Here is a 46,102-nt window from a genome sequence, read left to right on the forward strand (position 1 = left end):
TCCCATGCCGAACTCAGAAGTGAAACGCGGTAGCGCCGATGGTAGTGTGGCATTCGCCATGCGAGAGTAGGACACTGCCAGGCACCCAATTAAACGGTGATGTGAAAACACATAGCCGGCTGCGAGGATGACACCTCAGAAGAAGCGGCAAATGATTTAGCGCAAGCTAACCGAATGCGGAGCGGTAGTTCAGTCGGTTAGAATACCGGCCTGTCACGCCGGGGGTCGCGGGTTCGAGTCCCGTCCGCTCCGCCACTAATTTGAAGGCCTTCCCGATTGGGAAGGCCTTTTTGCTATGGGCAGTTTTGCCCATAAGTCCCACAGATTTGTACGCAAGAACCAACACAAAGCCCGGTTTCATAACCGGGCTTTTGTATTTTTAGTGCGTTATATCGCCAATGTCAGGCTTTTACCTGTCGGAAGAATGGCCAGATAGCCGATTATTTCCACCATTTTCGGGCTATCTCAGAGTCTTATCAGTTTCATTTACTGCCATTTGAACGACTCTGCAGGTGGTCAAATCAGCCTTCTGCCGCCTGCTGACTACAGGGCAGTTCCATATTGACCACCCCCTCTTCCATCTGGACGTCGATCTTGAAGCCAAGCCGTTTGGCGAGGTTGACCATGCCGCGATTGCTGGGCATGGTCATGCCGGAGAGCTGGCCAATCCCCTGCTCGCTGGCGTAGCGGATGATCTTCTCCATCATCAGTTTGCCGAGCCCCAGTCCTTTCAGGTCGGAACGAACCAGAATGGCAAATTCGGCATCGCTGAGATCCGGCGTCGAGATGGCGCGCACCACCCCGAGAATCTGATCTTTGCGCTCCCCATCCTGCCCTACGGCAACAAACGCCATTTCTCGGTCGTAATCGATCTGGGTCATGCGGGCCAGCTCCTCATGACCCAGCTCACCCACGTCGGCGAAGAAGCGTTTGTACCTGTCTTCATCGGAGACCTGCAGCACGAACTGCTTGTGAGCCGGTTCATCTTCCGGCCGGATCGGGCGCAGCAGGATATGGCGCTGATCTTTAAGCCAAGCACCTTCTTCCAGCTCGGTAGGATAGGGGCGGATCGCCAGTAGGTTGCTGGCCGGGATGGCGGGGTCAGCCAGCGTGAGGCTGGCATCCAGCACCACCATTTCGGTACCGCACGCTTGTAGCGGGTGCAGGTCCAGTTCCTGAATCTCAGGAAAGGCGAGCAATAGCTCGGAGAGCTGGCAGAGCACTTGACCGAGGGCATCGATATCCAGTCGTTCCGGTGTGGCCTGTTCACGGATCTTGCGGCTCTTGAGGGCTCCGATGATCTGGTAACGAGCCAGTGCCTGATTGAGCGGTGGCAAGGCAGCCACCATCTCCTGCGGTTCCGCACCCGACTCACCCAGCAGAATGACGGGGCCAAAGATGGCGTCTTGCTGGATCCGTACCCGCAGCTCGAGGCCGCCGCTGCGGCGAGCCATGCGTTGCACCAGCAAGCCTTCGATGCGGGCGCCCGGATCATGCTGTTTGACCCTGTCCAGAATGGCATCTGCGGCTTGCGCCACTTCGGCCGAGGTGCGCAGATTGAGCACCACACCGTGTACGGCAGACTTGTGCAGGATATCGGGCGAGCGCAGTTTTACCGCCACCGGGTAGCCGATCTGCTCGGCTGTGAGGGTCGCCTCGATGGCGTCGGTGACGATCCAGGTTGGCAGGGTCGAGAGACCTGCGGCTTGCAAAATCGGGTGTACCAGATGAGTATCCAGCCTCAGTTGCTTGCGCTCCTGCGCCTGACGGATCAGTTGCTGGCAGAGCTCGATATTGAGCTGGTTGCCATGCAGGGAGGCGGGGGTCTCCATCAGCTGCTTCTGGTTGCGGCGGTACTCCACCATATGCATGAAGGCTGCCATGGCGCTTTCCGGGGTACGGTAGGTCGGGATGCCCGCTTCGGTAAAGAGCTTGCGCCCCTCCTGCGCCGAGTACTCGCCTGCCCAGTTGGTAAGAATATTGAAACGGCGAGCTTTGGGGTGCTGTTTCAGGTGGGCTATAAGGTGGCTGGCCAGCGGTGCGCTGGGGGCCGTGAGCGAGGGGGCGTGGATGATCAGGATGGCGTCGATACCATCCTCCTGCAACACGCTGTCCAACGCCTCCTGATAGGTGGCGATGGTGGCATCGCTGCCGATATCGAGCGGCGGGCGAGCCAGTTTGCCGCCCCGCTCCAGCAGCACATCCACCGCCATATTGGCCAGCCCGCGGCCATTGGAGATGATGGCGAGCCGCTCCCCCTTTAGGGCCATGGAGTGGCTCAAGGTTTCTACCGCGGCGAATAGTTCGTGGGTATCCCGCACCCGCAACATGCCGGCGCGGCGGATGGCGGCGTCATAGACGTTGTCGAGGCCGTGGGCCGGATCGTGGCGTCCGCTTTTCAGTACCAGGATCGGTTTGTTGCGCGAAGCGGCGCGCGCCGCCGAGAGAAAATGGCGGGCATCGTGCAGCTTGTCCATGTAGAGCAGGATGGCGCGGGTGACGCTGTCGCGGGAGAGTTGATCCAGCAGCTGGCCGAAGTCGATGTCGCAGTGATCGCCAAGGGAGATAAAGGCAGAGAATCCCAGCTCATGCTGCTTGGCCCAGTCGAGAATGGTGGTGCTGACCGCAGCAGACTGGGAGAGAAAGGCGACCTGCCCGGGCTTGGCGGCAATCGGTGAAAAGCTGGCATTGAGCCCCTGACCGGGCAGCAGCATCCCCATACTGTTGGGGCCGAGCAGGCGAATGCCATATTGCTTGCAGAGCCGTTTCAGCTCCTGCCGCTCATCTTGTGAAAAATCGGCGGCGAGGATGATGGCTGCGCCTGTTCCCTTCTGGCCGAGCGCCTCCAGCAGGGGGATGACCCGCTCCCGGCGAGTGCAGATGATGGCGAGATCCGGAGCCAGTGGCAGGCTGGCAATATCGGGATAGGCCAGCACGCCGGCCACCGCCTTGCTGCGCGGGGTGACTGGCAGGATGGGCCCTTTGAAGTGACCCGCCAGCAGGTGGCGCACGATCACATGACCCGCCTTGAGCGGGTCGGTCGAGGCGCCGATCACGGCGATTGAGTGGGGTTTGAACAGCCGATCCAGACCGCTTGCTTTCATGGGCACTCCCGACAAAAGGGGGAAGATACCAGTCTAATATGCCTTTGCTGCGGGTTCTGTGACCGGATCCTGATCACCGTTTTTTCAGGGCATTGGCACGCAGATAAAAGCGCAGTTCGCCTTGCACCCGGCGAATGGCTCCCAGGTGGCGTTCCTGCAGATAGATATCCTGCTCCCGATCGAGCGCCGTACTGGGCACGCCCATGCTCTGCAGATACTCGTCAAACAGGGTTGAACCCTTGATCTCTACCAGATGCTGTTTCATGGCTCTCCTCCCTGCGCCTTGGCGTTTGTTGATGAACGCCCAGTCTGCGATGACCTGCCGGGTTTGCCTATTGTCACTTTTGACACGAGATTTGACACGAGAGCGCTCAAACATCTTTCAGAGAGGGCGTCGTTGAGGCGCTGGCTGACGTTATAGTATGGCGAGGAGCACGAGGCACGGATGGTGCGCAGGATGATCAGACTCTGGTGGTGGTGCATGGCACTATGGACGGTTGGCGTATCGGCAGCCGAGCAGCCTATCCGCGCCTGGAATCTGCTGCTGGATCATCCCAACCCCGCCGTCGTCCAGTTGCTGCGCCTCTCCCTCGATCTCACCGTGCCCGAATATGGCCCCTACCAGCTGGTCTCCAGCCCGCAGATGGAGCAGGGGCGGGCGGTGAAGGAGCTGCGTAGCGGCGAGCTGGTTCAGGTCGGTGTCTTTGCCCCCGATGGTGAGCGAGAGCGGGAGTTGCTGGCAATCCACATTCCGCTGGCCAAGGGGCTGCTGGGGTGGCGGGTGTGTCTGGTTCGGCAGGGGGATGAGGGGCGTTTTGCCGCGATCGGATCGTTGGCGGACTGGCATCGCGCCGGGCTCTCCATCGGCCAGCACAGATCCTGGCCAGACACCCAGTTGCTGCGGGCTAACGGCCTCAAGGTGACGGTGGGCAATCTTTATGAGGCGCTCTTCAACATGCTGCGCAAGAAGCGCTTTGACTGCTTCCTGCGCTCGGTCATCGAGGTCGAGGATGAGCTAAGGCAGCATCCCGATCTCGCCATCGAGCCCCATCTGGTGTTTCGCTATCCGCTGGCGCTGCTCTTCTTTGTTTCGCCCAAATATCCGGAGCTGGCGCAGCGCATCGAGCTTGGCCTGCTGCGGGCGCGGCAGTCTGGTGCTTTTGACCGGGTCTTTGAAGAGGGATTTGGCAGCACCATTCGGCGGTTGAAACTGGATGAGCGGGTGCGCCTCGAGTTGCACAACCCCGACTTGCCGCAGCCCAGTCGCGTCATGATGGTCGATCCGGCCCTTATCTATAATCCGGTGTCAGCGCAGTGAGCCCTGATTCTGCGCGGTATCCCAGAAGGCGCGGATCAGCGGCTCCTCCAGCCGCTTCTTGAGCACCCCGATCCCCACATCAAATGGCTTGAAGGCGGGCTTGAGGTCGATGATCCGCACCTTGTCGCCGAGCGGGCTATGGTCGATCACCGCCGCCGGCACCAGCCCCACGCCACAACCGAGCGCCACCATGGCGACGATCCCCTCGTTACCCGCCACTTCGGCGTAGATGTTGGGGGCGATCCCCTTGTTGCGAAACCACTGATCGCTGCGTTTGCGGGCCAAGCCCTGCTCGGAGAGGATGACTGGCAGCTGCTCCCAATCAGGTTCTCCCTGACGGAACCACTGGTTCAGCTGCGGGGCGTTGCGCGGCGCGATAAAGACCAGCGGCACCTGCTGCAGGCTGGCGAACTCCAGCTTGGCGGGCAGGGCATCGGGGCGGGCAGCGATGGCGAGATCGGCCTCGTCGGCCAGGATCTTGTCCACCGCCAGCGCCGGGTCACCGGTCTCCAGCTTGATCTCCAGCTGGGGGTAGCGGCGGCGAAAGCGCTCCAGCACCTCGGGCAGCAGAAAGTAACTGGCGGTGACCGAGCAGAAGACCCGCAGACGACCTTGCAGCGGCTCGTCGCTGCGTTTGAGCTCCTGTTTGAGCTGGCGCCACTCCTGCAACAGGCCGCCGCCGAATTCGCGCAGCTTCTCACCGGCGGGGGTGAGCCGCACCGAACGGTTGTCCCGCTCGAACAGGATGCAACCGGTCTCCTGCTCCAGCCGCTGGATGGCACGGCTCAGGGTGGAAGGGCTGACCGCCATGGCATCGGCGCTTTTGCCGAAATGAAGGGAGTCGGCGAGGTGGAGAAACAGCTCGAGATTGCGAAGGTCCATCTTTCAGCTCCTGGCGCGGCTTGTGTGCCCGATACCCAGCGGTTGGTGGCTTGTTTCTGCCATCTCGCGGTACATTCAGCAGGCAATTATGAAGGGTGAGTCTTTCAGTTATTGCAACGTACTGTTTCGAATATATCAGTTCAGGCAATAAGTGTCCCGCGCTATAGTGGTTCAGACAACGCCGCTATCCGGCATGGAATCAATCGAACGGAGCAATCACCATGGCTAACTATTTCAACACCTTGAACCTGCGTCAGCAGTTGGCCCAGCTGGGCAAGTGTCGTTTCATGCAGCGCGAAGAGTTCGCGGACGGCTGCAACGTGCTGAAGGGCAAGAAGGTGGTGATTGTGGGCTGTGGTGCCCAGGGTCTGAACCAGGGTCTGAACATGCGCGACTCCGGGCTGGATATCTCCTACGCCCTGCGCAAGGCTGCCATCACCGAGAAGCGCGCCTCCTGGCAGAAGGCTACCGACAACGGCTTCGCGGTCGGTACCTATGAAGAGCTGATCCCGACCGCCGATCTGGTGCTGAACCTGACTCCGGACAAGCAGCACTCTGACGTGGTGAAAACCGTGATGCCGCTGATGAAGCAGGGCGCCGCGCTGGGCTACTCCCACGGCTTCAACGTGGTGGAAGAGGGTCAGCAGATCCGCTCCGACATTACCGTCGTGATGGTGGCGCCCAAGTGCCCAGGGACCGAAGTGCGTGAAGAGTACAAGCGTGGCTTTGGTGTACCGACCCTGATCGCCGTTCACCCGGAAAATGACCCGAAAGGTGAAGGCATGGCCATCGCCAAGGCGTGGGCCTCTGCCACCGGCGGCGACCGTGCCGGGGTGCTGGAATCCTCCTTCGTGGCGGAAGTGAAATCTGACCTGATGGGCGAGCAGACCATCCTCTGCGGCATGCTGCAGGCCGGTTCTCTGCTCTGCTACGACAAACTGGTTGCCGAAGGCACAGACCCGGCCTACGCCGGCAAGCTGATCCAGTTCGGCTGGGAGACCATCACCGAAGCCCTGAAGCAGGGTGGCATCAGCCTGATGATGGACCGCCTCTCCAACCCGGCCAAGCTGCGCGCCTTCGAGCTCTCAGAGCAGCTCAAGACCCTGATGCGCCCGCTGTTCGAGAAGCATATGGACGACATCATCGCCGGTGAGTTCTCCCGCGGCATGATGGCCGACTGGGCCGAAGACGATGCCAAGCTGTTCGGCTGGCGTGAAGAGACCGGTAAATCCGCCTTCGAAAACGCCCCGGCGTTTGCAGGCAAGATTGCCGAGCAGGAGTACTTCGACAATGGCGTGGTGATGGTGGCCATGGTCAAGGCGGGTGTGGAGCTGGCGTTTGAGACCATGGTGGCTTCCGGTATCTACGAGGAGTCTGCCTACTACGAATCCCTGCACGAGCTGCCGCTGATCGCCAACACCGTTGCCCGCAAGCGTCTGTACGAGATGAACGTGGTCATCTCCGATACCGCCGAGTACGGAAACTACCTGTTCGCCAACGCCGCTGTGCCCTTGCTGCGCGAGCGCTTCATGCCGACCCTGAAGGCGGGCGATCTGGGTGCCAGCAAGGCGGAAGGGCAGAGCGTGGATAACCTGGCGCTGCTGGCGGCCAACGAAGCGACCCGCAACCACCCGATCGAAAAAATCGGCCAGGTACTGCGCGGTTACATGAAGGACATGAAACGCATCGCCGTTGGCGGTTAAGTCTGCATCGGGCAGGATGATGAAGGGGGGGGGATGACGATCCCCGTCGCCGGTCGGACTGGACACCCGCTCGGCCAGCCAGAAAACTCAGCCTGACAGTCATAAAAAAGCCCCGCTCATCGAGCGGGGCTTTTGCATTCAGAAAGGCTGGATAAATCAGGCTTTCCACGCTTTCCAGGTGTTGATCAGACCGTTGGTGGAGCAGTCGTGGCTGGTGACAGCCTCGTTGTTGCCCAGCTCCGGCAGGATCTTGTTGGCCAGCTGTTTGCCCAGCTCCACACCCCACTGGTCGAAGCTGAAGATGTTCCAGATTGCGCCCTGTACGAAGATCTTGTGTTCGTACATGGCGATCAGGGCACCCAGGGTTTTCGGGGTCAGGCTCTTGAACAGAATGGAGTTGGTCGGGCGGTTGCCTTCGAACACCTTGAACGGCACCAGATCCTTGACCTGCTCCAGGGTTTTGCCAGCAGCCAGGAACTCGGCTTCAACCTCTTCCTTGCTCTTGCCGAAGGCCAGTGCCTCGGTCTGGGCGAAGAAGTTGGCCAGCAGTTTCGGGTGGTGGTCACCGATCGGGTTGTGGCTGATGGCCGGTGCCAGGAAATCACAGGGGATCAGCTTGGTGCCTTGGTGGATCAGCTGGTAGAAGGCGTGCTGGCCGTTGGTGCCCGGCTCACCCCAGATGATGGGGCCAGTCTGGTAGTCAACCGGCTTGCCGTTGCGATCCACGTACTTGCCGTTGGATTCCATGTTGCCTTGCTGGAAGTAGGCAGGGAAGCGGTGCATGTACTGGTCGTACGGCAGAATGGCTTCGGACTCGGCACCGTAGAAGTTGTTGTACCACAGGCCGATCAGCGCCAGCAGCACCGGCACGTTCTGCTCATAGGAGGCAGTGGCGAAGTGCATGTCCATCTCGAAGGCGCCTTGCAGCAGGGCTTCGAAGTTCTCGAAACCGACAGACAGGGCGATGGGCATGCCGATGGCAGACCAGGAGGAGTAGCGGCCGCCAACCCAGTCCCAGAACTCGAACATATTGTTGGTGTCGATGCCGAACTCGGCCACGGCCTTGCCGTTGGTGGAGAGGGCTGCGAAGTGCTTGGCAACGTGGGCCTTGTCACCGGCGATATTGATGAACCAGTCGCGGGCGGTCAGGGCGTTGGTCATGGTCTCCTGGGTGGTGAAGGTCTTGGAGGCCACCAGGAACAGGGTGGTTTCCGGATCGATCTTCTTCAGGGTCTCGGCGATGTGAGTGCCATCGACGTTGGAGACGAAGTGCATCTGCAGGTGGTTTTTGTAGGGACGCAGCGCCTCGGTGATCATCACCGGACCCAGATCAGAGCCACCGATACCGATGTTGACCACATGCTGGATCGCTTTGCCGGTGTAGCCTTTCCACTCGCCTCCGATTACCTTCTCGCAGAAGCCCTTCATCTTGGCCAGCACGGCGTTCACTTCCGGCATAACATCCTTGCCGTCGCACTCGATGGGGCGGTCGGAGCGGTTGCGCAGGGCCACATGCAGTACGGAGCGGCCTTCGGTCATGTTGATCTTGTCGCCATTGAACATGGCATCGATCGCGCTGCGAAGATCGGTCTCTTTGGCCAGATCAACCAGCAACTTGAGGGTTTCTTCGGTGATCAGGTTCTTCGAGTAATCAACCAGGATGTCGCCGCCGAAGGTAAGGGAAAACTTGTCAAAGCGCTTCGGGTCCTGCGCGAACAGATCCTTGAGTCGGGTCTCTTTGTTTGCTGCAAAGTGGGCTTCCAGTGCCTGCCAGGCCTGGGTTTGGGTTGGATTGATGTTTTTCATAGGATTCCTGAAATGCCAAGTTGTGTTTGAACCTTGAAGGCAAGGTCCCGCCAAACCTTATTATCCGAGCATTATAGCGAGCCGATCGGGCGGCCCGTGTAACAGATTTTTACCGATTGTCTTTTACCGCAATGGGTCACTGTCGGGAGCATACAACCAGAACATTGGGATTATGTGTCACGAAAGCAAGGCGGATCTTGCGCTTGCTCATGATTGGGGCCACCCCGATAGCCTGAAATTGTTTTCATCCGGTTGGCGTGGTTATGCACCGACATGGCCATGGGTTGGGGTCAGAAACGACAATGCCAGCCCGAAGGCTGGCATTGTAGGTTGCTGCTTTACCGCGATCACGCCTGCGGTTTTTGCATGTGCATCACCATCTGCGGGAAGGGGATCTCGATGCCTTCGGCATCAAAGGTCAGTTTTACCTTCTCGTGGAAGTCGAACCAGACACCCCAGTAATCAGCGGTTTTCACCCAGGGGCGCACTACGATATTGACCGAGGAGTCGGCCAGCGCGGCAACGGCGATGGTGGCTGCCGGATCTTTCAGGATGCGCGGCTCTTCGCTTACCAGACGCTCGAGGATCTGTTTGGCCTTGCGCAGGTCGGAGCCGTAGCCGATGCCAAAGGTCATATCGACGCGGCGGGTATCCATGCGCGAGTAGTTGACGATGGTGCCGTTGAGGATGGCGGAGTTCGGGACTACCACCATCTTGTTGTCACCGGAGGTGAGGGTGGTGGTAAAGAGCTGAACGGACTGCACCACACCCGCAGTGCCTGCCACTTCGATAAACTCGCCCGCCTTGATGGGGCGGAAGATGATCAGCAGGAAGCCGGCAGCGAAGTTGGAGAGCGAGCCTTGCAGCGCCAGACCGATGGCCAGACCGGCGGCACCGATAATGGCGACGAAGGAGGCTGTCTGCACGCCGACACGGCCCAGCGCGGCGATCACTACGAACACCAGAATGGCGTATTTGAGGATGCTGCCGACGAAGTGGGTGACTGTGGTGTCCAGCTTGCGGGCCTGCATCACCTTGACCACGCCACCGCTGATGAGGTTGGCGGCGATATAGCCGACCAGCAGGGTCAGCAGGGCGGCGGCGATATTGACGCCGTATTCGATCAGCAGTCCCTGATTATTGACCAGCCAGGTCTGCGCTTCGGTAATGATTTCGGGTTCCATAGGATGTCCTGTCAGGTTCTAAAAGGTTTATGGTGGATAAATCTAACACCGCAGCGCGACAGTACGGGTCGCATCTGGTACTTCTTTTCTGCCATAAAAACCTGACACAAAAAAGAAGGGAGGCCAAAGCCTCCCTTCTTTTTGCTGAATGATGTGAAAAAACCATCAGCTCTGCAGTAGTTGGCTGCGGATAAATTGCCACTGATCTTCGAAACCGGCGGTCGGCTTGAGCTTGAACTCGGAGCGCACGAACTGGCTGATACGGCCTTCGGTGTAGGCCAGCAGCAGATTGGCCAGCATGGTCTCGTCGAGCTGGAAGCCTTGACCCTCGCGCAGCCGCTTCTCGCGCAGCACCTGTTTGATCTGGGTCTCCAGCTTGTCAAACAGGATGCTGATGCGATCCCGCAGCCGATCGTGCTCACCCAGCAGGGCGTCGCCGTTGAGGATACGGGTGATGCCGGGATTGCGCTCGGCGAACACCAGCAGCAGCTGCAGGATATGGTGGCAGCGCGCCATGGTGTCCTTCTCTTCCGCCATGATCAGATTGACCCGTGACAGCAGGGAATCCTCGATAAAGTCGATCAGCCCCTCGAACATCCGCGCCTTGCTGGGAAAATGTCGATAGAGGGCTGCTTCAGAGACGCCGACCTCGGCCGCCAGACGGGCCGTGGTGATGCGCTGACCCGGACTGGTTTCCAGCATATGGGCGAGCGCCTGCAGGATCTGATCGCGCCGACTCTGTTTCTGATTACTGCTTGCCATGGATTCCCCTAAAAAAAACAATGGCTTGATTCTATTATTAGGCACCGCCCATCGGGCTGGTGTGGTCTGTTATTGGCGACCAGAAGAACCAAAACCGCCTTCACCCCGTTCGCTCTGATTGAACTCATCGACCAGTTGGAAGCTGGCCTGAACCACCGGCATGATCACCAGCTGGGCGATGCGCTCGCCGGGTTGCATGGTGAACTCATCTTTGCCGCGGTTCCAGACCGATACCATCAGCTGACCCTGGTAATCGGAATCGATCAGACCGACCAGGTTGCCCAGCACGATGCCGTGCTTATGGCCGAGGCCGGAGCGGGGCAGGATGGTGGCACACAGACCCGGATCCTGGATGTGAATGGCCAGACCGGTCGGCACCAGGGTGGTATCACCCGGAGCCAGAGTCAGCGGCGCATCCAGCAGTGCGCGCAGATCCATGCCGGCAGAGCCCGGTGTGGCGTAGGCGGGCAGCGGGAACTCGGTACCGATACGGGCATCCAGAATCTTCAGTTCAATTTGTGTAGTCATGAATCGCTTTTTCAGTTGGATCTTGTATTGGCGCCCCTCTTGGCAAGGGCGGGGCGCCGTGAGTTTTGTTCTTTCGGGACGCTCAGTGCCGGTAGTGGCGGGCAATCAGGGCGATCAGGTGACGGGCCAGCGTCAGCTTGTCGGCCAGCGGCAGCGGGGCCTGGCCCCCTTGCCAGAACACGGTCAGGGCGTTGTCATCGGCGTTGAAGCCTTGCCCCTCGCGGGACACATCGTTGGCGGCGATCATGTCCAGCCGCTTACGCTGCAACTTGTCGAGGGCGTATTGTTCCACATCCACGGTTTCGGCGGCAAATCCGACGGTGAAGGGTTTGTCTGAAAGGGCACCGACGGCCGCGATGATGTCGGGGTTTTTCACCAGCTTCACCACCATCTGGTCGTTGTCGCCGGTTTTCTTGATCTTCTGGCTGGCGACCTGCTCGGGGCGATAGTCGGCCACCGCCGCGCAGCCGATGAAGAGGTCGCACTCGCCGACCCGGCTCATCACCGCCTGATGCATCTGCTCCGCGCTCTCCACATCGACACGGGTCACGCCCGCAGGCGTAGCTAGCGTCACCGGACCGCTCACCAGCGTCACTTCGGCGCCCGCTTCACGGGCAGCTCGGGCGATGGCGTAGCCCATCTTGCCGGAGCTGTGGTTGCTGATGTAGCGCACCGGATCGAGCGCCTCGCGGGTTGGCCCTGCGGTGAGCAACAGCTTGACGCCTGCCAGCAAGGGCTCGGCGGCCAGCTGCTGACAGCAGCGATCCACCAGTTCGAGGGGATCCAGCATCCGCCCCGGGCCCACATCGCCACAGGCCTGGCTGCCAGCATCCGGCCCCCACAGCAGGATGCCGCGGCTGGCCAGGGTCTTGAGGTTGGCCTGGGTGGCGGCGTTGAGATACATCTGCTGGTTCATGGCTGGTGCCAGCGCGACCGGTGCCGGAGTGGCCAGACAGAGGGTGGTCAGCAGTTCGTCGGCCATGCCGGCCGCCATACGGGCCATCAGGTTGGCGCTGGCGGGGGCGATCAGTACCAAATCGGCCCACTTGGCCAGTTCGATATGGCCCATGCCCGCTTCGGCAGAGGGATCCAGCAGGCTGTAGGCCACCGGATGACCGGAGACCGCCTGCAGGGTCAGCGGGGTGATGAACTCCTTGGCGGAGCGGGTCATCACCACCCGCACTTCGGCGCCCTGATCTTTCAGGCGGCGTACCAGCTCGGCACTCTTGTAGGCGGCGATCCCGCCACTGACACCCAACAGGATGCGTTTATCGGCCAATCTCATCTGCTGTTTCTCTATCCGGCTCATTCTGACTGGTCGGCTAAGATACCACAGGCAATGGATGACGACAGGGGTTGGCATCAAGGGGTGTGGTCGGGCGCGCGCAATTTTTTGCTATGTTTTTTCTCAACAGGGATGAGGGAGAGACAAATGAGCATCAAAGAGTGGCCGGAAGATGAACGCCCCAGAGAGAAGTTGCTGCGTCAGGGGCCTGCGGCGCTCTCCGATGCCGAGCTGCTCGCCATCTTTCTGCGCACTGGCGTCAATGGCCTGAGTGCAGTGGATCTTTCACGTAATCTATTGAATCAATTCGGCTCTTTGCGCAGCTTGCTGGGCGCGGATCAACGGGCATTCTGCGAGGCGCACGGCCTTGGCCCGGCCAAATATGCCCAGTTGCAGGCGGTGCTGGAGATGGCCAGACGCCATCTGGCCGAGCAGTTGCAACGGGGCGATGCACTCACCTCGCCCCAGCTGACCCGGGACTATCTGCAGGCCCAGCTGCGGGATCGGCCGAGGGAAGTGTTTGCCCTGCTGTTGCTCGACAATCAGCACAGAGTCATTCAATTTGTTGAGCTTTTTTTCGGCACCATCGACTCGGCGAGCGTCTGGCCAAGAGAAATCGTGCAGATCGCGCTCAAACATAATGCAGCCGCGGTGATTCTGGCGCATAATCACCCGTCCGGCGTCGCCGAGCCCAGTAGGGCCGACCGCCAGATCACGGATCGGATCACGGCCGCTTTGGCCCTGATCGATATCAGAGTGCTGGATCACTTGGTGATCGGTGATGGCATCACGGTTTCTTTTGCCGAGCGCGGTTGGCTATAACTGTGCTCTGGCACCGTATTAGTTGATCTTTGATCACGGATGCTGTATAAAATGCCGCCTTCTGTTTGCCCCGCAATCGAAGGCCAGCGGGGCAGATATTTGCTCGAGCAATGAAGTAAGATTTGGAGAGACTGACATGTCTAGAGTATGCCAAGTAACCGGCAAGCGCCCGGCAGTTGGTAACAACCGTTCGCACGCTAACAACGCCACCAAGCGTCGTTTCCTGCCGAACCTGCACACTCACCGTTTCTGGGTTGAGAGTGAAAAACGCTTCGTAAGCCTGCGCGTATCCGCAAAAGGCATGCGTATCATCGACAAGCGTGGCGTTGAAGTGGTTCTGGCTGAACTGCGCGCCAGCGGTGTTAAGGTATAAGGAATTAGATCATGGCTAAAGGTATTCGCGAGAAAATTCGCCTGAACTCCAGCGCCGGTACTGGTCACTTCTATACCACTACCAAAAACAAGCGCACCATGCCCGAAAAAATGGAGATCAAAAAGTTTGATCCCGTTGTTCGTCAGCATGTGATTTACAAGGAAGGCAAAATCAAGTAATTACTTGATGCTGCATTCCCAAAAACCCGGCTTCGTGCCGGGTTTTTTTATGCGCCGAATTCAGTACACTGCCGGTTCAAAGGGAGGCTTGCCATGTTCAAATTGAGCCGCAAAGGCTGGAATAACGTGATCATTGTGGTGGTGCTGATCGTGATCACCCTGTTGCATCGTATGGAGACTGCCCAGCAGGAGAACAGCGCCAAGCGCGCTCGCCCCTTGCTGCCGGATGCGGCCGTGGTGCTCACCTGGCAAGGGCCTAGCTGGCAGATTGAGCGGATTGGTCAGGGCTGGCGCAGTGTGCCGGATCTGGGGCTCGACACGGCTCAGCTGGATGCCCGTCTGGCGCGCTGGCAGAGCTGGTTGCTGCCCCCCGGCGAGGTGGTGCGCGGCACCCCGGTGGCCATCAAGGTGTGGATTGCCGGCCAGAACGATCCGGTCGAGATCGGCCTCTATCAGAACAGCGGCCAATATGGCGCTCAGCTCCCCTCCGGTCTCTGGCTCGCCCTCACTGCCGAGCAGTATCGCGATCTGCTGCGTCCTGCTCCCTGAGTTTCTTTTCCTTGCGAGGTGCCCATGCCCGAATTGCCAGAAGTTGAAGTCAGTCGTCAGGGGATCTCCCCCTGGCTCACCGGTATCAAGGTGACGCGTGTAGTGGTGCGGGATGGCCGCCTGCGCTGGCCGATCCCCGGTGAAATTCAGGAGCTGGTGGATCTCACCATCCATCGGGTGCGTCGCCGTGCCAAATACCTGCTGCTGGAGACCGATTTCGGCACCGCCATCCTTCATCTGGGGATGTCCGGCAGCCTGCGGGTGCTGGATATCGGCACGCCAGCCGAGAAGCACGACCACGTGGATATCGAGCTGGAGAATGGCAAGCTGCTGCGGCTCAACGATCCGCGCCGCTTCGGTGCCCTGCTCTGGACCCGGGAACCGGCCGAAGCCCACGCGCTGCTCGCCAAGCTGGGGCCCGAGCCGCTCACCGATGCCTTCAGTGCTGATTACCTGCGTGAGCGCGCCAAGGGACGCAGCACCGCCATCAAACAGTTCCTGATGGACAATCAGGTGGTGGTCGGGGTGGGCAACATCTACGCGAACGAGGCGCTCTATGCTGCCGGCATTCACCCCAAACGGGCGGCGGGTAATATCAGCGCCGAGCGGCTGGGAACCCTGGTGGCCGAGATCAAGCGCGTGTTGGCCGAGGCGATTCGCCAGGGCGGCACTACTCTGAAGGATTTCACCAGCGCCGATGGCAAGCCAGGCTATTTCGTGCAGCGGTTGCAGGTCTACGGCCGTGGCGGTCAGCCCTGTTTCCACTGTCACACCCTGCTGACCGAGACAAGAATGGGCCAGCGCACCACGGTTTTTTGCAGTCATTGCCAGCGCTGAGCGCACTTTTTGCCCCGATCCGGGGGAAGTTGTAACAGCGTATTTCCACTCTGTTGAAGATTTGCACAGCTGTCACTAGTATCCCGACCGTTCAGGCGGTTTGAGAATATAAAAATGACAGTTAAATCAATAGACTGGGAATATTTATCCCGGCAGGAGCGCTATTGCGCAAAATCCATGGCCCGCTTCCTCTACCCCGAGGGATGTGACCGGAAAACCTTCAATCGCGGCAAGTTCGTGCTGCGCAGCCTGCTCTATCGCAAGTCGCTGAGCCGGGTCTTCAGTCTGTTTCAGTGCGACTCGCTCAAGGCGCTACCGGCGGTCTATCCCGAGCTGCTCGACAAGCCGATGCGACCCTATCGCTTCGCCTGTGCCAGCGCCCGCGAGCGGGCCGAGATGCTGGAAAATCACTACCGTTTGCTGCTGGAGTGCTACCCGCAGCTGATCGACCCCCTCTATCTGGGCGAGGGGATCGAACTTGGGCACTATCCCCAGAGCGGCTGCCGCATTCTGTTGCGTCACGATGGCACCTTCCGCCGCGAGGCCGAGCTGGCGCTCTCCATCGTCAATGGCGAGGGACAGCGCCTCTACAGCTGCGCCTTTTCGCTGGCGGGCAGTGCGGATCGTTTGATTCTGATGATCGGCTCCATGCAGGGGCCGGAGCCTGCAGTCGACAATGCCCAGGATCGGGTGCGCGAGCTGACCAAAGAGGGACATGGCCTGCGGCCCAAATCCCTGCTGGTGCAACTGGTGCTGCAACTGGCGCAGGCCATGGGGGCGGCAGAGGTGCTGGCGGTTCGCAAGCGGGCCCATGTGTTTCAGGCCAAGCGCTACAGCAGCAAGCAGAAAGCCAACCTGCAGGCCGATTACGACGAGTTGTGGCAGGAGTTCGACGCCCGGGATGTGGATGCCAACTTCGTCGCCCTGCAAGCCCAGCCGCGCAAGCCGCTGGAGGAGATCGCCTCCAAGAAGCGGGCCATGTATCGGCGCCGCTACGAGTGGCTCGATCTGCTGGTGCAGGAGATGAATGAGCGGTTTGCCCGTCAGTAACCGGCAAGCAGGCTGACCTCTCCATGCGATAGAGATACGACAAGGGCTACCCGTGGGTAGCCCTTGTTCGTAGTTGCCGTTGGGAATGGCGAGTGTGGAAGGGGATCACCCTTTCTGTTTGGCTGCGATGGCCTGGGCCACGACGGGATCGACAAACTGGCGGATGTCGCCACCGTGCAGCGCCACCTCTTTCACCAGAGTGGAGGAGATAAAGGAGTTCTCCTCCGCCGGGGTGAGGAATACGCTCTCAAGCGTGGGCATCAGGCGGCGGTTCATGTTGGCCAGCTGGAACTCGTACTCGAAGTCGGAGACGGCGCGCAGACCGCGGATCAGCACGTTGGCCTGATGTTCTTTGGCGAAATCGACCAGCAGACCGGAGAAGCCCACCACCTTGACGTTGGGAAGCTGGCTGGTCACTTGCTGGACAAGCTGGACACGTTCTGCCAGATCGAACAGCGGGCGCTTGCTCGGGCTGTTGGCGACACCGACCACCACCTCGTCAAACAGCTTGGCGGCGCGGCCGATGAGATCGGCGTGGCCATTGGTAACGGGATCAAAAGTCCCGGGATAAATTACCCTGGTAGTCATCTTTGCGGTCCTGCAACCTGGAAATTTGGTCGCATTATAAGGTCGTCGCTTGAGAATAGCAGTGCATCAGGCAAGAATACGCCATCGCGCATCAAGCCTCCTTGCATTGGTGACAGGGAGCAAAGGGATTTTTTATGAAACGTATTCTGGTCGTTCGCAATGACAAGATTGGTGACTTCATGCTGGCGTGGCCGAGCTTCGCCATGCTCAAAGGCTCCATGGAGTGTCATGTGACTGCCCTGGTTCCGGCCTACACGGCGCCGCTGGCCCGGCTCTGCCCCTGGATTGACGAGGTGATCATCGATCCGGGCGTGCGGGCCGACAAGGAGCAACAGCGAGCGCTGCTGGCGCGGATCAAGGCGGCGGCGTTCGACGCGTCCATCTGCCTCTTCTCCAACTCCCGCAACGCCATGCTGGTGTGGAAGGCGCACATCCCTTACCGGCTGGCGCCGGCGACCAAGCTGGCGCAGGTGCTCTACAACCAGCGATTGGTGCAGCGCCGCTCCCGCTCCCAGAAGCCGGAGTCCGAGTACAACCTGGAGCTGATCCGCCGCTTCCTGGCCGATCAGCAGGTGGCTGTGGTGGAGCCCAAAACTCCCTTCCTGCAGTTCGACGAGGAGACCTTGCGGCAGGTGCGTGAGCAGCTGGCACTCAAGCTCAAGCTCGATGCCAGCCGCCCCTGGCTGATGGTGCATGCCGGTAGCGGCGGTTCGGCCAACAACCTCTCCATCGAGCAGTATGCCCGCATCATCATCAAGCTCAATCAGGCCTGCCCCGAGCTGCAGTGCGTGCTGACCGCAGGCCCGGGCGAGGAGAAGATGGCCGAACAGCTGGCGGCCGAGTTGCTGGCCCACGGTGGCAACGGCTGGATCTACCGCTCCAGCGATGGTCTGCCGATGTTCTGTCAGGTGCTGGCCAACGCAGCCCTGTTCGTTGCAGGCAGTACTGGCCCGCTCCATATCGCCGGCGCGCTCGATGTGCCGACCATCGGTTTCTTCCCGATGCGCCGCTCCGCTACTCCGCTGCGCTGGAAGCCCCTCAACAGCGAAGGGCGTCACCTCGCCTTCAGCCCGCCGGAGGATAGCGACCATCCTGAGGATATGAGTCAACTCGATCCCAAGACCATGGTGCCGGTGATGGCCCGCTGGGCGGCGCCTTTCTGGCGCAAATAACGTATGCAGCAATGCAAACAGGGCCCCGTGGGGCCCTGTTTCGTATGACGGTTATTCCGGCTGCTGCGGTTGCTGGCGCACCCAGAGGTCGGCGTATTTGACGAAGGTAGAGTGGGCGGAGAGGATCGCCAGCAGCAGCCCCTGCTTGCCATCGAGGAAACCCGCTTTGAGCAGGTACATCTTGAGGAAGCAGCCGACAGCGTGGATCAGCCCCTGACTGAGAGAGCCCTTCTTGCCGCGAGCGGTGCGCTGATCGGCCCAGGCGCGGGCATAACCGGCGGATTTCACCAGATAGTGCTCCAGATCCCGATAGGTGAAGTGGAGCAGGTCGCCATGAATATTGACGATCTTCATGTTGGCCCGCACTTCCACCTTTTCGTGCACCAGCGCCTCGTTGTAGCTGGTGAGCGCCTTGGGATAGAGGCGAAGCACCCGATCCGGATACCAGCCGCTGTGGCGGATAAAGCGGCCAAAGACCCAGGAGAGGCGCGGGATCGAGTAGATGGTGTCGCTGGCCGGATTGGCCATCACCTCGCCGATGGCGGTTTTCAGCTCGGGGGTGAGCCGCTCGTCGGCATCCAGCCACAGCACCCAGTCGGATTGCACGTGGGATTGGGCCAGTCGGCGCTGCTTGCCAAAGCCGGGCCACTTGGCGTTGACGAAGAAACGGGCGCCAAATTCGGCGGCAATGGCCGGGGTCTCGTCCTGGCTGCCGGAGTCCAGAATGACGATCTCGTCCACCAGTCCGTCGAGGGAGGCGAGGCACTTGCGCAGGTTGTCGGCTTCATTCTTGACGATCAGAACGGCAGCCAGAGTCGGTTTTTTCACGAATGTGGGCTCACGGTTATTGCCCGGCTGGCGGGTCGAATGCGTATTGATGGGCCATTCTAACGGAAAAACGGGTCAAAGAGAGAGCCGCCATTGCCCGTTTCTATCAGCTGTTTGCCTGCTCGGCTGGCGTTGCATCTCTTCAGAAGACCTGTGGAAAAATGAGACGGCAGAGGCGATTACCAAGGATCTTCTGTTATTTATCCAGTCATTCTTGGGGCATAATCTCGCCCAGTGATGATTAACCGCCGGGCCAGACCCGAGAGAAGACGCGTAATGAAAATATTGGTGATCGGCCCCTCCTGGGTCGGCGACATGGTGATGTCCCAGAGTCTCTACAAGGCGATCAAGGCCAACCATCCCGAGTGCGAGCTGCACGTGATGGCCCCCGCCTGGTGCTGCGCCCTGCTGGAGCGGATGCCGGAGGTGGACAAGGCGATCACCATGCCCCTTGGCCACGGTGACTTCAAGCTGGTGGCGCGCCGCCGCCTCGGCAAGCAGCTGGCAGCCGAGAAGTACGATCAGGCCATCGTCCAGCCCAACTCCATGAAGTCGGCGCTGATCCCCTGGTTTGCCCGCATTCCGGTCCGTACCGGCTGGAAGGGCGAGAGCCGCTACGGCCTGCTCAACGACCTGCGCAGCAACAAGTCCGCCTTCCCGCTGATGGTGGAGGGCTATCTGGCGCTCGCCTATCCCAAAGCGCAGATGAAGAGCCGGGCCGATATTCCGACCATTCCGCATCCGGCGCTCCACGTCGATCTGATCAACCAGAGCAAGGCGCTGGAGCGGCTGGGGCTGGATCGCGCCCGCCCGGTGCTGGTGCTCTGCCCCGGTGCCGAGTTTGGCCCGGCCAAGCGCTGGCCGGAGGGGCACTACGCCGTGGTGGCCCAGCAGCATCTGGACGAGGGGTGGCAGGTGTGGATCTTCGGCTCCAACAAGGATGTACCGGTAGCCAACACCATCCGGGATCGGGTCAATCTGCTGACTCGCCCCAACTGCCACGTGCTGGCGGGCAAGACCAGCCTGCACGAGGCGATCGATCTGATGGCGCTGGCCAGCCGGGTCATCTCCAACGACTCCGGCCTGATGCACATCGCCGCCGCCCTCAACCGGCCGCTGGTGGGTGTCTATGGCTCCACTTCGCCGCTCTACACCCCGCCGCTGGCGGATCGGGTCGAGATCGTCCACACCGACATCGAGTGCCGCCCCTGCTTCAAGCGCACCTGCAAGTTCGGCCATCTCAAGTGCCTGATCGACCTGGCGCCGGAGCAGGTGGTCGATGCCTGCAAGAAGCTGGAGCAGAGTCAGTAAGATGCCCTACCGTCTGCTCTACAACCTGCTGATCCACCTGGGATTGCCGCTGGCGCTGCTGGCCCTCTACAAGCCGAAGAAAGGCAAGCCCGGTTTTGGCGAGCGCTGGGCCGAGCATCTCGGGCGGTTGCCCGCCACCGGACAGGATGCGCCGCTCTGGATCCATGCGGTGAGCGTGGGGGAGACGCTGGCCATCACGCCGCTTATTCGCGCCCTCAAGGCGGAGCGGCCCGATCTGCCGATCCTGCTCACTACCACCACCCGCACCGGCGCCGATCAGGCTGCCAAGCTGGGGGATCTGGTGATCCATCGCTACGCGCCGCTCGACTACCCCTGGGCCATTGCCGCCTTTCTCGACACCTTCAAGCCGCGCGCGCTCTGGGTGATGGAGACCGAGCTGTGGCCGAACTGGCTGGCCGCCTGCGAGGCGCGCCACCTGCCGGTGACCATCATCAACGCCCGCCTCTCCGAGCGATCCTGCCAGCGTTATGCCCGCTTCCACGGCGCCTTCGACGCCCTGAGCCGGCCGCTGACCCATCTGCTCTGTCAGCATCAGGATGACGCCGACCGCTTCGCCCACCTCGGCATCGATCGTTCGCGGCTGGCGGTGACCGGCTCCATCAAGTTCGATATCCAGTTTGGTGACGAGGTGCAGGCAAAAGGGCGTGCCCTGCGCCAGCAACTGGGGGCGGATCGGCCGGTCTGGATCGCCGCCAGCACCCATCTGGGTGAGGATGAGCAAGTGCTGGCCGCCTTCGATCTGCTGCTCAAACGCCATCCCGACGCGCTGCTCATTCTGGTACCGCGCCACCCCGAGCGGTTCGACCGGGTGGCCGAGCTGTGTGCCCCTTACGGCTGTGTGCGGCGCACTGATGGTACTGTGGTGCGTGCGGAGGATAAGATCTATCTCGGCGATACCATGGGCGAGCTGCCGCTGATGCTGGCGGCGGCCGATGTGGCCTTTGTTGGCGGTAGTCTGGTGAAGATCGGCGGTCACAACCTGCTGGAGCCGGCAGCCCTCGGCAAGCCCTGCCTGACGGGTCCCGCTTACTTCAACTTCAGCGATATCACTCGCCAGCTGGTGGCTCAGGGGGGCGCCGCCATCGTGGCCGATGCCGCCGAGCTGGGCGAGCAGGTGAGCCAGCTGTTTGCCGACGAGAGCACCCGCCGCGAGATGGGCGAGCAGGCCCGCGCCGTGGTGCTGCGCAATCAGGGAGCGCTGGCGCGTACTCTCTCGCACTGCCTCACTGTGCTGGAGAACGACTGAGTATCAGCCTTTCATACAGCCCGGCCATAAAAAAACGGAGCGCGATGCGCTCCGTTTTGTTTTTGGCGGTGGCTGGGATTAGCGAACGATCAGCCCCAGCAGGATGCCGACCACACCGAAGTCGGAGTCGCTGAAGGTGGTGTTGGCGAAGCCGAGGTCGCCCAGCACCGGCAGCAGGAACACCGGCAGAATGGTGAGCAGCAGCAGGCCGTTGGCGAAGGCACCCAGAATGGCGCCACGACGACCACCGGTGGCGTTGCCGAAGACCCCGGCAGCGGCGCCGACGAAGAAGTGCGGTACCACGCCCGGGATGATGACGGTCAGGCCCATGGCGTAGAGCAGCGCCATCCCCACCAGACCGGCGGCAAAGCTCGACAGGAAGCCGATCAGCACGGCGTTGGGGGCATAGGGGAAGACGATGGGGCAGTCGAGTGCCGGCTTGGCGTTCGGTACCAGCTTGTCGGAGATCCCCTTGAAGGCCGGTACGATCTCGGCGATGACCATCCGCACACCCTGCAGGATGACGTAGACACCGGCGGCGAAGGTGATGGACTGCATCAGGGAGAACATGAACCAGTGCTTGCCCTTGGCGACACTGGAGACAAACTCGGGGCCGGCGAAGGCGGAGGTCACCAGGAAGATGATGCCCATGGTGAAGGAGATGGCCACCGGAGTATCGCGCAGGAACAGCAGGCTCTTGGGTACCTGCACATCTTCGCAGCTGTGGGCCTTGTTGCCGAACTTGGCGCCGATCAGGGCGGAGAGCACGTAGGAACAGGTGGAGAAGTGGCCCAGCGCTACGTCGTCGGAGCCGGTGATCTGCTTCATGAAGGGGTGGGCGATGGCCGGGAAGAAGACCATGGCGACACCGACCACCAGACTGCCCACCGCGATCAGCGGCACACCGCTCATGCCGCCGGCAGAGAGGATCACCGCCACCATCATCGACATGAACAGGGTGTGGTGACCGGTCAGGAAGATAAATTTCCACGGGGTCAGACGGGCGATCAGGATATTCACCAGCATGGCGAAGAACATGATCATCGCCATCTCCTTGCCAAACGAGGTCTGGGCGATGGAGACGATGGCTTCGTTGTTGGGGACGACCCCCTTGATGCCGAAGGCGTGCTGGAAGATGACGGCAAAGTCACCCAGCGAGTTGATCACCAGGGTGGCACCGGCTCCCAGAATGACGAAACCCATGATGGTCTTGACCGTGCCCTTGATGCACTCGGTCACCGGTTTCTTCTGGGCAATCAGGCCGATAAGCGCGATCAGGCCGACCAGTACGGCGGGCTCGGACAGCACGTCAAACATCAGAAAGTTGAAAAATTCCATGGTCAGCTCCTGGCAATGGAAGATGCGGCCCGCAGGCCGCATGGAGGATCCTTAGAGGGCGCCCAGTTCGCGCAGTGCGGTGGCGAGCTTCTCTTTCATCGCGGCCTTGTCGACCATGTTGTCGAGGGCCACCAGACGGCCGTTGACGCCCATGCTCTGTAACTGCTCGGCGATGTCGCGGGTGGCGACAAAGATCTCGGCGGTTTCGCTGCCGGCCGAGGCTAGATCGCGGTGATCCACCTCGGCGGTGACTGCCAGTTCTTTCAGGATGCTCTTGATGCTCATCTCCATCATCAGGCTGGTGCCCAGACCGTGACCGCATACAACCAGAATTTTCATTGTCTCTTCCTCTGTCAGGTGCGCCGTGGCGCAGATCAGTAGCGCGCCAGAATGCGCAGGATGTCGTCTTTGGTGTCGGCCGCGATAATGGCCGCCACGTCCTCTTCATTCATAAACAGCTCGGCCAGCTGGGCGATGGTCTCCACGTGGGAGTTGCTGTCGCTGGCGGCCAGGGTGATCAGCAGCTGGATCGGGTCGTTGCCCTCGGAGTCGAAGTTGACCCCCTGCTTGATGACGGTCAGCCCCAGACCCAGCCGGTTGACGCCGTCTTCGGGGCGGGCATGGGGCATCGCCAGACCGGGGCCCAGCACGTAGTAGGGGCCGAGCTCTTCATGAGAGCGAAACAGCGCCGCCACGTAGGAGGGTTCGATGGTGCCATTGGCCAGCAAGGGCGCCGTGGCCAGCTCGATGGCGTGACGCCAGTCGCGGGCGGCGGGTTCGATGCGGATGACATCCTCGGTCAGCAGTTGAGTCAGCATGGTGGTGATCCGGCTAGTTAAGATGGCGCCAATCTATCGATCTTGCGGTGGTGAAACTGTGAGGGTGATCGCGAAAGTTAGCGCTATCACTTCACCCATTAACGGGAGTCATCTTGCCCCCGTGATCCGGGAAAGAGGGTAGAATCGGCCCTGAGCAAATGGTCAGTGGTGCTCTTTTGCCTTAAAGTGAGCAGCCGCAAGTCGAGGATGGGATGGATGTCAGAAGCAAAGAAGCGCCGTAGCACGGGTCGGGTGACCCTCAACGATGTGGCCCAGCTGGCCGGTGTGGGGGCCATGACGGTTTCCCGTGCCCTGCGCACGCCGGAGATGGTCTCCGACAGGATGCGCGAGCGCATCGAAGCTGCGGTGGAAGAGCTCGGCTATATCCCCAATCGGGCCGCCGGGGCGCTGGCCTCTGCGACTTCCCAGACTATCGTAGTGATCGTCCCGAGTCTGGCGGAAGCTGGCTGTGGCGAGATGATCGCGGGCCTGCAACAGACCCTGCTCGAGGAGGGTTACCAGATCATGCTGGGGGATGCCCAGCATCTGAAACAGCAGGAAGAGAGCCTGCTGACCAGCTTTTTGCAGCACAATCCGGCGGCGGTTGTGCTGTTTGGTGGCGATCCCGGCGAGACGATCTGTACTCGCCTGAAAGCCTCCCGCCTGCCGGTGGTGGAAGTGGGTGCTATGGCCCGCAGCCCCATCGACATGAATGTGGGAGTCTCCAACTTCGATGCCGGTTATCAGCTCACCCACCACCTTATCGAGCGGGGCTACCGCAATATCGGTTTTCTCTGTGCCCGTCAGGAGCAGTGGATGCTGCAACAGCGGATGCAGGGCTGGCAGAAGGCGCTGCTCGACAACTACCTCTCCCCCGATGCCATTATCAACACCTCGGAGCGGCCCAGCTTCAGCACCGGCGCCACCATGCTGGGTGAATTTCTGCTGCGCTGGCCCGAGCTGGACGCGCTGATCTGCGTTAACGACGAACTGGCGGCCGGGGTACTGTTCGAGTGCCAGCGTCGCCATTTGAATGTGCCGGGCAAACTCGCCATCGCCGGATTTGACGATCTGGATGTGGCGCGCGCCTGTTATCCGACCCTTACTTCGGTCAGGATCCCCTATCGCAAAATGGGGCAGGAGGCTGCCGAGCTGATCCTGCGCCAACTGGCCGGGGAGCCCGTGATGGGCACTGCTCTGGCTCTAGATTTTCAACTGCAAAAGCGTCAAAGCAGCTGATCCCCGTTTCACACGTCATCAAAGAGGCAACCATGTTCAAGGCTCTGTTACTGGAAAACCAAGACGGCAAGACTGTTCCGACTCTGACCCGGCTGGCCGAGAGCCAGTTGCCGGAAGGTGAGGTGCGGGTGGCGGTCGCTTACAGCTCCATCAACTACAAGGACGGGCTGGCCATCACCGGCAAGGGCAAGATAGTGCGCCAGTGGCCGCTGGTGCCCGGTATCGACTTCGCCGGTACCGTGCTCGAATCTGCCGACAGCCGCTATCAGACCGGCGACAAGGTGGTGCTGACCGGTTGGGGCGTGGGTGAAGGCCACTGGGGCGGCATGGCCGAACAGGCGCGGGTCAAAGGGGACTGGCTGGTGCCGTTGCCCGCCGGGCTGGATGAACGGCAGGCCATGTGCATCGGTACCGCCGGTCTCACCGCCATGCTCTGCGTGCTGGCACTGGAAGAGGCGGGTATTACTCCCGCAAGTGGCGAGGTGCTGGTCACCGGCGCGGCAGGCGGTGTGGGGGCCACCTCAGTCGCCCTGCTGGCGGCCCTTGGCTATCAGGTGGCGGCGCTGACCGGTCGTCCCGAAGAGCAGGGCTCCATGCTCACTGCGTTGGGTGCCAGCCGCATCGTGCCGCGCAGCGAGCTGCTGGTGCCTGCCAAACCGCTGGAGAAGCAGCTGTGGGCCGCTGCCATCGATACCGTCGGCAGTCAGGTGCTGGCCAAACTGTTGGCTCAGATGAACTATGGCGGCGCTGTGGCGGCCTGCGGGTTGGCGGGCGGCTTTGATCTGCCGACCAGTGTGATGCCCTTCATCCTGCGCAACGTGCGGTTGCAGGGGGTCGATTCGGTGATGTGCCCGTTTGAACGTCGTCAACTGGCGTGGCAGCGACTGGCGCGGGATCTGCCCGCCAGCTTCTTTGAACAGGCGGTTACCGAGATTGGGCTGGAGCAGGTAGTGGAGGCCGCCGAGGCCATTACGCAAGGCCAGATCGCCGGTCGGACTCTGGTCAAACTTTGAACTCTCTCTGACTGGCGAGCCCGACAATTCCGGATAAAATTGGAGTGCGGGTGAACTATCCAAGGAGAGTGAAGATGGGTGGACACAAGCCGGATTACGACTCCTCTGATGATGACTGGGAGCCGGATTCTTGGGAAGAAGAGCTGGATCAGTGGGAAGATGAAAGCTGGCAAGATGATGACACTTTCGATGACCAGTGAACCACGGCATTGAACGAACAGGCGGGCTTTGGGCCCGCCTGATTTTTTTGCGCGCTCACATGGCTGAGCGTTCGTCCTTGGTCAGGGGCGGGCTGCTGGGTAGAATGAACTGCCCAAATGACGCTCAAGGATGACTATGCGACTCACCATCATATTGTTGGCTGCCCTGCTGGGTGGCTGTGTCTCCAACGATGATCCCTGCGAGAAGGTATGGAGTGAGGTTGGGGAGGCGGATGGCAAGCTGGGCTTCACCACCGAGCGGATCGAGTTCCATCAGGGCCAGTGTGGCAAGAAGGTGGATGCCGAACTGTGGAAGCAGGGACATCAGAAGGGATTGGCATGGTATTGCCGCCCCGAGCACCTCTATCTGGCTGGCCGTTCCGGCGAGGAGTATCGCGGCGTTTGCCCGAATGATATCCAGGCACGCAGATTGTTCGAACAGGGGCGTCAGGGGTGGACCGATCAATAACGCCCTGACAGGGAGGGGCGTTACTCCTCTTTCAAACGCAGCGGCTGGCAGAGGTAACCCTTGTCATTGGCACTGCGGGCACACTTGCTGCAGACAAACTTGGGTTTGCGGACTATCTTGCGCAACGCCTTGAGATCGGTGGGGATCTCGTGACGGCGCCATTCACACAGGGTTTTGCTGCCCATAACGACTACCTCTACGACTTGACGGTCGTATTGTAATCGATTTTCATTTCGAATAAACCGGCAAAGCTCGCTTATTGGCCGATATGCCAATAAGCGATTGTTTCGGGAGGGATTACTGGTAGAGGAACTTGGTGAAGATAAGCTCGCGCACCGCTTTCTTGCCGGTCTCTTTCACCAGCAGTTCGTTGACGGTTGTCTCGCACTCCTTGCGCAGCTCTTCTCGGTTGGTCAGGGACTTCACTTGATCGGCATTTTTGCTGCCAATCAGGCGGATGATGGCATCGCGGATCAGCGGGTCATGCTGCTCCAGCAGCTTGAGATCGGCCTCGTTTTCCGCCATCAGCTCTACCGTGACCCGGATATAACCGAGGGTTTTGCTATCACTCAGGTAGTTGGTGATGATGTCGGGATCGAGCGCGTGGTAGGAGAAACCAGGCTTGGCAGCCCCCTCTGCGCCCTCGGCGGGCGGCTCATCTTCAGCAAGAGCTTGCTGCTGCAGGGCGCCACAGCTCAGTAACAACACCAGCAGAATTTTGAAGATCTTCATATAGATGGCTCATCAGCAAGAGATAACCCATTTTTGATGTTGCCATCGGGGCCGTCAAGCACGGATGTTCTTACATTTCGCTATTGATTTACGGATAATAAACCGGATTTTAACCTGAACACGGAAATCTCTGGATGGTGAAGCTGTGAAGTCCGAGTTGACTGTTCCCCTCACGCCGTTAAGCGGGTGGCTGGCCCCCGAATGTTGCGAATTGCCCGCCAGCTTGCGCCCTTGGCTGCTGGAGCCCGGCTCCATGACCCGGCGTCTGCGTCAGCACAATCGCCACTTTTCGGTGGAGTGGCTGGGCAATCACCCGGTCGCCCTTACTGCCGATGAGCAGTGGCTGGTGGATTCGGCCTCGCCGGCCGGTACCTGCCGCGAGGTGATCCTGCACGGGGATCGTGGGCCCGCCGTGCTGGGCTGGACCCTGTTTGCCGATGACGCGCTGCAAGGGAGCGGCATTGCCGAGCTTGGCGAGCAGCCGCTGGGTGAGCGGGTATTTGGCCATGAGCCTGCCCGCCGCGATCATCTGCAACTGGCCCGTTTCGATATTGCCGCCAATCCCCGTTGCCCGGCCGCCACTGTCTGGGGGCGTCGTTCCCGTCTGTTTCTGGGGCAGTGGCCACTGCTGGTGCACGAGCTGTTTCTGCCCTCTCTCGTCTGTGACAAGGAGCTGGAGTGAATCTGTTAACCAAGGAGCGGGGACTTGCCTATATGCAGTTGGCCCGCGTCGACAAACCCATAGGCACTCTGCTGCTGCTGTGGCCAACCCTGTGGGCGCTCTGGCTGGCCGCTGGTGGCCTGCCCAATCTCTGGGTGCTGACCGTGTTTGTGGTCGGCGTCTTTCTGATGCGCTCGGCAGGGTGCGTGATCAACGACTATGCGGATCGCAACTTCGACGGTCATGTCAAACGCACCGCTGGTCGCCCCTTGCCCACGGGCAGAGTCAAGCCGTGGGAGGTGCTGGCGCTCTTCTTCGTGCTGGCGCTCATTTCGTTTGGTCTGGTGCTGACCATGAATCCGCTCACCATCGGCCTGTCGTTTGTCGCCCTGCTGCTGGCGGTGAGTTACCCCTTCATGAAGCGCTTTATCTCGAACCCTCAGCTGGTGCTCGGGATGGCCTTCTCCTGGTCGATCCCGATGGCCTATGCGGCGCAGGCGGATGCCCTGCCGCTGGTGGCCTGGCTGCTCTTCTTCGCCAACCTGCTCTGGACCGTGGCTTACGACACCCAGTACGCCATGGTGGATCGGGATGACGACCTCAAGATCGGCCTCAAATCCAGCGCCATCCTGTTTGGCCGTTACGACAAGCGGATCATCGGCGCACTGCAACTCTCGACACTGCTGCTGTTGCTGGCGGTCGGGCAGCTGATGACGCTGGGGGGCTGGTATTACTGGGGATTGCTGGGGGCGGCGGTGCTGTTTGTCTATCAGCAGCGGCTTATTCGTGAGCGGCAGCGGGAAGCCTGCTTCCAGGCGTTTCTCAACAACAACTATGTGGGGGCGCTGGTGTTTGCCGGTCTGGTGCTCGATTACCTGCTGGCGTGACATGTTCCCGCGCAGACTCCGATAAAAAAGAAGGCCGCATCATGCGGCCTTCTTTGTTTGCGTTGCAGGTCAGAGCTGATTGCCTGCCTGAATGGTGCGGCGGATCTTGTTGCTCAGCAGCGGCACTATGTTGTCGGCCAGCGCCTGGAAGCGGCCGAGATCCGGCTTGCACTCGGGAGAGAGGTAACCCTCTTTGCGCAGCGTGTGGATCAGGGTGCTGAACAGCTTCTGGTCGAAGAACTCGGGGGCGTTGATGCCGTGCAGGGTGCCGAGGCGCTCTGCCATCATCAGGCCGTCCGCCTCCAGCTGCTCCGCCTCGATATGAGGCTGTGCCAGCACCCGGGTAAGCACGATGGCGTAGCGTTGCAGGGTCTCCTGAATGCTCTCAGCCAGCAGCAGCAGGCGCATCTGGTTGGCCGGATTGACCCAGTAGCCGTCATCGCGGGTCTCGATCAGTTGCTGGGTCTGCAGCGTGTCGAGCAGGCTGTCAACCAGCGCCGGTAGCTCATCCTCTTCATAACGCAGGAACAGCTCGGTCTTGAGCAGCGGATAGATGTCGATGCAACGAGCCATGATCTCGCTGCGGGAGATCCCCTCGCAGCGTTCGATTAGTGCCGCCACCAGAGAGGGCATGGCAAACAGGTGGAGGATGTTGTTGCGGTAGTAGGTCAGCAGGATCGCCTGATAGCGGTCGAGACTGATGATCTGCCCCAGTTTGTCCTCGCTCACCTCGAACTTGTTGAGCTCCATCGCCTGATCCAGCAGGGTCTTGGCATCCTCATCAGGAATGGTGCTCTGCGGGCTGTAGGGCACCGCCTTGAGCAGATCCAGATAGGTGTTGAGCTGGGCCTGCAATTCGTCGCGGGTCAGGGCGTGGCGCTCGGCGGCCAGCAGCGCCAGTGCGCTCAGGGTCAGGCCGTTGACCGCGGCAGCGCCGTTGATGCGGGTCATCAGCAGTTCGGCCAGATTGTTGACAGTGCCCGCCATCCACTCCGGACGCTCCTCTTCCCCGATGTGCTTTTTCCAGTCGGGAATATGTTCGCTCAGGTAGCTGTTGAGGGTCAGCGGCTCGCCGAAGTTGACGAAACCACGGCCGTAGTTGCGCAGCTTGCGCAGGATGCCGAGCACCTGCAGGAAGCTCTCTTTCTCCTTGCGACTCCCCTTGAGCTCGTTGTGGTAGGTGTTCACCTCCATCACGTGCTCGTAACCCAGATAGACCGGCACCAGAGTGACCGGCCTGTCCAGCCCGCGCATCATTGCCTGCAGGGTCATCGCCAGCATGCCGGTCTTGGGCGGTAGCAGACGGCCGGTACGGGAGCGACCGCCTTCGGTGAAGAACTCTACCGAGTAACCCTTGGCAAACAGCAGGTTGAGGTATTCCCGGAATACCGTGCTGTAGAGCGGGTTGCCCTTGAAGGTGCGGCGAATGAAGAAGGCGCCGCCGTGGCGGAAGATGGGGCCCGCCGGCCAGAAATTGAGGTTGATGCCTGCCGCGATATGGGGCGGCACCATCCCCTGGTGGTAGATGACGTAGGAGAGCAGCAGGTAGTCCATGTGGCTGCGGTGGCAGGGAACGTAGACGATCTCGTGCCCTTCCTGCGCCAACTGGCGTACCTTCTCGGCGCCATTGACCGACAAACCGCGGTAGAGCTTGTTCCACAGCCAGCCGAGGAAGCTCTCGCCCAGGCGGATCAGCCGGTAGGAGAAGTTGGAGGCGATCTCGTCCATGTAGCCATGGGCACGCTTTTGCGCCTTCTCGAGGCTGATCCCCTCGCGCTGGGCCTCCTCTTCAATCGCCTGCTGGATCACCGCGGAGTCGAGCAGCTGCTTGAACAGCAGGTTGCGGTTCGGCAGTTTCGGGCCGGTGGCAGCCAGCTGCTGACGGCTGAAGTGGGTACGGGCCACTCGCGCCAGCTTGTGGGCGATGGCCTCGTCGGTGCCGTGCTTGTCCGCCATATAGCGTAGGGAGAGGGGCGGCGAGAAGCGCACCAGATTCTCGCGACCCTTGAGGATCACGATAAGTGCCTTCTTCAGCCGGTTCGGCGCCAGGCTGCTGATGATGTTGAGGCCGGAGGCTTCTTCCCCTTCCCGACCCGGAGCGCGGCCCCAGAACAGGGTGACGGGCACTACCTGGATATCCAGCTCGGGATCCTGCTTGTGCAGATCCAGCAGCTGGTGGAACTCCTGCAGGAAGGGGAGCGGTTTGCTGCGTTTGCCAAACAGGGGAGGCGGACGATCTAGACAGACATAGCGCGGCAGCAGCTGGCCGTTCAGTTCCAGCGGCGTGAAGGGACCGGGCAGACCGAGATCCTCGCAGCACTGCTGCAGGGTCATCAGGTCGGTGATCGAACTGGTTTTCAGGGCATAGACGATGGGTCTGGCCGGATCCAGATTGAGTTCTGTGATGGGATTTTCCGGCAGGCTCTTGTGATTGACCAAGCCGCTGACCGGCCATTGCAAGATGGCTCTGGAAATCTTCTGTCCTAGGGACATGTGCGTCTGCTCTCCAAAAAAATGCGGCGTGAGCATAGCAAATCGACAGCCCCTTGTCGCCGAGAGGTACGATGAGTCGGCTGCGCAGGATCAAAACAGCAGTAAATGAGGGGTTGGTCGCGACAAATGTCAGCTGCGCCTTGCCTTGGCCACTGCACTGTATATACTGCCAGTGTGCTGTATAAAAAGACAGGTGCCAATTCTATGAAACCCCTTACCCCCCGCCAGGCCGAAGTGCTGGAGCTGATCAAGGTGAACATGAGCGAGACCGGTATGCCGCCGACTCGTGCCGAGATCGCCCAGAAGCTTGGTTTCAAGTCGGCCAATGCGGCCGAAGAACATCTGAAGGCCCTGGCCAAAAAAGGGGTCATCGAGATCATGCCGGGCACGTCCCGCGGCATTCGCCTGTTGCTCGAAGAGGAAGAGGTGCTTGAAGAGAGCGGCCTGCCGCTCATCGGCAAGGTTGCCGCCGGTGAACCCATTCTGGCTCAGGAGCATATCGAGAGCCACTATCAGGTTGATCCCGCCCTGTTCCATCCGCGCGCAGATTTTCTGCTGCGGGTACAGGGGATGAGCATGAAGAACATCGGCATTCTGGATGGCGATCTGCTGGCGGTGCACAAGACCCAGGAGGTGCGCAACGGTCAGGTAGTGGTCGCCCGTCTCGATGAGGATGTCACCGTCAAGCGCTTCCAGCGCAAGGGCAGTCAGGTATGGCTACTGCCGGAAAATGAAGAGCTCTCCCCCATCGAGGTGGATCTCTCCTGCCAGCAGCTCACCATCGAAGGACTGGCTGTCGGGGTGATCCGCAACGCCGACTGGATGTAATCATCTCCGCCAACTGCGTTTGCCACACGGCCTCCTTCGGGAGGCCGTGCTGTTTCTGGCACACTTTCCCTGTCATATCAAACAGATCATCGGCGGCGGCATTTTTGTCCTGCGCGACCGGCTACCAATCATCCATTTCAGATATATGCTCAGATCAGTGCCCTGTCGCCGAGACAGGGCTTGGCACCTCCCTCTGACCATCACAATGCGTCGGTACGGGAGGGCCGGTAACAACGAGAATCGGGCAGTACACCTTCACGGGATATGAAGGGGGAGTGGGGAGATCCCGAGCCTTGTCAGGCAAAGGGGACCACTCGTAATGGTTGCAGATAGTCGTGACGGGCCTGTTCCCAGTTCAGGCCGACGAAGCAACATGACCTGTCGGTCAAGGAGGACTGGTATGGCATCAAGATCGCCATGGGATTCAGAGGCTGGGGCTGCGCCAGCGGAATCGTCAATCACCCGTTTTGTCAAAGGTAGCCGGATGACCTGGTTTTACGGTCTCTGGCTGCACCATCGTGGTTCGCACTGGACGCTCTGGCTGGGATGTCCGAAAGAGAAGGTGGTGCGTCTGGTGCTGCTGTTCAAACGTGGTCATGGCGATCGCCGGGGGGAAGAGGGCTGGCTGGCCCCCGTGATTCCCATCGGCGTGCGGGCCATCGGCAAGATGTTGCAGCAGGGGCGTAACGCTCGCCCCTGAGCAGAAGAGACAAACAAATCCATCCATAACCGGCACCCAAGGGGGCCGGTTTTTTTATGGCCGCAACTGGCGATTAATTATGCCAAATGGTCGACTCCTGACAGGGTGTTGCACAAGGTTGAACCACCTTGGCGGCTCGCTGGGGTACAATGCCCCCTCTTGTCCGGTCACTGCTGGCCATCTGCCTCGAACTGAAAGGGTCTCTTGTTATGATGAAGCTCCGCTATCCCTTGCTCTTTCTGCTGCTGACAGCCTGCCTGATCCTGGTGTTCTACGCCACGCAGCCAGAGCAGCCGGAACAGGCCGACTACTATCCGGCGGGGCGGGACATCAACGATTTTGCCTTTACCGATGCGGACAACCAGCCGTTCACCCCTGCCAACCTGAAGGGGCACTGGACCTTCCTGTTTGTCGGCTACACCTTCTGCCCCGATATCTGCCCCACCACCCTGGCAGATATGCGCTCCGTCTATGACCAGCTGAAGAAGATGGCGCCCGACAGTCAGGTGGTGTTTATCTCGGCGGATCCCCAGCGTGACGATATTCCACGCCTCAAGACCTATACCGCCTTCTTCAATCCCGAGTTCAAGGCGGCCACTGCCCCCCACGACAAGCTGTTCCCGTTCGTGCGCAATCTGGGGCTCATCTACTCCATCGCCAATCAGGGGGAGAAGGATTACCTGATCGATCACTCCGCCTCAATCGTGCTCATCAATCCCAATGGCAAGCTGCAGGCGGTATTCCGTCCGCAAGTGGCGCCGGGTCAGGTGCCACGGGTGCAGATGGCCACCATGCTCTCTGATTTCGCCCGCATCCTGAAGCTGACAGGCCACTGAGCGTGACCCCAGCTGTTGCCCCCTGGTGGCGAGACCCCTCTCGCCACCGCGCCGTCTTTGCGCTCGCCCTGCCCATGGTTTTCTCCAATATCACCACCCCCTTGCTGGGGCTGGTGGACACCTGGGTGATCGGTCATCTCGGTCAGGCCTGGTTTCTGGGGGGCGTTTCGGTCGGCGCGACCCTGATCAACCTCATCTTCTGGCTGCTCGGCTTTTTGCGGATGTCGACCACCGGGCTGACGGCGCAGGCGCACGGCGCCGCCGACGGTCGTGCCCAGCTTGATACCCTGCTGCGGGCACTGGGGCTGGCTATCGCCTTGGGGTTGATGCTGCTTCTGTTGCTCTTCCCCCTGTTGCCACGGCTGATCGCCCTGAGTGGCGGTTCGCCCGAGGTGCAGCTCTATGCGGGCCAATACGTGGCGGTGCGGATCTGGAGCGCCCCGGCGGCGCTCTGCAATCTGGTGATCATGGGCTGGCTGCTGGGGATGCAGGATGCCCGCAGCCCCATGGTGATGCTGATCCTCACCAATCTGGTCAACATGGCGCTCGACGCCCTGTTTGTGCTGGGGCTCGGCTGGCAGGTGCGGGGTGTGGCGGCGGCCTCGGTCATGGCGGACTACTGCGCGCTGGCAGTCGGTATCTGGCTGGTACGCCGTCAACTGCGGCAACTGGCACCGACGGTGTGGCAGGATGGCTGGCAGCGCTGGCGACAGCTCGCGCCCATGGTGCGACTGCTCGGCCTCAACCGCGATATCTTCCTGCGCTCCCTCTGTTTGCAGCTCTGCTTCGCCTTCATGACTCTGCAAGGGGCGCGGCTGGGGGATGTAGCGGTGGCCGCCAATGCGGTGCTGCTCAACTTCCTGATGCTTATCTCCTACGGACTCGATGGTTTTGCCTATGCGGTGGAGGCCATGGTAGGACGAGCCATCGGTCAGCGGGATCGGCAGAAACTGCGGGAGGCCATCGTGCTCAATCTGGGCTGGGCCGCCCTCATTGCCAGTGGTTTTACCCTGGTGTTTGCCCTCTTTGGTGCCCACCTTATCGGCTATATCACCGACATTCCGGCCGTGGTGGCGGAGGCACATCGTCAGCTTCCCTGGCTGATCGCCATGCCCTTGCTGGCGGTCTGGTGTTTCCTGCTGGATGGCGTATTTATCGGGGCGACCCGGGCGCGGGAGATGCGCAACAGCATGTTGCTGGCCGCGTTTGGCGGCTTCTTCCCGATCTGGTGGCTCTGTCAGTCGTGGGGCGTGGCCGCGTTATGGGCTGCGATGGCGGCGCTGATGGTGGGGCGCGGTCTGTCGCTGGGGGTCACTTGCTGGCGGCTGGAGCGCAGCGGGCATCTGCTCGACGCCCGCCACTGATCATCGGTGGCGCTTACATGGCACCGTCGTAGCCGAGCTGGCGCCAGCTCTCGTAGACAAAGACAGACACCGCGTTGGAGAGGTTCATGCTGCGGCTCTGGGGCACCATAGGGATGCGCAGCCGCTGCTCGAATGGCAGACTCTCGATTATCTCGATGGGCAGGCCGCGACTCTCCGGGCCAAACAGCAGGGCGTCGCCAAGGGCATATTGTGCTGCCGAGTGCGCGGTGCGCCCCTTGGTGGTGCAGGCAAACACCCGCTTGGGCGCCACGGCGGCCAGAAAGGCCTCATAGCTCGGCCAGCGCTTCACCTCGGCAAACTCGTGATAGTCGAGTCCCGCCCGTTTTACCCGCTTGTCATCCCACTCAAATCCCAGCGGCTCGATCAGATGGAGCCGGTAACCGGTATTGGCGCAAAGCCGGATGATATTGCCGGTGTTGGGCGGAATTTCCGGCTGGTAGAGGACGATGTCGAGCATGACGAGCTCCTGCAAAGAGATGTAAAGCCAAGAAGGGGCGCCAGCATACCCAGCGCCCGTCCGGATGAAAAGGATCAGGCGATGGGCAAGCGGATGGTGATGGTCAGCCCGGTCGGGTGATTGTTGCTGGCCGCAATGGTACCGCCGTGGCGCTGTATTGCCTCCGAGGCGATGGCCAGCCCCAGCCCGGTGCCGCCAGTCTTGGCGTTGCGGGCATCATCGACCCGGAAGAAGGGCTGGAACAGCAGCGCCTGCTGCTCGTCAGGCACCCCGGGGCCGTCATCCCGAATGGTCATCACCCACTCCAGTCCCTCTCGATACCAGTCCACCTTGATGAACTCGCGGGCATATTTGAGGGCGTTGCGCAGGGGGTTCTCCACCGCCCGGGCCAGCAGCTCGGGCCACATCTGGATCGACTCTGCGGGTAGCGGCGGCAGTCTGAGTTGTTTGCCGCTCTGATTCGCCTCGAACATGGCATCTTCGAGGATGGGTTCCAGCAGGTCGGCCAGCGGATGTACCACCGGCGCCTCTACATGCTGCTGTACCCGCGACAGATCCAGCAGATCGCCGATCAGCTTGTCCAGCCGCCCAATCTCCGATTCGATCCGCGCCAGCTCGGCGCTGTCACCCTGCTTGCGGCGGATCAGCGCCTGCGCCAGTTGCATCCGGGTGAGGGGGCTGCGCAGCTCGTGGGAGATATCGGAGAGCAGCTGTTTCTGCTTCTGGATCATGCTCTTGAGCGTCTCTACCATGCGGCTGACGTTGTCCGCCAGCTGGCCGATCTCGTCACCCCGTCCCAGGTTGGGGATCTGTACCTCCAGATTGCCAGCCGCCAGTTGGGAGACCGATTTCTGCAACTGCAGGATGGGGCGGGTCAGCCGCCAGGCGAGCAGCAGACAGAGCGGGGTGCTGACCAGCATCGAGATGCCCAGAATGCGGATCGGGTGATCCAGCACCTGAATAAACAGGAACAGGTAGGGGTTCTCGGCATTGAGGCCGAAATAGACGTGATAGCGATGGCCGTGGTGCTCCATCAGGAAGGGGCCGGCGATCGCCTTGCGATCCTCGTTGCCCAGCATGGGATTGGCCGGGTCATCGGCATCCACCATAAAGCGCACCACGAACTTGCGCGGATGGGTGGTGGACTGGATCTGCCCCTTCTCGTCGCGCAGGTAGACGTTGTCCACCGGCAGCATGGCGATCTTGTCCATCGCCTTGGCCAGATCGAAATCCTGATCCGGCTCGGCGGCGTTGAGCAGGGCCTGCACGTTGTTCTGCATCCGCGCCACTTCGTGGGTCGGCAGCGGGATCTGGTTGCGGGGATCCAGGGTCGGCAGGCTGATCACGGCGGCCAGCATCACCAGCAGCATGAACCAGAACCAGAGGAAGATGTGGGTCGAGATCCCGTTGAGGGAGTTGATACGCTCTATTCTTGCTCTAGCCACAGGTAACCGCGCCCCCGTACGGTTTTGAAGCGGGGCTGGCCATCGGTGCGGTCCGGCAGCTTCTTGCGCAGGTTGCTCAGGTGCATGTCGATGGCCCGATCGAAGGGTTCCAGCTTCTTGCCCAGCACCTGCTCGGAGAGGTGGCTCTTGCTGACGATCTGGCCGGGATTGCGCAGCAGGCACTCCAGCAGCCCGAATTCGGTGGCGGTCAGCTCCAGCAGCTGTTCGCCGCAGCGGGCCTGCTGCAGGCCGGGTTGCAGCACGATATCCATGAAGTGCACTTCGTCGGAGGAGTTGCCGCGCTGGGGCGGGGCGCTCTGGGTACGGCGCAGGATGGCACGTACCCGGGCCAGCAGCTCCCTGTCATCGAATGGCTTGGCCAGATAGTCGTCGGCACCCGCTTCCAGACCGTTAACCCGGTCCTGGCTGTCACCGCGGGCGGTCAGCATCAGCACCGGGGTATCGTGGGTCTTGCGCAGCTTGGTCAGCATGGCAAAGCCGTTGAGCTTGGGCATCATCACGTCCAGCAGCACCAGATCGAAGCTCTGCTCCGCCAGCCGTTGCAGCCCCTCTTCACCATCCTCGGCGACCGTGACCTGAAATCCCTCCAGGGTCAGAATTTCGGTGAGCAGTTGGGTCAATTCAAGATCGTCGTCGACCAGGAGTATTCTGTTCATCTGGTGTTATTCCGCAGATTTTCGCGCCAAACTGACGCCGGGGTCAGGGTATAATAAGTTTTTCATCGCCAGAGGAAAGCCGGTTTTGAGCCATCAACAATATTCTCGTTGGGTGACCTTTGCCAGCATAGCGGCGGTCACCACCGCTACCTTGCTGATCATCGGCAAACTGATCGCCTGGCTGATGACCGACTCATCGACCCTGCTGGCGTCGCTCACCGACTCCTTCATGGATGTGAGTGCCTCCATCATCAACCTGCTGGCCATTCGCTATGCGCTTGCCCCCGCCGATGACGAACACCGTTTCGGCCACGGCAAGGCGGAGTCGCTGGCGGGCCTCATCCAGTCGGCCTTTATCTCCGGCTCCGCCCTGCTGCTGGTGATGCACGGAATTTCATCCCTGCTCAATCAGGCGCCTATCCTGCGGCTGGAGGCGGGTCTCTGGGTCAGCGGTGGCTCCATCGTGCTGACCCTGCTGCTGGTCAGCTTCCAGAGCGTTGTCATTCGCAAGACCAACAGCGTGGCCATCAAGGCCGATATGCTGCACTACCGTTCCGATCTGCTGCTCAATGCCGGTGTCTTGCTGGCGCTGGTGCTGGCGGGGCAGGGGTGGTACTGGGCCGACGGCCTGTTTGCCATCCTGATCGGGCTGTTCCTGTTGTGGGGGGCGGGACACATCGGCTACGAGTCGGTGCAGGCCCTGCTCGATCGTCAGTTGCCAGCGGAAGAACAAGCGAGAATAATGGCGCTCTGCTGTGCCGTAGAAGGTGTACACGGCGTACATGACCTGCGCACCCGTCAATCCGGGCCGACCCGATTCGTACAGTTGCATCTTGAACTGGATGATCAGATCCCCCTGGTCAAGGCCCATCAGATCGCCGATGAAGCCGAGCTGGCGGTACGCCAGGCATTCGAGCGGATGGATGTCATCATCCACATGGACCCCATCTCGGTGCTGACAAAAGAACAACAGAGCCCTCACCCAGAACAACAGTAGGCTGCAACATGGATGAACTGGTTGCCAAAACCTGGCACAAAATTCAGCAAGAAGCGGAGTGCATGGCGGCCCAGGAGCCGATGCTGGCCAGCTTCTTCCACTCCACCATTCTCAATCACAAGAATCTTCGTTCGGCCCTCAGCTTCCAGCTGGCCAACAAACTCGACAGCGCCACCATGCCCGCCATCGCCCTGCGCGAGGTGATCGAGCTGGCCCTGCGCAGCGAGCCCGAGCTGCTGACGGTAGTGGCGGCCGACATCTGCGCCGTGCAGGAGCGCGATCCTGCGGTCGATCTCTTCTCCACCCCGCTGCTCTACCTCAAGGGGTTCCATGCCCTGCAGGGTTATCGGGTTGCCAACTGGCTGTGGCGTCAGGGGCGCCGCTCGCTGGCGCTCTATCTGCAAAACCAGATCTCGGTGGTGTTCGGGGTGGATGTGCACCCGGCCGCCCGCATCGGCAAGGGGATCATGTTTGACCACGCCACCGGCATCGTGGTGGGCGAGACGGCGGTGATTGAAGATGATGTCTCCATCCTGCAGAGCGTGACCCTCGGCGGTACCGGCAAGGAGAGCGGCGATCGCCATCCCAAGATCCGCGAAGGGGTGATGATAGGGGCGGGCGCCAAGGTGCTCGGCAATATCGAAGTGGGCATGGGCGCCAAAATCGGCGCAGGCAGCGTGGTGATCAACCCGGTGCCGCCGCATACCACGGTCGCTGGCGTACCCGCCAAGATCGTCGGCCGTCCGGAGTGCGACAAGCCTTCACTGGATATGGATCAGTGTCTCTGATCTCCCGGCCGGAGTAGTCGATGGCCAAACGTTGGTCGGGTTATCTGATTTTGGGGATGTGGCTGCTCAACCTGCTGCATCTCTATCTGGGACTCTCCCCCTGGCCTGCGGCCATGGCGGCCTGGGGGGCGTCACTGCTCACCTGGCCCTGGTTGGTGGGTGCCGCCAAACGGCAGGCGCTGGCCTTGTATGGTGCCGCCCTGCTGCTGTTGATCTTCTCCTGGTGGCAGGGCGCGACCCTCAGCGCCGGTGACTGGCTGCTGCCCAACATCAATATGCTCACCATGTTTGCCGCGGTGAGCACCCTCAACCTCGCCACCTCGGGTCTCTTGACCGGCACCACCTCCTGGACTGGGCGTAAAGGTCTGTGGAGCACCATGGCCAGCCTCAATCTGCTTGGGGCGGTCATCAACCTCTCGGTGCTCTTTATCATCGGCGATCGGCTGGAGCGCAATGGCACCCTGGAACGGCGTCAGGTGATGGTACTGAGCCGGATCTTCTGTGCCGCCGCCTTCTGGTCACCCTTCTTTGTCGCCATGGCGGTGGCGCTCACCTATGCGCCGGGTTTGCAGCTCTCCCATATTCTGCCGTTCGGGATCCTCGCCGCCTTGCTGGCGATGGGGCTGACCGCCTGGCAGGTGGAGCGGATCGGAGTGGCCGACTTTGCCGGTTATCCGCTGCGGTTGCAGACTCTGGGGTTGCCGGTCACGCTGGCGTTGCTGGTACTGCTCATCAAGCAGATCTGGCCCCAGCTCGGCATTCTGGCGGTGATCGCGCTGGTGGCCCCGCTGCTGGCGCTGCTCTTTATGCCGAGGGTTGGGCGCAAGGCGGCCCTCAAGCGGCAGGTGGTGGAGCGCTTCCCCGCCATCGGCGGTCAGCTGGTGCTGTTTCTGGGGGCCGGTTTGCTGGCGGCAGGCATCAACAGTGCGTTGTCGGTCATCGATCTCGGTGCCGGTCACGGCTTGCCGCTGTTCAATCACTTTGGCTGGCTTGAGGCATCCCTCACTCTGCTATTGATTTTGCTGGTGGCCATCGTCGGGGTGCATCCGCTTATCAGTATCTCCGGGCTGGCGCCGCTACTCTGGCCGCTGGCGCCGGATCCCAGCCTGCTCGGCATGTGTTTCCTGCTGGGATGGGGGCTTGCCACCGGCACCAGTCCGCTCTCCGGATCCAATCTGGCGCTGGCCTCCCGTTACAACCTCAGTGCCGGGCTGATCCTGCGCTGGAACCTGCTCTACGGCCTGCTGATGTATGTGGTCGCCTGTCTGTTGCTGGGGGCTTATATCGCCTTGCATGGATAACGGCGATTCCGTCGAGAGGGTGCAAATGATGCGCGGGCGGCGGGGTCTTTTACGCACGGTTCAGTGTGTTGTCGCGGCTCGGGCGCAGGATGCGAGAAAAATAGACGCATATTTAGACAATACATCTATGGAAGGCGCATTTTACAGCGCACTGGCTTGTTTGTGCCGATGCGCTCGGGGTATGCTGGCTTCACGCGCTTGAATCGCCCTCTGTGGGGCATCGCAATTGAACAAACAGGTATGCATATGTCACTAGAAGTCCTTGAGCAACTCGAATCCAAAGTACAATCCGCCGTCGACAACATCTCCCTGCTGAAGATGGAGCTGGACGAGCTGAAAGAGCAGAACAGCAAGCTGCAAGACGAGAACCATCAGCTGCGCAACGAGCACACTGCATGGCAGGAGCGTCTGCGTGCCCTGCTGGGCAAGATGGATCAGATGGGCGAAACCATCTAATTCATCGCCTTCAGGCAGAATTGAAAACGGGCCGCTCCATGAGCGGCCCGTCTGTTTTTGGCAGGGCGGGGATTACAGCGCCAGCAGTTGCTTGACTGTCTTCTCGATGCCGTCTGCCGCTTCGACTATGTTGTTGGCCAGCATGTAGGCGGGGGTGGAGATCACCTTGCGCTCCTTATCCACCACGAATTCGTTGACCGGGCAGTTGAGATGGCTGCCACCCATCGCCTCGATGGCGTTGGCGGTACCCTCGTCATGGCCGATGGTCGCCAGCGTCCCGGCACCATAGATCAGTGGGATCATGGCGGGCGCGATGCAGATATAGGCGGCTGGTTTGTTGGCTTTGGTAAAGCTCTGGCACGCTTTCAGCACATCGGGCTGGATCTGGCACTCGGCTCCTTTGATAGCAAAGTCACACAGGTTTTTGGCCGCGCCAAAGCCGCCGGGCACCAGCAGCGCGTCGTAATCGGCCGCATCCAGCTCGGCCACATCCTTTATCTGGCCACGGCAGATGCGGGCCGCTTCGACCAGTACATTGCGGCTCTCTCCCTCGCTCACTTCACCAGTCAGGTGGTTGATGACATGGAGCTGCGCCACGTTCGGGGCGAAGCACTGGACGGCGGCTCCCTGACGGGCCAACGCCAGCAGGCTGATGACGGCCTCGTGGATTTCGGCCCCGTCAAAGACACCGCAGCCACTCAAAATCACGGCCACTTTTTTCATGGCAAACTCCTCGTTGTTGAAAATGTGAGCCAGGATGGATTGTTGTACTTTTGTATGGTTATCGCTCGCCCTCCGCTGGTCAAGTCATCTTGCTGTGCTAGGATTGTTTCGTTTTGGATCCTGCCGTACCTACTCCCTTAAATCTTTTTCCACATTGATCGAGATCATTCTAACTGTCTTGCGATCGGTTTTTACGATCTCAGCTCATTGTTTTTAATGAGTTTTTATATTTTTATGCACAGTTTTATCACTGTGCACCCTGATGCGCCCCATTTTTGAACACAGAGTTATCCACAGATTGAGTCCCTTTATCAGGCGCTGTGTGCTGTTGCTGCGCCCCTTGGTGTGAGGGGGGGCCTGTGGCATCCTAGCGGCTGTTTATCTCTGGCAGGACGATTTCATGGCCCCTAGCAACCCCCTTATTCTGGTCGACGGCTCCTCTTATCTTTACCGCGCCTTTTTCGCCTCCCAGCAGGCCGATCTGCGCACATCGACCGGTTTGCCGAGCGGCGCCGTCCGTGTCATGGCCAACATGATGCGCAGCCTGCGCAAGCAATATCCTGACTGTCATGTGGCCGTGGTGTTTGATGCCAAGGGCAAGACCTTCCGCGACGACATCTATCCCGAGTACAAGGCGACCCGTGCCAGCATGCCGGACGATCTGCGCAGCCAGGTCGCCCCGATCCATCAGATGATCAAGGCGATGGGCTTCCCCTTCCTGATGGTGGAAGGGGTCGAGGCCGATGACGTGATCGGCACCCTGGCCCGCCAGGCGACCGAGAAGCAGCTGCCGGTGTTGATCAGTACCGGTGACAAGGACATGGCACAGCTGGTCTCCGACCATGTCACCCTGATCGACACCATGAAAGATGTGAAGACCGATCGGGAAGGGGTGATCGAGAAGTTTGGCGTACCGCCCGAGCTCATCATCGACTATCTGGCCCTGATGGGGGACAAGGTCGACAACATTCCCGGCATGACCGGTGTCGGCGAGAAGACCGCACTGGCCCTGCTACAGGGGATTGGCAGCATCGACGAGATTGCCGCCAACCTCGACAAGGTAGCCGCGCTCGGCTTCCGTGGCTCCAAGGCGTTCGCCGACAAGTTCCGCGAGCAGGAGGAGCAGGTTCGTCTCTCCTATCGACTGGCGACCATCAAGACTGATGTCGAGCTGGAACAGAGTCTGGAAGAGCTGTTGCTCAAGCCGGTCGACAAGGAGTCCCTGCTGGCGGTCTATCGCGAATATGAGCTGCGCAACCTGATCAAGGAGCTGGAATCGGGTGGTGAAGAGGGCAGCGAGAGCGCCGGACAGGGCGACGCTGGCGATGACAACACCACTCCGGTTGCCGCCATCGAAACCGACTACCGCTGCATTCTGGACGAAGCCGAGTTTGACGGCTGGCTGGAACAGCTGAAAGCGGCACCGCTGTTTGCCTTCGATACCGAAACCACCAGTCTCGATTACATGGAGGCGCGGATCGTCGGCGTCTCCTTCGCGGTTGAGCCGGGCAAGGCTGCTTATGTGCCGTTTGGCCACGACTATCTCGGGGCACCGGCACAGTTGAGCGAAGCCGTGGTGTTGGGCAAGCTCAAGCCGCTGCTGGAAGATCCGACCCGTCTCAAGGTGGGGCAGAATCTCAAGTACGATCGCAACGTGCTGCTCAACCATGACATCGACCTACAGGGCATCGCCTACGACACCATGCTCGAGTCCTACGTGCTCAACTCCACCGCCAGCCGCCACGACATGGATTCGTTGGCCAAGCGTTATCTCGGAGTCGAGACCATCTCGTTTGAAGATATCGCAGGCAAAGGGGTGAAACAGCTCACCTTCAACCAGATCGAGCTGGAGCAGGCCGCCCCATATGCGGCGGAAGATGCCGATATCACCCTGCGTCTTCATCAGGCGCTGTGGGGTCAGCTGGAGGCTGTGCCGGGTCTCGCCAAGGTATTCAGCGAGATCGAGCTGCCGCTGTTACCGGTACTAGCGCGGATGGAGTTGCTCGGCACCACCATCGATCCCAAGCTGCTGCACCAGCAGAGCCAGGAGATCGAGCTGCGGTTGGCGGAGCTGGAGAAGCAGGCCCATGAGCTGGCCGGGCAGGAGTTCAACCTCTCCTCGCCCAAGCAGCTGGGGGAGATCCTCTTCACCAAGCTTGGCCTGCCGATCATCAAAAAGACTCCGAAGGGGGCACCGTCCACTGCGGAAGAGGTGCTGGCCGAGCTGGCGGAGACCTATGAGCTGCCGCAACTGCTGATGGAGCATCGCGGTCTGGCCAAGCTCAAGTCCACCTACACCGACAAGTTGCCGCTGATGATCAAGCCCCGGACCGGGCGGGTACACACCTCCTATCATCAGGCGGTAGCGGCTACGGGCCGTTTGTCATCATCTGATCCCAACCTGCAGAACATCCCGGTGCGCAACGAGCAGGGGCGCCGGATCCGTCAGGCCTTCATCCCGAGCGCCGGTTACAAGCTGGTGGCGGCGGACTACTCCCAGATCGAGCTGCGCATTATGGCGCACCTCTCCGGTGACAAGGGGCTGCTGACCGCCTTTGCCGAGGGCAAGGACATCCACAAGGCGACTGCCGCCGAGGTGTTCGGCGTGGCGCTCGATGCGGTCACCACCGATATGCGCCGCAGTGCCAAGGCGATCAACTTCGGCCTCATCTATGGCATGAGTGCCTTCGGTCTGGCCAAGCAGTTGGGGATCGGTCGTGCCGAAGCGCAGAAGTACATGGATCTCTACTTCGAACGCTACCCGGGCGTGCTGGAGTATATGGAGCGCACCCGCCTGCAGGCGGAAGCTCAGGGTTATGTCGAGACCCTGTTTGGCCGTCGCCTCTATCTGCCGGATATCAAGTCCCGCAACGCCGGTCTGCGCAAGGCTGCCGAACGGGCCGCCATCAACGCCCCGATGCAGGGCACGGCCGCCGATATCATCAAGCGCGCCATGATCAACGTGGACAGCTGGATCCGCGGTATCGAGGATGAGTCGATCCGCATGCTGATGCAGGTACACGATGAACTGGTGTTCGAGATCCGCGAAGAGAAGCTGGAGGAGTACACCGCCATCATCAAGGAGAAGATGTCGGCCGCTGCCGAACTGGATGTGCCGCTGGTGGTGGAGGCGGGCACCGGCGACAACTGGGATCAGGCTCACTGATTTCCGGTCAGCCGTTTTGCACGGTTATATAGCTATATAAGAAGCGAAGCCCGGCATTATGCCGGGCTTCCTGTTTCTGCCTGCCCTATGAGGTCTCTTGCAGATACTCATCCTTGAGCAGCACATAGTTGTCGGCCGAGGTCTTGAGGAAGGCGACCTCGGCCGGCTTGAGCGGGCGAGCCTGTTTGACGGGATTACCTATATATAGAAAGCCTGACTCGAGTCGCTTGCCTGGCGGCACCAGACTGCCGGCTCCGATCATCACATCATCTTCGACCACGACGCCATCAAGCAGAATGGCACCCATGCCGACCAGCACCCGGTTGCCGATGGTGCAGCCGTGCAACATCGCCTTGTGACCCACAGTGACATCTTCACCGATCAGCAGCGGATAGCCGGTCGGATTGCTGGCGCTCTTGCGAGTCAGGTGCAGCACAGTGCCATCCTGAATATTGCTGCGGGCGCCGATGTGGATATGGTTCACATCCCCCCGTGCCGCCACCATGGGCCAGATGCTGGCATCATCGGCCAGCTCGATATCGCCCACCAGTGTCGCGCAGGGATCTACATATACCCGTTTGCCCAGTTGCGGGCGTGTTCCCTTATAGGGTCTCAGTCGCAAGTCCATCTTGGCCTCCTTGTTTTCGGCCATTCTAGCAACCTGAAGGCTGTTTCTGTGGATAAGTTTGTATAAAAGCTGTGGTCGGATATGAATAACTAAAAAAGTGCTGTTTTTTGCAATTTTATTGCAGATAAGGGGTTGCCAGAAAGAATCTGTTCCCTATAATGCGCCTCCATCGACAGGGCAAGCGGCAACGCAGAAAGCCAAGTCGGTAACCTCGAAAAGCCTTTGAAAATAAGGCTTGACTCGAGAAGGCGGTTGAGTAGAATTCCACTCCCGCAGCAACACACTGTTGCGTCGCTCTTTAACAATTTGAATCAAGC

At 60.6% G+C, this 46,102-nt stretch carries 47 protein-coding genes and 1 tRNA gene; 27 read left to right on the forward strand and 21 right to left on the reverse strand.

Annotated elements, in window-relative coordinates:
- The first annotated feature begins 178 nt into the window (after positions 1-178).
- Positions 179-255: transfer RNA gene (locus AB5Y67_RS19915), tRNA-Asp, on the forward strand.
- Between the two features lie 266 nt (positions 256-521).
- Here the strand turns inward: AB5Y67_RS19915 and AB5Y67_RS19920 are convergent.
- Positions 522-3,104, reverse strand: a complete 2,583-nt coding sequence (locus tag AB5Y67_RS19920; protein WP_199416326.1) for a bifunctional acetate--CoA ligase family protein/GNAT family N-acetyltransferase — start codon at positions 3,102-3,104, stop codon at positions 522-524.
- A 73-nt stretch (positions 3,105-3,177) separates the two neighbouring features.
- Positions 3,178-3,369 (reverse strand): hypothetical protein, encoded by a 192-nt coding sequence (locus tag AB5Y67_RS19925; protein ID WP_150390070.1) that lies wholly within the window; start codon positions 3,367-3,369, stop codon positions 3,178-3,180.
- A 192-nt stretch (positions 3,370-3,561) separates the two neighbouring features.
- On the opposite strand from AB5Y67_RS19925, the gene AB5Y67_RS19930 reads away from it, so the two are divergent.
- A complete protein-coding gene (locus tag AB5Y67_RS19930) occupies positions 3,562-4,422 on the forward strand; it encodes a hypothetical protein (protein WP_064339020.1) in 861 nt (286 codons plus the stop codon).
- On the opposite strand, the gene ilvY is transcribed toward AB5Y67_RS19930, so the two are convergent.
- Positions 4,411-5,304 (reverse strand): HTH-type transcriptional activator IlvY, encoded by an 894-nt coding sequence (gene ilvY / locus AB5Y67_RS19935; protein WP_040069423.1) that lies wholly within the window; start codon positions 5,302-5,304, stop codon positions 4,411-4,413. The genes AB5Y67_RS19930 and ilvY overlap by 12 nt on opposite strands.
- A gap of 221 nt (positions 5,305-5,525) precedes the next feature.
- Here ilvY and ilvC point away from each other — a divergent pair, with 221 nt between their 5' ends.
- Positions 5,526-7,007, forward strand: a complete 1,482-nt coding sequence (gene ilvC / locus AB5Y67_RS19940) for a ketol-acid reductoisomerase (protein ID WP_064339019.1) — start codon at positions 5,526-5,528, stop codon at positions 7,005-7,007.
- Between the two features lie 156 nt (positions 7,008-7,163).
- Here the strand turns inward: ilvC and pgi are convergent, their stop codons facing one another.
- The 5 genes from pgi to coaBC all read right to left on the reverse strand — a co-directional run bounded on the left by pgi (position 7,164) and on the right by coaBC (position 12,572).
- Entirely contained in the window at positions 7,164-8,813 is a 1,650-nt protein-coding gene (pgi, locus tag AB5Y67_RS19945; RefSeq protein ID WP_021231531.1) for a glucose-6-phosphate isomerase, read from the reverse strand.
- Positions 8,814-9,160: 347 nt separating this feature from the next.
- A complete protein-coding gene (locus tag AB5Y67_RS19950) occupies positions 9,161-9,997 on the reverse strand; it encodes a mechanosensitive ion channel domain-containing protein (protein ID WP_005339493.1) in 837 nt (278 codons plus the stop codon).
- A 165-nt stretch (positions 9,998-10,162) separates the two neighbouring features.
- Positions 10,163-10,759 carry a nucleoid occlusion factor SlmA gene (gene slmA / locus AB5Y67_RS19955; protein ID WP_005339495.1) on the reverse strand — a complete coding sequence of 199 codons (597 nt, stop codon included), beginning with the start codon at positions 10,757-10,759 and terminating at the stop codon, positions 10,163-10,165.
- A gap of 69 nt (positions 10,760-10,828) precedes the next feature.
- Positions 10,829-11,287: a dUTP diphosphatase gene (gene dut / locus AB5Y67_RS19960; RefSeq protein ID WP_005355985.1), complete on the reverse strand. Its 459-nt coding sequence runs from the start codon at positions 11,285-11,287 to the stop codon at positions 10,829-10,831.
- 82 nt (positions 11,288-11,369) lie between these two features.
- On the reverse strand, positions 11,370-12,572 hold the full coding sequence (gene coaBC / locus AB5Y67_RS19965) for a bifunctional phosphopantothenoylcysteine decarboxylase/phosphopantothenate--cysteine ligase CoaBC (protein ID WP_150390072.1): 1,203 nt from the start codon (positions 12,570-12,572) through the stop codon (positions 11,370-11,372).
- Between the two features lie 147 nt (positions 12,573-12,719).
- On the opposite strand from coaBC, the gene radC reads away from it, so the two are divergent.
- From radC to AB5Y67_RS19995, 6 genes are all read left to right on the forward strand, one after another.
- Entirely contained in the window at positions 12,720-13,394 is a 675-nt protein-coding gene (gene radC, locus AB5Y67_RS19970; RefSeq protein WP_005339502.1) for a DNA repair protein RadC, read from the forward strand.
- 136 nt (positions 13,395-13,530) lie between these two features.
- Positions 13,531-13,767, forward strand: coding sequence for a 50S ribosomal protein L28 (gene rpmB, locus AB5Y67_RS19975; protein WP_005307492.1), 237 nt, complete (start codon positions 13,531-13,533; stop codon positions 13,765-13,767).
- Positions 13,768-13,778: 11 nt separating this feature from the next.
- Positions 13,779-13,946, forward strand: coding sequence for a 50S ribosomal protein L33 (rpmG, locus tag AB5Y67_RS19980; RefSeq protein ID WP_005307500.1), 168 nt, complete (start codon positions 13,779-13,781; stop codon positions 13,944-13,946).
- A 93-nt stretch (positions 13,947-14,039) separates the two neighbouring features.
- Positions 14,040-14,495, forward strand: coding sequence for a hypothetical protein (locus tag AB5Y67_RS19985; protein ID WP_005339507.1), 456 nt, complete (start codon positions 14,040-14,042; stop codon positions 14,493-14,495).
- 24 nt (positions 14,496-14,519) lie between these two features.
- Positions 14,520-15,332 (forward strand): bifunctional DNA-formamidopyrimidine glycosylase/DNA-(apurinic or apyrimidinic site) lyase, encoded by an 813-nt coding sequence (gene mutM / locus AB5Y67_RS19990; RefSeq protein WP_199428542.1) that lies wholly within the window; start codon positions 14,520-14,522, stop codon positions 15,330-15,332.
- Positions 15,333-15,509: 177 nt separating this feature from the next.
- Positions 15,510-16,382: a VirK/YbjX family protein gene (locus tag AB5Y67_RS19995; protein WP_199428543.1), complete on the forward strand. Its 873-nt coding sequence runs from the start codon at positions 15,510-15,512 to the stop codon at positions 16,380-16,382.
- Positions 16,383-16,487: 105 nt separating this feature from the next.
- Here AB5Y67_RS19995 and coaD read toward each other — a convergent pair whose 3' ends face one another.
- A complete protein-coding gene (gene coaD / locus AB5Y67_RS20000; RefSeq protein WP_184237655.1) occupies positions 16,488-16,970 on the reverse strand; it encodes a pantetheine-phosphate adenylyltransferase in 483 nt (160 codons plus the stop codon).
- Positions 16,971-17,104: 134 nt separating this feature from the next.
- Here coaD and AB5Y67_RS20005 point away from each other — a divergent pair, with 134 nt between their 5' ends.
- Positions 17,105-18,142, forward strand: coding sequence for a glycosyltransferase family 9 protein (locus AB5Y67_RS20005; RefSeq protein ID WP_075115948.1), 1,038 nt, complete (start codon positions 17,105-17,107; stop codon positions 18,140-18,142).
- A 51-nt stretch (positions 18,143-18,193) separates the two neighbouring features.
- On the opposite strand, the gene AB5Y67_RS20010 is transcribed toward AB5Y67_RS20005, so the two are convergent.
- Positions 18,194-18,970, reverse strand: coding sequence for a glycosyltransferase family 2 protein (locus tag AB5Y67_RS20010; RefSeq protein WP_199428541.1), 777 nt, complete (start codon positions 18,968-18,970; stop codon positions 18,194-18,196).
- A gap of 276 nt (positions 18,971-19,246) precedes the next feature.
- On the opposite strand from AB5Y67_RS20010, the gene waaF reads away from it, so the two are divergent.
- Positions 19,247-20,281 (forward strand): lipopolysaccharide heptosyltransferase II, encoded by a 1,035-nt coding sequence (gene waaF, locus AB5Y67_RS20015; protein WP_005339516.1) that lies wholly within the window; start codon positions 19,247-19,249, stop codon positions 20,279-20,281.
- A 1-nt stretch (position 20,282) separates the two neighbouring features.
- Positions 20,283-21,548, forward strand: a complete 1,266-nt coding sequence (gene waaA / locus AB5Y67_RS20020; protein ID WP_199428540.1) for a lipid IV(A) 3-deoxy-D-manno-octulosonic acid transferase — start codon at positions 20,283-20,285, stop codon at positions 21,546-21,548.
- A 78-nt stretch (positions 21,549-21,626) separates the two neighbouring features.
- Here the strand turns inward: waaA and AB5Y67_RS20025 are convergent, their stop codons facing one another.
- From AB5Y67_RS20025 to AB5Y67_RS20035, 3 genes are read right to left on the reverse strand one after another with little or no spacing between them, the layout of a single operon-like run.
- Positions 21,627-22,886 carry a PTS ascorbate transporter subunit IIC gene (locus tag AB5Y67_RS20025; protein ID WP_042030406.1) on the reverse strand — a complete coding sequence of 420 codons (1,260 nt, stop codon included), beginning with the start codon at positions 22,884-22,886 and terminating at the stop codon, positions 21,627-21,629.
- Between the two features lie 51 nt (positions 22,887-22,937).
- Positions 22,938-23,225: a PTS sugar transporter subunit IIB gene (locus tag AB5Y67_RS20030; RefSeq protein ID WP_005356014.1), complete on the reverse strand. Its 288-nt coding sequence runs from the start codon at positions 23,223-23,225 to the stop codon at positions 22,938-22,940.
- A 35-nt stretch (positions 23,226-23,260) separates the two neighbouring features.
- Positions 23,261-23,704 carry a PTS sugar transporter subunit IIA gene (locus AB5Y67_RS20035; protein ID WP_033136381.1) on the reverse strand — a complete coding sequence of 148 codons (444 nt, stop codon included), beginning with the start codon at positions 23,702-23,704 and terminating at the stop codon, positions 23,261-23,263.
- Between the two features lie 216 nt (positions 23,705-23,920).
- On the opposite strand from AB5Y67_RS20035, the gene AB5Y67_RS20040 reads away from it, so the two are divergent.
- The 4 genes from AB5Y67_RS20040 (at position 23,921) to AB5Y67_RS20055 (ending at position 26,625) form a co-directional block, all read left to right on the forward strand.
- Positions 23,921-24,943 carry a LacI family DNA-binding transcriptional regulator gene (locus AB5Y67_RS20040; protein ID WP_199428539.1) on the forward strand — a complete coding sequence of 341 codons (1,023 nt, stop codon included), beginning with the start codon at positions 23,921-23,923 and terminating at the stop codon, positions 24,941-24,943.
- Between the two features lie 32 nt (positions 24,944-24,975).
- Positions 24,976-25,956, forward strand: a complete 981-nt coding sequence (locus tag AB5Y67_RS20045) for an MDR family oxidoreductase (protein ID WP_199428538.1) — start codon at positions 24,976-24,978, stop codon at positions 25,954-25,956.
- A gap of 74 nt (positions 25,957-26,030) precedes the next feature.
- Positions 26,031-26,156 (forward strand): hypothetical protein, encoded by a 126-nt coding sequence (locus AB5Y67_RS20050; RefSeq protein WP_005339521.1) that lies wholly within the window; start codon positions 26,031-26,033, stop codon positions 26,154-26,156.
- A gap of 136 nt (positions 26,157-26,292) precedes the next feature.
- On the forward strand, positions 26,293-26,625 hold the full coding sequence (locus AB5Y67_RS20055; protein ID WP_181363536.1) for a DUF2799 domain-containing protein: 333 nt from the start codon (positions 26,293-26,295) through the stop codon (positions 26,623-26,625).
- 20 nt (positions 26,626-26,645) lie between these two features.
- On the opposite strand, the gene AB5Y67_RS20060 is transcribed toward AB5Y67_RS20055, so the two are convergent.
- Positions 26,646-26,810 carry a hypothetical protein gene (locus AB5Y67_RS20060; protein ID WP_005339525.1) on the reverse strand — a complete coding sequence of 55 codons (165 nt, stop codon included), beginning with the start codon at positions 26,808-26,810 and terminating at the stop codon, positions 26,646-26,648.
- A 112-nt stretch (positions 26,811-26,922) separates the two neighbouring features.
- Entirely contained in the window at positions 26,923-27,357 is a 435-nt protein-coding gene (locus AB5Y67_RS20065; RefSeq protein WP_005339527.1) for a flagellar basal body-associated protein FliL, read from the reverse strand.
- Positions 27,358-27,502: 145 nt separating this feature from the next.
- On the opposite strand from AB5Y67_RS20065, the gene AB5Y67_RS20070 reads away from it, so the two are divergent.
- Both AB5Y67_RS20070 and ubiA read left to right on the forward strand, forming a co-directional pair.
- Positions 27,503-28,039, forward strand: coding sequence for a chorismate lyase (locus tag AB5Y67_RS20070; protein WP_005339534.1), 537 nt, complete (start codon positions 27,503-27,505; stop codon positions 28,037-28,039).
- A complete protein-coding gene (gene ubiA, locus AB5Y67_RS20075) occupies positions 28,036-28,905 on the forward strand; it encodes a 4-hydroxybenzoate octaprenyltransferase (RefSeq protein WP_005339536.1) in 870 nt (289 codons plus the stop codon). The genes AB5Y67_RS20070 and ubiA overlap by 4 nt, the downstream gene beginning before the upstream one ends.
- 69 nt (positions 28,906-28,974) lie before the next feature.
- On the opposite strand, the gene plsB is transcribed toward ubiA, so the two are convergent.
- Positions 28,975-31,398: a glycerol-3-phosphate 1-O-acyltransferase PlsB gene (gene plsB, locus AB5Y67_RS20080; protein WP_106844582.1), complete on the reverse strand. Its 2,424-nt coding sequence runs from the start codon at positions 31,396-31,398 to the stop codon at positions 28,975-28,977.
- A 204-nt stretch (positions 31,399-31,602) separates the two neighbouring features.
- Here plsB and lexA point away from each other — a divergent pair, with 204 nt between their 5' ends.
- The 4 genes from lexA to dinF all read left to right on the forward strand — a co-directional run bounded on the left by lexA (position 31,603) and on the right by dinF (position 35,126).
- Positions 31,603-32,226 (forward strand): transcriptional repressor LexA, encoded by a 624-nt coding sequence (gene lexA, locus AB5Y67_RS20085; RefSeq protein ID WP_005339540.1) that lies wholly within the window; start codon positions 31,603-31,605, stop codon positions 32,224-32,226.
- Positions 32,227-32,710: 484 nt separating this feature from the next.
- Entirely contained in the window at positions 32,711-32,926 is a 216-nt protein-coding gene (locus tag AB5Y67_RS20090) for a hypothetical protein (RefSeq protein ID WP_231560888.1), read from the forward strand.
- A gap of 209 nt (positions 32,927-33,135) precedes the next feature.
- A complete protein-coding gene (locus AB5Y67_RS20095) occupies positions 33,136-33,762 on the forward strand; it encodes an SCO family protein (RefSeq protein ID WP_199428537.1) in 627 nt (208 codons plus the stop codon).
- Positions 33,763-33,764: 2 nt separating this feature from the next.
- Positions 33,765-35,126 (forward strand): MATE family efflux transporter DinF, encoded by a 1,362-nt coding sequence (dinF, locus tag AB5Y67_RS20100; protein WP_199428536.1) that lies wholly within the window; start codon positions 33,765-33,767, stop codon positions 35,124-35,126.
- A 13-nt stretch (positions 35,127-35,139) separates the two neighbouring features.
- Here the strand turns inward: dinF and trmL are convergent, their stop codons facing one another.
- The 3 genes from trmL to AB5Y67_RS20115 form a co-directional block, all read right to left on the reverse strand.
- Positions 35,140-35,604 carry a tRNA (uridine(34)/cytosine(34)/5-carboxymethylaminomethyluridine(34)-2'-O)-methyltransferase TrmL gene (gene trmL / locus AB5Y67_RS20105; RefSeq protein WP_005339545.1) on the reverse strand — a complete coding sequence of 155 codons (465 nt, stop codon included), beginning with the start codon at positions 35,602-35,604 and terminating at the stop codon, positions 35,140-35,142.
- A 74-nt stretch (positions 35,605-35,678) separates the two neighbouring features.
- Positions 35,679-37,049, reverse strand: a complete 1,371-nt coding sequence (locus AB5Y67_RS20110) for an ATP-binding protein (protein ID WP_005356054.1) — start codon at positions 37,047-37,049, stop codon at positions 35,679-35,681.
- Positions 37,031-37,726: a response regulator gene (locus tag AB5Y67_RS20115; RefSeq protein WP_005339549.1), complete on the reverse strand. Its 696-nt coding sequence runs from the start codon at positions 37,724-37,726 to the stop codon at positions 37,031-37,033. The genes AB5Y67_RS20110 and AB5Y67_RS20115 overlap by 19 nt, the downstream gene beginning before the upstream one ends.
- An 85-nt stretch (positions 37,727-37,811) precedes the next feature.
- Here AB5Y67_RS20115 and AB5Y67_RS20120 point away from each other — a divergent pair, with 85 nt between their 5' ends.
- The 4 genes from AB5Y67_RS20120 (at position 37,812) to AB5Y67_RS20135 (ending at position 41,268) form a co-directional block, all read left to right on the forward strand.
- Positions 37,812-38,723, forward strand: a complete 912-nt coding sequence (locus AB5Y67_RS20120; protein WP_042081837.1) for a cation diffusion facilitator family transporter — start codon at positions 37,812-37,814, stop codon at positions 38,721-38,723.
- Between the two features lie 8 nt (positions 38,724-38,731).
- Positions 38,732-39,511 (forward strand): serine O-acetyltransferase, encoded by a 780-nt coding sequence (gene cysE, locus AB5Y67_RS20125; RefSeq protein ID WP_076495375.1) that lies wholly within the window; start codon positions 38,732-38,734, stop codon positions 39,509-39,511.
- A gap of 20 nt (positions 39,512-39,531) precedes the next feature.
- Positions 39,532-40,812: a hypothetical protein gene (locus tag AB5Y67_RS20130; protein ID WP_199428535.1), complete on the forward strand. Its 1,281-nt coding sequence runs from the start codon at positions 39,532-39,534 to the stop codon at positions 40,810-40,812.
- 246 nt (positions 40,813-41,058) lie between these two features.
- Positions 41,059-41,268, forward strand: a complete 210-nt coding sequence (locus tag AB5Y67_RS20135; protein ID WP_005339554.1) for a cell division protein ZapB — start codon at positions 41,059-41,061, stop codon at positions 41,266-41,268.
- A gap of 72 nt (positions 41,269-41,340) precedes the next feature.
- Here AB5Y67_RS20135 and elbB read toward each other — a convergent pair whose 3' ends face one another.
- Positions 41,341-41,991: an isoprenoid biosynthesis glyoxalase ElbB gene (gene elbB, locus AB5Y67_RS20140; RefSeq protein ID WP_150390084.1), complete on the reverse strand. Its 651-nt coding sequence runs from the start codon at positions 41,989-41,991 to the stop codon at positions 41,341-41,343.
- 400 nt (positions 41,992-42,391) lie between these two features.
- Between elbB and polA the strand changes: the two genes are divergently transcribed.
- Positions 42,392-45,157 carry a DNA polymerase I gene (polA, locus tag AB5Y67_RS20145; RefSeq protein WP_199428534.1) on the forward strand — a complete coding sequence of 922 codons (2,766 nt, stop codon included), beginning with the start codon at positions 42,392-42,394 and terminating at the stop codon, positions 45,155-45,157.
- A gap of 85 nt (positions 45,158-45,242) precedes the next feature.
- On the opposite strand, the gene AB5Y67_RS20150 is transcribed toward polA, so the two are convergent.
- Positions 45,243-45,785 carry a gamma carbonic anhydrase family protein gene (locus tag AB5Y67_RS20150; RefSeq protein ID WP_064340089.1) on the reverse strand — a complete coding sequence of 181 codons (543 nt, stop codon included), beginning with the start codon at positions 45,783-45,785 and terminating at the stop codon, positions 45,243-45,245.
- Between the last annotated feature and the right edge of the window lie 317 nt (positions 45,786-46,102).

This window comes from Aeromonas sp. s12, from assembly GCF_040907925.1.
Taxonomy (GTDB): Bacteria; Pseudomonadota; Gammaproteobacteria; order Enterobacterales; family Aeromonadaceae; genus Aeromonas; species Aeromonas veronii.

What these genes read in the sequence shown, in the direction of transcription:
- AB5Y67_RS20050 (WP_005339521.1), top strand. Translation starts at nt 26,031, where the DNA reads ATGGGTGGACACAAGCCGGATTACGACTCCTCTGATGATGACTGGGAG.
- dut (WP_005355985.1), bottom strand. Translation starts at nt 11,287, where the DNA reads ATGACTACACAAATTGAACTGAAGATTCTGGATGCCCGTATCGGTACC.
- ilvC (WP_064339019.1), top strand. Translation starts at nt 5,526, where the DNA reads ATGGCTAACTATTTCAACACCTTGAACCTGCGTCAGCAGTTGGCCCAG.
- AB5Y67_RS20090 (WP_231560888.1), top strand. Translation starts at nt 32,711, where the DNA reads ATGACCTGGTTTTACGGTCTCTGGCTGCACCATCGTGGTTCGCACTGG.
- waaA (WP_199428540.1), top strand. Translation starts at nt 20,283, where the DNA reads ATGCCCTACCGTCTGCTCTACAACCTGCTGATCCACCTGGGATTGCCG.
- pgi (WP_021231531.1), bottom strand. Translation starts at nt 8,813, where the DNA reads ATGAAAAACATCAATCCAACCCAAACCCAGGCCTGGCAGGCACTGGAA.
- trmL (WP_005339545.1), bottom strand. Translation starts at nt 35,604, where the DNA reads ATGCTCGACATCGTCCTCTACCAGCCGGAAATTCCGCCCAACACCGGC.
- polA (WP_199428534.1), top strand. Translation starts at nt 42,392, where the DNA reads ATGGCCCCTAGCAACCCCCTTATTCTGGTCGACGGCTCCTCTTATCTT.
- ilvY (WP_040069423.1), bottom strand. Translation starts at nt 5,304, where the DNA reads ATGGACCTTCGCAATCTCGAGCTGTTTCTCCACCTCGCCGACTCCCTT.
- mutM (WP_199428542.1), top strand. Translation starts at nt 14,520, where the DNA reads ATGCCCGAATTGCCAGAAGTTGAAGTCAGTCGTCAGGGGATCTCCCCC.
- rpmB (WP_005307492.1), top strand. Translation starts at nt 13,531, where the DNA reads ATGTCTAGAGTATGCCAAGTAACCGGCAAGCGCCCGGCAGTTGGTAAC.
- radC (WP_005339502.1), top strand. Translation starts at nt 12,720, where the DNA reads ATGAGCATCAAAGAGTGGCCGGAAGATGAACGCCCCAGAGAGAAGTTG.
- elbB (WP_150390084.1), bottom strand. Translation starts at nt 41,991, where the DNA reads ATGAAAAAAGTGGCCGTGATTTTGAGTGGCTGCGGTGTCTTTGACGGG.
- AB5Y67_RS20150 (WP_064340089.1), bottom strand. Translation starts at nt 45,785, where the DNA reads ATGGACTTGCGACTGAGACCCTATAAGGGAACACGCCCGCAACTGGGC.
- AB5Y67_RS20030 (WP_005356014.1), bottom strand. Translation starts at nt 23,225, where the DNA reads ATGAAAATTCTGGTTGTATGCGGTCACGGTCTGGGCACCAGCCTGATG.
- plsB (WP_106844582.1), bottom strand. Translation starts at nt 31,398, where the DNA reads ATGTCCCTAGGACAGAAGATTTCCAGAGCCATCTTGCAATGGCCGGTC.
- slmA (WP_005339495.1), bottom strand. Translation starts at nt 10,759, where the DNA reads ATGGCAAGCAGTAATCAGAAACAGAGTCGGCGCGATCAGATCCTGCAG.
- AB5Y67_RS20130 (WP_199428535.1), top strand. Translation starts at nt 39,532, where the DNA reads ATGGCCAAACGTTGGTCGGGTTATCTGATTTTGGGGATGTGGCTGCTC.
- AB5Y67_RS19930 (WP_064339020.1), top strand. Translation starts at nt 3,562, where the DNA reads ATGATCAGACTCTGGTGGTGGTGCATGGCACTATGGACGGTTGGCGTA.
- AB5Y67_RS20040 (WP_199428539.1), top strand. Translation starts at nt 23,921, where the DNA reads ATGTCAGAAGCAAAGAAGCGCCGTAGCACGGGTCGGGTGACCCTCAAC.
- AB5Y67_RS20035 (WP_033136381.1), bottom strand. Translation starts at nt 23,704, where the DNA reads ATGCTGACTCAACTGCTGACCGAGGATGTCATCCGCATCGAACCCGCC.
- AB5Y67_RS19985 (WP_005339507.1), top strand. Translation starts at nt 14,040, where the DNA reads ATGTTCAAATTGAGCCGCAAAGGCTGGAATAACGTGATCATTGTGGTG.
- AB5Y67_RS20060 (WP_005339525.1), bottom strand. Translation starts at nt 26,810, where the DNA reads ATGGGCAGCAAAACCCTGTGTGAATGGCGCCGTCACGAGATCCCCACC.
- AB5Y67_RS20065 (WP_005339527.1), bottom strand. Translation starts at nt 27,357, where the DNA reads ATGAAGATCTTCAAAATTCTGCTGGTGTTGTTACTGAGCTGTGGCGCC.
- AB5Y67_RS20055 (WP_181363536.1), top strand. Translation starts at nt 26,293, where the DNA reads ATGCGACTCACCATCATATTGTTGGCTGCCCTGCTGGGTGGCTGTGTC.
- lexA (WP_005339540.1), top strand. Translation starts at nt 31,603, where the DNA reads ATGAAACCCCTTACCCCCCGCCAGGCCGAAGTGCTGGAGCTGATCAAG.
- cysE (WP_076495375.1), top strand. Translation starts at nt 38,732, where the DNA reads ATGGATGAACTGGTTGCCAAAACCTGGCACAAAATTCAGCAAGAAGCG.
- AB5Y67_RS20025 (WP_042030406.1), bottom strand. Translation starts at nt 22,886, where the DNA reads ATGGAATTTTTCAACTTTCTGATGTTTGACGTGCTGTCCGAGCCCGCC.
- AB5Y67_RS19925 (WP_150390070.1), bottom strand. Translation starts at nt 3,369, where the DNA reads ATGAAACAGCATCTGGTAGAGATCAAGGGTTCAACCCTGTTTGACGAG.
- AB5Y67_RS20115 (WP_005339549.1), bottom strand. Translation starts at nt 37,726, where the DNA reads ATGAACAGAATACTCCTGGTCGACGACGATCTTGAATTGACCCAACTG.
- AB5Y67_RS20135 (WP_005339554.1), top strand. Translation starts at nt 41,059, where the DNA reads ATGTCACTAGAAGTCCTTGAGCAACTCGAATCCAAAGTACAATCCGCC.
- rpmG (WP_005307500.1), top strand. Translation starts at nt 13,779, where the DNA reads ATGGCTAAAGGTATTCGCGAGAAAATTCGCCTGAACTCCAGCGCCGGT.
- AB5Y67_RS20095 (WP_199428537.1), top strand. Translation starts at nt 33,136, where the DNA reads ATGATGAAGCTCCGCTATCCCTTGCTCTTTCTGCTGCTGACAGCCTGC.
- AB5Y67_RS19920 (WP_199416326.1), bottom strand. Translation starts at nt 3,104, where the DNA reads ATGAAAGCAAGCGGTCTGGATCGGCTGTTCAAACCCCACTCAATCGCC.
- coaBC (WP_150390072.1), bottom strand. Translation starts at nt 12,572, where the DNA reads ATGAGATTGGCCGATAAACGCATCCTGTTGGGTGTCAGTGGCGGGATC.
- AB5Y67_RS20045 (WP_199428538.1), top strand. Translation starts at nt 24,976, where the DNA reads ATGTTCAAGGCTCTGTTACTGGAAAACCAAGACGGCAAGACTGTTCCG.
- coaD (WP_184237655.1), bottom strand. Translation starts at nt 16,970, where the DNA reads ATGACTACCAGGGTAATTTATCCCGGGACTTTTGATCCCGTTACCAAT.
- AB5Y67_RS19950 (WP_005339493.1), bottom strand. Translation starts at nt 9,997, where the DNA reads ATGGAACCCGAAATCATTACCGAAGCGCAGACCTGGCTGGTCAATAAT.
- AB5Y67_RS20005 (WP_075115948.1), top strand. Translation starts at nt 17,105, where the DNA reads ATGAAACGTATTCTGGTCGTTCGCAATGACAAGATTGGTGACTTCATG.
- AB5Y67_RS19995 (WP_199428543.1), top strand. Translation starts at nt 15,510, where the DNA reads ATGGCCCGCTTCCTCTACCCCGAGGGATGTGACCGGAAAACCTTCAAT.
- waaF (WP_005339516.1), top strand. Translation starts at nt 19,247, where the DNA reads ATGAAAATATTGGTGATCGGCCCCTCCTGGGTCGGCGACATGGTGATG.